The 57,671-nt window shown below is 38.9% G+C and carries 48 protein-coding genes and 1 other annotated feature (2 of these 49 only partly in view); of the genes, 12 read left to right on the forward strand and 36 right to left on the reverse strand.

The window, feature by feature from the left end:
• From AC0VXV_RS13100 to AC0VXV_RS13130, 7 genes are all read right to left on the reverse strand, one after another.
• Positions 1-708 carry the 5' portion of a rod shape-determining protein gene (locus tag AC0VXV_RS13100; protein ID WP_079528052.1) on the reverse strand. 309 nt of this gene lie to the left of the window's left edge, so the window shows 708 of its 1,017 coding nt (coding positions 1-708); its start codon is at positions 706-708; its stop codon lies beyond the left edge, outside the window.
• A 392-nt stretch (positions 709-1,100) separates the two neighbouring features.
• The gene (gene radC / locus AC0VXV_RS13105) at positions 1,101-1,802 is read right to left on the reverse strand and encodes a RadC family protein (RefSeq protein WP_475528616.1); all 702 of its coding nucleotides are present in this window, start codon (positions 1,800-1,802) and stop codon (positions 1,101-1,103) included.
• A gap of 11 nt (positions 1,803-1,813) precedes the next feature.
• Positions 1,814-2,407, reverse strand: coding sequence for a Maf family protein (locus AC0VXV_RS13110; protein WP_475528617.1), 594 nt, complete (start codon positions 2,405-2,407; stop codon positions 1,814-1,816).
• Between the two features lie 106 nt (positions 2,408-2,513).
• Complete coding sequence (locus AC0VXV_RS13115; RefSeq protein WP_475531466.1) at positions 2,514-3,110, reverse strand: translation initiation factor 2; 597 nt, start codon at positions 3,108-3,110, stop codon at positions 2,514-2,516.
• Between the two features lie 207 nt (positions 3,111-3,317).
• On the reverse strand, positions 3,318-4,565 hold the full coding sequence (locus AC0VXV_RS13120) for a bifunctional folylpolyglutamate synthase/dihydrofolate synthase (protein ID WP_475528619.1): 1,248 nt from the start codon (positions 4,563-4,565) through the stop codon (positions 3,318-3,320).
• Complete coding sequence (locus AC0VXV_RS13125) at positions 4,562-5,833, reverse strand: bifunctional folylpolyglutamate synthase/dihydrofolate synthase (RefSeq protein ID WP_475528621.1); 1,272 nt, start codon at positions 5,831-5,833, stop codon at positions 4,562-4,564. Before AC0VXV_RS13125 ends, AC0VXV_RS13120 begins: the two co-directional genes overlap by 4 nt.
• A 94-nt stretch (positions 5,834-5,927) precedes the next feature.
• Positions 5,928-8,570 (reverse strand): valine--tRNA ligase, encoded by a 2,643-nt coding sequence (locus AC0VXV_RS13130; protein WP_475531467.1) that lies wholly within the window; start codon positions 8,568-8,570, stop codon positions 5,928-5,930.
• 56 nt (positions 8,571-8,626) lie between these two features.
• Positions 8,627-8,933: a binding site (T-box leader), on the reverse strand.
• A 117-nt stretch (positions 8,934-9,050) separates the two neighbouring features.
• On the opposite strand from AC0VXV_RS13130, the gene AC0VXV_RS13135 reads away from it, so the two are divergent.
• Complete coding sequence (locus AC0VXV_RS13135) at positions 9,051-9,242, forward strand: hypothetical protein (protein ID WP_339172208.1); 192 nt, start codon at positions 9,051-9,053, stop codon at positions 9,240-9,242.
• A gap of 52 nt (positions 9,243-9,294) precedes the next feature.
• On the opposite strand, the gene AC0VXV_RS13140 is transcribed toward AC0VXV_RS13135, so the two are convergent.
• The 16 genes from AC0VXV_RS13140 to AC0VXV_RS13215 form a co-directional block, all read right to left on the reverse strand.
• Positions 9,295-9,882 (reverse strand): alanine racemase, encoded by a 588-nt coding sequence (locus AC0VXV_RS13140; protein WP_475528623.1) that lies wholly within the window; start codon positions 9,880-9,882, stop codon positions 9,295-9,297.
• 51 nt (positions 9,883-9,933) lie between these two features.
• The gene (hemL, locus tag AC0VXV_RS13145; RefSeq protein WP_475528624.1) at positions 9,934-11,235 is read right to left on the reverse strand and encodes a glutamate-1-semialdehyde 2,1-aminomutase; all 1,302 of its coding nucleotides are present in this window, start codon (positions 11,233-11,235) and stop codon (positions 9,934-9,936) included.
• Position 11,236: 1 nt separating this feature from the next.
• Positions 11,237-12,217, reverse strand: coding sequence for a porphobilinogen synthase (gene hemB / locus AC0VXV_RS13150; RefSeq protein ID WP_251686642.1), 981 nt, complete (start codon positions 12,215-12,217; stop codon positions 11,237-11,239).
• Positions 12,214-12,957, reverse strand: coding sequence for a uroporphyrinogen-III synthase (locus AC0VXV_RS13155; protein WP_475528626.1), 744 nt, complete (start codon positions 12,955-12,957; stop codon positions 12,214-12,216). The genes hemB and AC0VXV_RS13155 overlap by 4 nt, the downstream gene beginning before the upstream one ends.
• A complete protein-coding gene (gene hemC, locus AC0VXV_RS13160) occupies positions 12,947-13,879 on the reverse strand; it encodes a hydroxymethylbilane synthase (protein WP_475528627.1) in 933 nt (310 codons plus the stop codon). The genes AC0VXV_RS13155 and hemC overlap by 11 nt, the downstream gene beginning before the upstream one ends.
• Positions 13,880-13,902: 23 nt before the next feature.
• The gene (gene ccsA, locus AC0VXV_RS13165) at positions 13,903-14,730 is read right to left on the reverse strand and encodes a cytochrome c biogenesis protein CcsA (RefSeq protein WP_475528628.1); all 828 of its coding nucleotides are present in this window, start codon (positions 14,728-14,730) and stop codon (positions 13,903-13,905) included.
• A gap of 138 nt (positions 14,731-14,868) precedes the next feature.
• Positions 14,869-16,224 carry a glutamyl-tRNA reductase gene (gene hemA, locus AC0VXV_RS13170; RefSeq protein WP_475528629.1) on the reverse strand — a complete coding sequence of 452 codons (1,356 nt, stop codon included), beginning with the start codon at positions 16,222-16,224 and terminating at the stop codon, positions 14,869-14,871.
• A gap of 346 nt (positions 16,225-16,570) precedes the next feature.
• Positions 16,571-19,531 carry a vWA domain-containing protein gene (locus AC0VXV_RS13175; RefSeq protein WP_475528630.1) on the reverse strand — a complete coding sequence of 987 codons (2,961 nt, stop codon included), beginning with the start codon at positions 19,529-19,531 and terminating at the stop codon, positions 16,571-16,573.
• Positions 19,532-19,543: 12 nt separating this feature from the next.
• A complete protein-coding gene (locus AC0VXV_RS13180) occupies positions 19,544-20,977 on the reverse strand; it encodes an S-layer homology domain-containing protein (RefSeq protein ID WP_475528631.1) in 1,434 nt (477 codons plus the stop codon).
• A gap of 77 nt (positions 20,978-21,054) precedes the next feature.
• On the reverse strand, positions 21,055-22,749 hold the full coding sequence (locus AC0VXV_RS13185; RefSeq protein WP_475528632.1) for a phosphate ABC transporter ATPase: 1,695 nt from the start codon (positions 22,747-22,749) through the stop codon (positions 21,055-21,057).
• Positions 22,750-22,892: 143 nt separating this feature from the next.
• Entirely contained in the window at positions 22,893-23,066 is a 174-nt protein-coding gene (locus AC0VXV_RS13190; RefSeq protein ID WP_475528633.1) for a YjfB family protein, read from the reverse strand.
• Positions 23,067-23,190: 124 nt separating this feature from the next.
• On the reverse strand, positions 23,191-23,772 hold the full coding sequence (yihA, locus tag AC0VXV_RS13195; protein ID WP_339172233.1) for a ribosome biogenesis GTP-binding protein YihA/YsxC: 582 nt from the start codon (positions 23,770-23,772) through the stop codon (positions 23,191-23,193).
• On the reverse strand, positions 23,772-26,114 hold the full coding sequence (gene lon, locus AC0VXV_RS13200) for an endopeptidase La (RefSeq protein WP_475528635.1): 2,343 nt from the start codon (positions 26,112-26,114) through the stop codon (positions 23,772-23,774). Before lon ends, yihA begins: the two co-directional genes overlap by 1 nt.
• Positions 26,115-26,370: 256 nt before the next feature.
• The gene (clpX, locus tag AC0VXV_RS13205; protein WP_079528094.1) at positions 26,371-27,642 is read right to left on the reverse strand and encodes an ATP-dependent protease ATP-binding subunit ClpX; all 1,272 of its coding nucleotides are present in this window, start codon (positions 27,640-27,642) and stop codon (positions 26,371-26,373) included.
• Positions 27,643-28,027: 385 nt separating this feature from the next.
• Positions 28,028-29,317, reverse strand: a complete 1,290-nt coding sequence (gene tig / locus AC0VXV_RS13210; protein WP_475528637.1) for a trigger factor — start codon at positions 29,315-29,317, stop codon at positions 28,028-28,030.
• Between the two features lie 109 nt (positions 29,318-29,426).
• Positions 29,427-30,416 carry a DUF3196 family protein gene (locus AC0VXV_RS13215; RefSeq protein WP_475528638.1) on the reverse strand — a complete coding sequence of 330 codons (990 nt, stop codon included), beginning with the start codon at positions 30,414-30,416 and terminating at the stop codon, positions 29,427-29,429.
• A 335-nt stretch (positions 30,417-30,751) separates the two neighbouring features.
• Between AC0VXV_RS13215 and proC the strand changes: the two genes are divergently transcribed.
• The 3 genes from proC to nspC all read left to right on the forward strand — a co-directional run bounded on the left by proC (position 30,752) and on the right by nspC (position 34,186).
• Positions 30,752-31,561 carry a pyrroline-5-carboxylate reductase gene (proC, locus tag AC0VXV_RS13220; protein WP_475528640.1) on the forward strand — a complete coding sequence of 270 codons (810 nt, stop codon included), beginning with the start codon at positions 30,752-30,754 and terminating at the stop codon, positions 31,559-31,561.
• 202 nt (positions 31,562-31,763) lie between these two features.
• On the forward strand, positions 31,764-32,993 hold the full coding sequence (locus AC0VXV_RS13225; RefSeq protein WP_475528642.1) for a saccharopine dehydrogenase family protein: 1,230 nt from the start codon (positions 31,764-31,766) through the stop codon (positions 32,991-32,993).
• 32 nt (positions 32,994-33,025) lie between these two features.
• Complete coding sequence (nspC, locus tag AC0VXV_RS13230) at positions 33,026-34,186, forward strand: carboxynorspermidine decarboxylase (protein WP_475531468.1); 1,161 nt, start codon at positions 33,026-33,028, stop codon at positions 34,184-34,186.
• A 119-nt stretch (positions 34,187-34,305) separates the two neighbouring features.
• Here nspC and AC0VXV_RS13235 read toward each other — a convergent pair whose 3' ends face one another.
• Positions 34,306-35,769 carry a protein adenylyltransferase SelO gene (locus AC0VXV_RS13235; RefSeq protein ID WP_475528643.1) on the reverse strand — a complete coding sequence of 488 codons (1,464 nt, stop codon included), beginning with the start codon at positions 35,767-35,769 and terminating at the stop codon, positions 34,306-34,308.
• A gap of 202 nt (positions 35,770-35,971) precedes the next feature.
• Here AC0VXV_RS13235 and AC0VXV_RS13240 point away from each other — a divergent pair, with 202 nt between their 5' ends.
• Complete coding sequence (locus AC0VXV_RS13240) at positions 35,972-36,562, forward strand: biotin transporter BioY (RefSeq protein WP_475528645.1); 591 nt, start codon at positions 35,972-35,974, stop codon at positions 36,560-36,562.
• 108 nt (positions 36,563-36,670) lie between these two features.
• Positions 36,671-37,120 carry a universal stress protein gene (locus AC0VXV_RS13245; RefSeq protein ID WP_079528113.1) on the forward strand — a complete coding sequence of 150 codons (450 nt, stop codon included), beginning with the start codon at positions 36,671-36,673 and terminating at the stop codon, positions 37,118-37,120.
• Positions 37,121-37,162: 42 nt separating this feature from the next.
• On the opposite strand, the gene AC0VXV_RS13250 is transcribed toward AC0VXV_RS13245, so the two are convergent.
• From AC0VXV_RS13250 to AC0VXV_RS13260, 3 genes are all read right to left on the reverse strand, one after another.
• Positions 37,163-40,348, reverse strand: a complete 3,186-nt coding sequence (locus AC0VXV_RS13250; protein WP_475528647.1) for a DEAD/DEAH box helicase — start codon at positions 40,346-40,348, stop codon at positions 37,163-37,165.
• Positions 40,349-40,546: 198 nt separating this feature from the next.
• Positions 40,547-41,590: an acyl-CoA dehydrogenase family protein gene (locus tag AC0VXV_RS13255; protein ID WP_475528648.1), complete on the reverse strand. Its 1,044-nt coding sequence runs from the start codon at positions 41,588-41,590 to the stop codon at positions 40,547-40,549.
• A 20-nt stretch (positions 41,591-41,610) separates the two neighbouring features.
• Positions 41,611-42,126, reverse strand: a complete 516-nt coding sequence (locus AC0VXV_RS13260) for a DUF4242 domain-containing protein (protein ID WP_079528121.1) — start codon at positions 42,124-42,126, stop codon at positions 41,611-41,613.
• Between the two features lie 163 nt (positions 42,127-42,289).
• On the opposite strand from AC0VXV_RS13260, the gene AC0VXV_RS13265 reads away from it, so the two are divergent.
• The gene (locus AC0VXV_RS13265; RefSeq protein WP_475528649.1) at positions 42,290-42,718 is read left to right on the forward strand and encodes a winged helix-turn-helix transcriptional regulator; all 429 of its coding nucleotides are present in this window, start codon (positions 42,290-42,292) and stop codon (positions 42,716-42,718) included.
• 15 nt (positions 42,719-42,733) lie between these two features.
• Here AC0VXV_RS13265 and AC0VXV_RS13270 read toward each other — a convergent pair whose 3' ends face one another.
• The 3 genes from AC0VXV_RS13270 to AC0VXV_RS13280 are packed head-to-tail and all read right to left on the reverse strand — an operon-like array spanning position 42,734 to position 45,244.
• Positions 42,734-43,495: an ABC transporter permease gene (locus AC0VXV_RS13270; RefSeq protein WP_475528650.1), complete on the reverse strand. Its 762-nt coding sequence runs from the start codon at positions 43,493-43,495 to the stop codon at positions 42,734-42,736.
• Between the two features lie 19 nt (positions 43,496-43,514).
• On the reverse strand, positions 43,515-44,456 hold the full coding sequence (locus AC0VXV_RS13275; protein WP_475528651.1) for an ABC transporter substrate-binding protein: 942 nt from the start codon (positions 44,454-44,456) through the stop codon (positions 43,515-43,517).
• 11 nt (positions 44,457-44,467) lie between these two features.
• On the reverse strand, positions 44,468-45,244 hold the full coding sequence (locus AC0VXV_RS13280; RefSeq protein ID WP_475528653.1) for an ABC transporter ATP-binding protein: 777 nt from the start codon (positions 45,242-45,244) through the stop codon (positions 44,468-44,470).
• A 205-nt stretch (positions 45,245-45,449) separates the two neighbouring features.
• On the opposite strand from AC0VXV_RS13280, the gene AC0VXV_RS13285 reads away from it, so the two are divergent.
• Entirely contained in the window at positions 45,450-46,013 is a 564-nt protein-coding gene (locus tag AC0VXV_RS13285) for a GNAT family N-acetyltransferase (RefSeq protein ID WP_475528654.1), read from the forward strand.
• Between the two features lie 35 nt (positions 46,014-46,048).
• Here AC0VXV_RS13285 and AC0VXV_RS13290 read toward each other — a convergent pair whose 3' ends face one another.
• Positions 46,049-47,842, reverse strand: a complete 1,794-nt coding sequence (locus AC0VXV_RS13290; RefSeq protein WP_475528655.1) for a carbon starvation CstA family protein — start codon at positions 47,840-47,842, stop codon at positions 46,049-46,051.
• A 361-nt stretch (positions 47,843-48,203) separates the two neighbouring features.
• Between AC0VXV_RS13290 and AC0VXV_RS13295 the strand changes: the two genes are divergently transcribed.
• Both AC0VXV_RS13295 and AC0VXV_RS13300 read left to right on the forward strand, forming a co-directional pair.
• Entirely contained in the window at positions 48,204-48,494 is a 291-nt protein-coding gene (locus tag AC0VXV_RS13295; RefSeq protein WP_475528656.1) for a KGG domain-containing protein, read from the forward strand.
• A gap of 281 nt (positions 48,495-48,775) precedes the next feature.
• The gene (locus AC0VXV_RS13300) at positions 48,776-49,327 is read left to right on the forward strand and encodes an integrase (protein WP_475528658.1); all 552 of its coding nucleotides are present in this window, start codon (positions 48,776-48,778) and stop codon (positions 49,325-49,327) included.
• A 104-nt stretch (positions 49,328-49,431) separates the two neighbouring features.
• Here the strand turns inward: AC0VXV_RS13300 and AC0VXV_RS13305 are convergent, their stop codons facing one another.
• Complete coding sequence (locus tag AC0VXV_RS13305; protein WP_475528659.1) at positions 49,432-51,096, reverse strand: ribonuclease J; 1,665 nt, start codon at positions 51,094-51,096, stop codon at positions 49,432-49,434.
• A gap of 160 nt (positions 51,097-51,256) precedes the next feature.
• Between AC0VXV_RS13305 and AC0VXV_RS13310 the strand changes: the two genes are divergently transcribed.
• Positions 51,257-51,943 carry a TraR/DksA C4-type zinc finger protein gene (locus AC0VXV_RS13310; protein ID WP_475528660.1) on the forward strand — a complete coding sequence of 229 codons (687 nt, stop codon included), beginning with the start codon at positions 51,257-51,259 and terminating at the stop codon, positions 51,941-51,943.
• 50 nt (positions 51,944-51,993) lie between these two features.
• Here the strand turns inward: AC0VXV_RS13310 and AC0VXV_RS13315 are convergent, their stop codons facing one another.
• The gene (locus tag AC0VXV_RS13315; protein ID WP_475528662.1) at positions 51,994-53,085 is read right to left on the reverse strand and encodes an NAD(P)-dependent alcohol dehydrogenase; all 1,092 of its coding nucleotides are present in this window, start codon (positions 53,083-53,085) and stop codon (positions 51,994-51,996) included.
• A 166-nt stretch (positions 53,086-53,251) separates the two neighbouring features.
• The gene (locus tag AC0VXV_RS13320) at positions 53,252-54,556 is read right to left on the reverse strand and encodes a protoglobin domain-containing protein (protein ID WP_475528663.1); all 1,305 of its coding nucleotides are present in this window, start codon (positions 54,554-54,556) and stop codon (positions 53,252-53,254) included.
• 200 nt (positions 54,557-54,756) lie between these two features.
• Between AC0VXV_RS13320 and AC0VXV_RS13325 the strand changes: the two genes are divergently transcribed.
• Complete coding sequence (locus tag AC0VXV_RS13325) at positions 54,757-55,749, forward strand: EAL domain-containing protein (protein ID WP_475528664.1); 993 nt, start codon at positions 54,757-54,759, stop codon at positions 55,747-55,749.
• Between the two features lie 56 nt (positions 55,750-55,805).
• On the opposite strand, the gene AC0VXV_RS13330 is transcribed toward AC0VXV_RS13325, so the two are convergent.
• Entirely contained in the window at positions 55,806-56,714 is a 909-nt protein-coding gene (locus AC0VXV_RS13330; protein WP_475528665.1) for a glycine betaine ABC transporter substrate-binding protein, read from the reverse strand.
• A 206-nt stretch (positions 56,715-56,920) separates the two neighbouring features.
• Positions 56,921-57,671: the end of a bifunctional 2',3'-cyclic-nucleotide 2'-phosphodiesterase/3'-nucleotidase gene (locus tag AC0VXV_RS13335; RefSeq protein WP_475528666.1), read on the reverse strand. The gene runs 1,613 nt beyond the window's last position; the window shows 751 of its 2,364 coding nt (coding positions 1,614-2,364); its start codon lies off the right edge, out of view; its stop codon occupies positions 56,921-56,923.

Genomic DNA, 57,671 nt, shown 5'->3' on the forward strand with positions numbered 1-57,671 from the left:
AGTTAACAGATCGCGTCCGCGAATTTCCATCGTTTCAGCAGGTCCTTCAGCACGTGCCGTACCAATTTCTACTTTGATGCTTTCAGCTGTACGCTCACCAATTGTTAAGTTATATGTTTTACGGATGTAAGCAATGATAGATTGATCCATTGCATCACCACCAACACGTACTGATTCACTTGTTACAATACCACCAAGAGAAATAACAGCAACTTCTGTTGTACCTCCACCGATATCAACTACCATCGAACCTGTTGGCTCCCATACCGGCAAGTTAGCACCGATTGCTGCCGCAAATGGTTCTTCGATTGTAAATGCTTCTTTTGCGCCCGCTTGACGGCTTGCATCAATAACCGCACGTTGCTCAACTGAAGTAATACCATATGGCACACAAATCATGACATTCGGTTTCTTCCAGTTAGAACCCGATGCTTTCATTGCTTCTTTTAAATAATATTGGATCATTGCTGTTGTAATTTCAAAATCAGCAATAACGCCATCTTTCATCGGGCGGATAGCTACGATTGAACCCGGTGTACGACCGATCATATTTTTTGCGTCATTTCCGACTGCTACAATATCGCCTGTTTTTGTATTTTTCGCTACTACTGAAGGTTCACGTAATACAATTCCTTTACCTTTTACAAATACTAATGTATTAGCTGTGCCAAGATCGATCCCGACATCTTTATTCCCTAATCCAAACAAATTAAGTACTCCCTTTCTTATTAAAACGATTTCTAATTTATGATGCTAGCAAAATCATACGCTCTATTATAACGAATTACATCAAAAAATTATAGTGTTACAAGCACCGAATCGCGACTTTTGTCGAATGTTTTTTTCTACAACACTACTTTACTATTGTATTTCTATTTCCGTTACGAGACAAATAAAATTAATATGTAAGATTTAACAAAATCGCCACATGCATATGACGAATATAACAAATAAAAGTTGCGATTGCGAAAATTGTCGACGAATTTTTAAATCCGTAATAATTGTTATCGCAATGTAATAATTCCTAATTATAAAATAACTGCAAAATAAAAATAAAAAGACAAACGCTTTAATACGTTTGTCCAGTTATCTAGAATTTCTTAGAAATATCCCTTTTCCTTCATACTTATAAACTGATGATCACCAATAATGACGTGGTCGAGCAAATCGACTCCGACTATTTTGCCGGCTTCATAAAGTCTTGTTGTGACATCGATATCTTCGGGACTAGGTGTCGGGATGCCGCTTGGATGGTTGTGGGAGCAAATGATAGAAGCAGCGGAACGTTTTACAGCTTCGCGGAAGATTTCCCGTGGATGGACGATGCTGGCATTTAAGCTCCCAACAAAGATGGTTTGTTTGTGGAGTACCTGATTTTTTACGTTGAGGAAAAGACAGACAAAATGCTCCTGCTGTAATGATGTCATATCCTGCATTAGGAAGGTCGCTGCATCTTCCGGCGAACGGATTGTAAAGCGTTCTTCTAAATCTTTCGATGCCAGTCTTCTACCTAGTTCGATCGCGGCAAGCAGCAAAACTGCTTTTGCTTCCCCTATTCCTTTAATCTCGGTAATTTCTTCAAGTGTTGCATGCTTTAAGTTATGCAATTTTTCAAAGTTAATCAATACCCGATTGGCTACTGTCAAAACAGATTCTCTTTTTGTGCCGGTGCCGAGCAATATGGCAATGAGCTCCTGATTGGACAGGCTTCTTGCGCCTTGGCGGATGAGGCGTTCACGCGGGCGGTCTGCTTCATGTACGTCATGGATTTTCATATTCAATAACGGTTGTTGGACCGTCATTTACATCACTCCTAAAATGGTAGTTTTAGTAGTTGTAATGTAAGCATTTTTTGAACTAATGTAGCAATCGGTAAACCGACAACATTATTATAGTCTCCTTCAATACGGTCAACGAGCATGGCGCCACTCGTCTGTATTCCGTATCCGCCTGCTTTATCGAAGGGATCTCCTGTCTGAACATAGGCCTTGATCATTTGCGGAGAAACATCTTTAAATAGCACCGATGTTACTTCTACAAATGTATGCTCTGTTCCGTCCGCCAAAATAAGTGCTACTGCTGTCATCACTTCATGTCGATTTCCTGCAAGCTTCGTTAAATGCTCTACGGCTTCTTCCTCCGAAACAGGCTTGTGCAATATTTGGTCATTAAACACAACAATTGTATCCGCTCCGATAATACAATGATTCGGACATTTCTTAGCCACATCACGCGCTTTCAATAATGCCACTTCTGTCACATATTCATGAACCGTATCGCCAGTGACGCTTGTTTCGACAACATCGCTTGTCACAATTTCAAACGGGACATTCAGCATTTGGAGCAATTCCTTTCTCCTTGGTGAAGCAGAAGCTAATATGAGTTGTTCATTTGTAGTAAAATTCATTTCCAATCCTCCTACACACTATAGTAACTGAGAAATGGAAATTTGAACAACAGCCAACTCTATTTGCAAATTTGGGTAAAACACGATTTCATTATGTTTTCATCAATTAAAATGTTACTTTCAAGCAATCAAGACTCTCAAAATAATTTATAAACATATGCAGACGAACAACATTCGGATTCGTGGAAAGCTTTGAAACTTCTGTCATAAGCCCTGTCCAGTCTTCTGGTACCTGTTGTTTGTCAATTGGTTCAGTCTCCTCTTTCGAGAACAATTTCGAATCTTTCAATGTGACCGGCAGCTGTTGTTCTGCAGGATTAGGACAGCTGCTCGCAATCGTAATTTTTTTATAAAAACCGGTCGGTACAATCGTTAATGCGGTTTCCACTTTTTCTGTATCCAGTCGTGACCAGACAAAATACTGATCGTCCACTTTAACAACGGCTGCTTTATTTAACGTAGGGTAAGTCCCCAAAAATTGTGCTGCACTATCAAAATTTGAAAAAACACCATGCTGCAATGCAAAATACTGTTGTTGTACTTGCTCCTCCTCAGGTGTTTGAACAGTCGGGATTGTTTCTGCAGCTTCTTCGGTTGTCGTAGGTAGTTGCAGAATAAAAACAAATAGTATGACGCCAGCAAGCCCTGTAATACTTCCTATGAACATTGCTTGAAAAATGGCATTATTCCTTAAAGCTTTCATCGTTGCCACAGCTCCATCTCTTTTTCATACAACAATAGCAAAATAGCGATAAAAAAAGAGGAGACTGCTGTCGCCTCCCCCTAAAAAGTTTTCGCTATTATTCTTCTTTATTTGCAGCCCGCTTTTCTATTTTGGCAATTCATACTTTTCAAATTGCCTCAAACCGCACTATGCGCGCTTTATCCCGGATTTGTGGCCTGGTCGGCATCAGTGCATATTTCGTCGAATTTCACTCAGTAAATAGAGTGAACCGGTAACAATTCGAACTGTCCCACCTATTACCGGGCGCTGTAAAAATTCGTTTACATCTTCTATTATTTGTTTTTCCTTCGCCTGACTAAGTTCATAAAGAGTCATTGCCTGCATTGCCCGCTCATTATGAATATTGGCGAAATAAAAAGCATCACCGACTTCTTCCAATAACCGCAAAATTGTTTTGACATCCTTGTCCGCCAGTAAACCGATGACAAATTCTATTTGTTTGTTAGGAAAGTGTTCTTTTACCGTATCAACCAATGACTGAATACTTGCAGGATTATGTGCTCCGTCAAAATAAAGATTCGGCCGGATTTGTTCAAAGCGCCCGGCAAGTATTGCATTATTCACACCTGTGCGGATCTTTTGTACATCTAGCGGCAATTCGAAATACTTTAAAACTTCCAGAAGTGCAGTAATGGCCAATGCCATATTATGCCCTTGATGTTTTCCTGGTAGCTGACGCTTTAAATCTGAAATTTTGAGTTGCAGTAATGGATACTCATACGCTTCGGTTCCTTCATTTTTTGAAACGAAAAAGTCGGTGCCATACTTGAATAATGGCACATTTTTCTGAACGGCTTCCTTTTCGAAAACTTCGGTAACCTCTTCTGTCATTTCCCCAATTACCGCCGGACGGTTTTCTTTCAATATGCCGGCTTTATGATATGCGATACTTGTTAATGTATTGCCTAAAAAATTCGTATGTTCCAAAGCGATACTCGGCACAACCGAGACGATCGGTGTCACTACATTTGTACTGTCTTCTCTGCCGCCCATCCCTGCTTCAATTAACACTAAGTCCGGTTTTTGCTCGGCAAAAAATAAAAGCGCCACCGTCGTCAATAGTTCAAAGTCCGTCAGTTTCCCGCTAAGTCCTGCTTTCGCCAACTGCTGAAACATCCGGTCCATCTGCTCATTAGTGATTGATCGGCCATCAATTTGTATTTGATCATGAACATCTACAATACAAGGTGACATAAACTTCCCGACTGATAACCCGTATTCACGTGCCATTCCTTCAATAAATGCCAATGTTGAGCCTTTTCCGTTTGTTCCAGCTAAATGGACTACATTCAGCTGTTTTTCAGGCTGCCCAAGCAGACGAAGTGCGGATTCAATTGCGTCCAAACCCGGCTTGATCGCTCGTTCACTTTCCACTTGCCAACGCTCTTTGTATACCTCCAGTAATGGAATCATGCAATCCACCCTCTTTCTGCAAACAAACTGCGCACTTCAGCAATAAAATATAAAGAGCCGGTAATAACGAGCAGCTCATCTTCAGCCAATTGATTCATTTCTTTTTCAATTAGCTCCTGCCAGTTCGAATGCATAAACTTTTTTGTATGTGTGCTTTGCTCATATAATTGTTTCGCTGTCGCCGCGCGCGGCAAATCAATTTGTGTGAAGTGCATTTCAGATGCGACATCATCCATTAATTTTATACTTACACCATGGTCCTTATCCTGCAATGCAGCATACACAAACTTCACTTTTTGCTGTGGTGCAGTTTCCTTTAATGTATGAATGAGGGCAGTCGTCCCTTCCGAATTATGGGCACCGTCCAAAATAATATTATGGCGCACTTTTTCAAAACGCCCTTCCCACTTCGCATGCTGTAAGGCCAATTTTACTTTTTGCGCACTAAAGGATTCAAGATATAAATGTGCTGCAGTAATGGCAAGCGCGGCGTTGGCCATTTGATGTTCCCCTGCCATAGCAAGTTCAATTTTGTCGATGATGATACTCCCTCGGTAGTCAAAATAAGCACCTTTTTGATTCTCCACATAAAAGTGTTCGCCCAACGTAAAAATCGGAGCATGTAGCTGTGCTGCCGTTTGCTGAATTACCGCGAGGGCTTCCTCATTTTTTACTCCTACAACGACCGGCTTACCTTGCTTAATAATTCCTGCTTTTTCTGCGGCTATTTCGGCATATGTCTCACCGAGCATATCTGTATGCTCAAGCGAAATTGTTGTAATGATACATACTTCAGGCGTCACAACGTTTGTCGAGTCCAAACGCCCTCCAATACCGGTTTCAAGCAATGCGATATCCAATGACTGCTCCGAGAAGTATTTTAGGGCAAGCAATGTCATGAACTCAAAAAAGCTTGGGAATTTCCCGCCCAATTTATTTTCAATAACTTCCGCAATTTCATTTGCAATACGTAAAAAGTCCTCTTCGGAAATTTGTTGTTTATTGATTGTCACCCGTTCATTTGCACGCTCAAGATGCGGAGATATGAAAGCGCCGACCGTTAAGCCGTGCTCGATAAAAATCTCACGTGCCGCATTTAATGTTGAACCTTTTCCATTGGAACCGGCAAAATGGATGAATTTTGTTTTTTGTTCCGGGTTGCCAAGCGCATCCAGGATGATCTTTGCTGACTGTAATGGTTCACCTTTATATTGGCTTGCTTTTAATTTAAAAATAAAATCTGTGCATTGCTCCATCGTTTGAAACATTATGTTCTCTCTCCAATACGGCTAATATGTAATATGTTTTATTATAGCTGAATTAAAAGAAAGAGGCACCGTTATACGGTACCTCTCTTTGGCATTACATATTTTTCAGTTCTGCAATGCGTTTTTCAACTGTTGCGTATTTTGCTTCATAGTCCGCAAGTTTTTCGCGCTCTGTTGCTACTAATGCTTCCGGTGCTTTTGAAACGAATCGTTCATTCGATAGCTTTCCGGAAACTAATTTTACTTCTTTCGCCCATTTGTCGAGCTCTTTTTCAAGACGTGCTATTTCTTCTTCAATATTGATTAAGCCTGCAAGTGGCATGAAGATCTCTGCTCCTGAAACAACTGCTGACATCGCCTGTGCTGGTGCTTCAAGATTCGCTCCGATTGTTAAGCCATCCGGGTTACAGAATTTTTCAATATAGCCTTTGTTCACTTCAAGCACTGCCGATGTTTGTTGATCTTTTGCTGAAATCGTCATCGGTACTTTTTTGCTCATTGGTGTATTCACTTCTGCACGAATATTACGTACAGCACGGATAATATCCATCAACAGCTGCATATCGCCTGCTTCTGCAGTGAAGTTGAATGCCGGATTTACAGTCGGCCATGCAGCAACTGTAATTGAATCCCCTTCATGCGGCAAGTGCTGCCAAATTTCTTCTGTTACGAAAGGCATGAATGGGTGCAGTAAACGCATCGTGTTGTCTAAAACGTGAGCAAGTACTGAACGAGTCGTTAATTTAGCTGCTTCGTCTTCACCGTATAATGGCAATTTCGCCATTTCGATATACCATGAACAGAAGTCATCCCAAATAAAGTTGTAAAGTTCACGGCCTACTTCACCGAACTCGTATTTATCAGATAATGTTGTAACACGGTCAATCGTTTCATTCAAGCGTGATAGAATCCATTTATCCGCTGTTGAAAGGTTACCTGTTAAATCAATTTGCTCATATGTTAGGCCTTCCATGTTCATCAATGCAAAACGAGAAGCATTCCAGATTTTATTTACGAAGTTCCATGTAGATTCTACTTTTTCTGTAGAGTAACGTAAATCCTGACCTGGAGATGAACCTGTTGCAAGGAAGTAACGCAACGAATCCGCACCGTATTGGTCGATTACATCCATCGGGTCAACCCCGTTACCAAGTGATTTAGACATTTTGCGGCCTTCAGCATCACGAACTAAACCATGGATTAAAACGTCTTTAAATGGACGCTCGCCTGTGAATTCTTTCCCTTGGAAAATCATACGGCTTACCCAGAAGAAGATGATGTCATAGCCCGTTACTAAAGTATTTGTCGGGTAGTAGCGCTTGAACATTTCAGATTCTTCATTTGGCCAATCCATTGTAGAAAACGGCCATAACGCAGATGAGAACCATGTATCAAGAACATCTTCGTCCTGTGTCCAATTCTCAGCATCTTCAGGTGCTTCTTTTCCTACATAAAGCTCGCCTGTTTCTTTGTTGTACCATGCTGGAATTTGATGTCCCCACCATAATTGACGAGAAATACACCAGTCATGAATATTTTCCATCCAGCGGTTATACGTGTTTTCAAAACGATTTGGTACGAAGTTTACTTTTTCGTTTTCTTCAACCTGCATTTTTAATGCTTCTTCAGCAAGTGGAGCCATTTTTACGAACCACTGCTTAGAAAGATATGGTTCTACAACAGCATTCGTACGCTCTGAGTGACCAACTTGGTGGACATGTGGTTCGATTTCGATTAATACACCCGCTTCTTGTAAATCTGCAACGATTTGCTTACGGCATTCGAAACGATCCATACCTGCATAAATACCCGCTAAGTCATTCATTGTACCATCTTCGTTCATAACTAAAATGCGTTCTAGGTTATGACGGTTCCCTACTTCAAAGTCGTTCGGGTCATGTGCTGGTGTCATTTTTACAACACCTGTACCGAATTCCATATCTACATAGTCATCTGCAACGATTGGAATTTCACGACCTACGATAGGTAAAATAACTGTTTTCCCTACTAAGTGTGCATAGCGCTCGTCTTCCGGGTGTACAGCTACACCAGAGTCACCTAACATTGTCTCTGGGCGAGTTGTGGCAACACGTAATTTACCTGAACCATCAGCAAGCGGGTACTCCATATGGTAGAATGCGCCTTCTACTTCTTTGTGGATTACTTCGATGTCTGACAGTGCAGTTTTAGCAGCTGGGTCCCAGTTAATAATACGCTCACCACGGTAAATATAGCCTTTTTCGTATAGTTTAACGAATACTTCTTTTACAGCATCCGATAAACCTTCATCAAGTGTAAAACGCTCTTTAGAATAGTCTAAGCCTAAACCTAATTTCGACCATTGTGCACGGATGTGAGAAGCATATTCTTCTTTCCATTCCCATGTTTTTTCAAGGAACTTTTCACGGCCAAGGTCGTAGCGGGAAATACCTTCACCGCGCAATTTCTCTTCAACTTTCGCCTGTGTCGCAATACCCGCATGGTCCATACCTGGCAACCATAGTGCATCATATCCTTGCATGCGCTTCATACGAATTAAAATGTCTTGCAATGTTGTATCCCAAGCGTGGCCGAGGTGCAGCTTACCTGTTACGTTTGGCGGTGGGATAACGATAGAGTATGGTTCCTTATCGCTTGTTGGATCTGCTTCGAAAAATTTGCCTTTTAACCACCATTCATAGCGGCCGGCTTCAGTTTGCTGCGGATCATATTTTGTTGGCATTGTAATTTCCGTCATGATGAATTTCTCCTTTGTCACCTTATTATTAGACATAAAAAACTCCCTTCGTCTTAAAAAAGGACGAGGGAGTTAATTCGCGGTACCACCTTTATTTCCGATCGGGTTTAGTCAAGCATTCGCATTCCTTATCTGACATATGCTTTCTTTAGTGAAAGAAAAGCGCAAGCAGTCAATATGCAGCTTTGCAATGCCCAATCGGCACTTCATTCGATAACGGTGTTTAACCGGACCCTAGCTACTATCAGTTCACTAAGTCAGCTCCTAGGCTACCTTCTGCATGGTTGATGGAGAAACTTTTCAGCTACCGTTTCCTCTCTTGCCATCGATCTCATACGTACTCTTCCTATTCTTCGCTTCAATTATATAGTTGCACTTTATTTTAAGCTGTTTTTAATGAAATATCAAGCACGAATGAGGAATATACTTTAACACGTTATTTGCGCTCTTCACATATACTATGCAAAAGGAGTCTGGACATTGCGAAAAAACTACAATCCTTATTTATTGCCTCCATGGCTGCGAAAATTCCGTTTCTTTATGCGCCATTGTATTTTGCCGATTACGATTTTTCAGGCGATTCGAACGGTCTTTCTTCCGACAACGGGTGATATATTATTGCTGGCCATTCTAATTTTATTTACTTACTTATTGCTCACAGATTTCATTTAAAATTCACAACAAAAAAATGTTCCGTAAGCTTCAATTCTTACGGAACATTTATTTATTTTTTCAATTGTATTTGCACGCGACTATATGCATCTGCCAACTGTTCCAGGAAATCAAGCTCATGGGGAACGGTTTGGGCCATCTGCGTTGATTCTACCTCTTTTTCCGCTTGAAGTCGGGGTTGTACTTCTTCTACAGGTTGTTCAACAACGATTTCTTCAACTGGTGCCGGCTCCTCTACTTCAGCAATTGCTTGTACTTTCTTTTCCACATCACAATGGACTGCCCAACTACATGAGCAATAGCCATTATTCGGCTCCACTTTAATATCATTTATGCGAAGTGAAACAGCTTCAATGTCATCGTTCGGAAAATCTACTGAAAAAGGCAGGGCGTATTCGAAATAACCATGATCTTTTTCAATATCCATATGCTCGATATAGATACCTTCCTCAATTTCATCCTCGCGTGCTACATGATCAAATTGAATATTTCCTTTTACTACATAAATTCCTCTTACTACGACGGAATCTTCGCTAATCTCTTCATGCCATTTCGGTTCTACTACTATTTTAGAATTCTCTTGAACATTTCCTAATTGCTTTGGAAATGTAAATGTCTCTTTCATTTCCCACTGTTGCATAAAAAATCCCCTCCCTACGCTTACATTATGCATAGAAAGGGAATTTATGATTTATTTATGAGATTGTCTCGCTAATTTTTCAAAGACATTATGGAATGCCTGAACTGTTTTAGCGATATGTTCCTCTGTATGCGCCGTTGAAATAAATAGTCCTTCAAATTGTGATGGTGGCAGGAAAATTCCTTCTTCGGCCATTAGCTTGAAGTATTCTGCAAATAACTCTAAATCCGAACTTTTCGCAGATTCAAAATCGATTACATCTTCGTTTGTAAAGAAGAAACCGATCATCGACCCTGCACGATTCACTGTATGTGGAATATTGTATTTCGTCGCTGCCGCACGGAAACCTTCTTCCAACTGATCTCCTAGTTTGCGGAAGTACTCATATGAGTCTTTGTTCAGGCGGCTTAGTGTTTCATAGCCTGCTGTCATTGCAAGCGGATTACCTGATAATGTACCTGCTTGGTAAATCGGACCTGCCGGAGCGATTTTCTCCATAATTTCGCGCTTTCCGCCAAATGCACCAACCGGTAAACCTCCGCCGATTACCTTACCTAAACAAGTAAGATCAGGTTTAATTCCGTAATATTCCTGGGCACAGCCATAGTCTACACGGAAGCCTGTCATAACTTCATCGAAAATTAAAACCGTTCCATTCTCTTCTGTCAGTTTACGCAGCCCTTCAAGGAAACCTGGCTGTGGCGGCACAACACCCATATTGCCGGCAACCGGTTCTAAAATAACTGCAGCTAAATCAGCGCCGAATTTTTCGAATACTAATTTTGCTGATTCCAGATCATTATAAGCAACCGTTAATGTATTTTTGGCAATATCAGCCGGAACACCCGGTGAGTCAGGTAAACCAAGTGTCGCTACACCCGAACCTGCTTTAATCAGCAGTGAATCCCCATGACCGTGATATGAACCTTCAAATTTTAAAATTTTATCGCGTCCAGTAAATCCTCGCGCTAAGCGAAGTGCAGACATTGTTGCTTCTGTGCCTGATGATACAAAACGAATCATTTCCACTGACGGCAAACGGTCCATTACAAGCTTCGCCAATTTGTTTTCTGAAACAGTAGGTGCACCGAATGATGCGCCTTTAGCTGCCTGATCCTGAATAGCCGAAACAACTTCCGGGTGTGCATGTCCTAAAATTAACGGACCCCATGATAAAACATAGTCAATATATTCATTGCCATCAATATCTTTAATTACTGCACCTTTGCCCGAATCCATAAATATCGGATCCAAGTTTACAGATTTAAATGCACGTACAGGAGAGTTTACTCCTCCTGGCATTAAATCAACCGCTTCCGTAAATGCTGCTTTTGACTTTTCATAACTACGCATATTATTTTTCCTCCAACCAACGACAGACGTCTTTTGCATGATAAGTAATGATTAAATCGGAACCTGCACGCTTCATACCTAATAATGTTTCCAGCACAACCGCTTTTTCATCGATCCAGCCATTTTGTGCAGCTGCTTTTACCATTGAATATTCGCCTGATACATTATACGCCACAACAGGTAACGGGAAGCTGTTTTTCACATCACGGATAATATCCATATACGCTAATGCCGGTTTCACGATTAGGAAATCTGCACCTTCTTCAACGTCCGAAGTTGCTTCGCGAATCGCTTCCATTCGATTGGAAGGATCCATTTGATACGTTTTGCGGTCACCGAACTGTGGTGCTCCTTCTGCAGCTTCACGGAATGGTCCGTAATAGCTTGAAGCGTATTTCACCGCATAAGACATAATCGGAATATGTTGGAAGCCTGCTGAATCCAATCCTGCACGAATCGCCGTTACAAACCCGTCCATCATGTTTGATGGTGCAATAATATCAGCACCGGCTTTCGCTTGAGAAATTGCTGTACGCGCCAACACATCAAGTGATGGATCATTCAACACTTGATCGCCTTCAATGACACCACAATGACCGTGGTCCGTAAATTCACATAAGCAAGTATCTGCTACGACTAGAAGCTCTGGATGACGTTCTTTAATTAAACGTGTCGCTTCCTGTACGATACCGTGATCATGGAAAGCTCCGGTACCGACTGCATCCTTTTCTTTAGGAATTCCGAAAAGTAATACCGCACGAATGCCTAAGTCTACAATTTCATCCACTTCAGCAGCCAAGTTATCTAAAGATAATTGGAACACGCCCGGCATCGAACTTACAGGGTTTTTAATATTTTCGCCTTCAATAATAAACAACGGATAAATAAGGTCTTCTTTTTGTAGGTATGTTTCTTTTACGAGTGCACGCATCGCTGCATTTTGACGTAAGCGACGGTGACGTTGGAAATATAGTTCTGTCATTTTGTCTGTTCCTCCAGGATGAGCTGTTCAATTACAGCATGCATCGTATAGATTTTCGGTTGCACCATAGGCTGAACCCCGTATTTTTCAAGGGCTGCGGTTGTTACATGACCAATCGATGCAAATTTCACATTTTGCCAATCTACATGCGGCACAATATGCTCAGCATAAATATCTACCGCAGAAGGACTGGCGAATATTACAATCGGATGTTTTTCTGTCAGCAGGCACTGTGTTAACTGCGAAAAATATTTCCTGCACGGACGTGTTTCATAAACGGTCCATTCATCCGCTCCAGTACCTTCATGAATCGTCTTTTTCGCCATCGTTCCGCGTACAAATAATGCACGTTCACCTGGCTCCATCGTAAATTCTTTCACAAATACATCAGCACTGTAGACAGTTGGCATAAAATGAATTTCATAGCCGTGCTCCTGCAATAAAGCAGCTGTCTTTTCACCGACAGCCGCAATTTTCATTGTGGCCGGAATCGTCTGTTCATGCCGTATACATTTATCGATAAAGCTTTTCACCGCATTTTGGCTCGTAAAAATGAGCCAATGATATGCATGTAATTCACGAAAATAGAATTCATCTTCCTTAGAAACCTTTTCTACTGTTTCGATTAATGGATAATTATAAACTTTCCCGTCATGTTGCTCAATCAATTGCTCTACGGACCTTAAAACCGCAGAGCCTGTAATAATTAATGTTTTCCCTAAGAGTGCATTACTCGGCATCTAACTCAGCCTTTACTTTTTGAATTAAGTCAAAGGCACCTTGCTCAGTTAATTTTGCTGCAACTGCTTTACCAACTGCATCCGCGTCAGTCCCTGTTAATGTTTCCTTATACGTTACAGAAGCATCCGGTGCTGCCACTAAACCTGTTAAAGTAATAGTATCACCATCTACTGTTGCATAGCCGGCAATCGGCACTTGGCAGCCACCATCCATTGCAGCTAAAAACGAACGCTCGGCATGTGCTGTAGCCCATGTTGTAGCATCTGTTAATTTTGCCAGTTGCTCAAGCAGCTCCGCATCATCCGCACGGCATTCAATCCCTAATGAACCTTGCGCAACAGCTGGAAGGCAAATATCTGTATCTAAGTATTCCGTTACAACTTCATCGCTCCAGCCAAGTCGTTTTAGCCCTGCTGCCGCTAAAATAATCGCATCGAAATCTTCTGTTTCCAGTTTTTTCAGACGTGTATCGACATTTCCGCGAATCCACTTAATTTCAAGGTCCGGACGTGTTTGTAATAACTGTGCGCTACGACGTAAAGAACTCGTACCAACGATTGCACCTTTTGGCAGGTCGGCAAATTTCACATGACCATTTGAAATGAAAGCATCACGCGCATCTTCGCGTGTAGGAATACAGCCAATGATCAGCCCTTCAGGCAATACGGCAGGCATATCTTTCATCGAATGCACAGCAAAGTCGATTTCTTTATCAAATAGAGCTTGTTCGATCTCTTTAACGAATAGACCTTTACCGCCAACTTTAGAAAGCTGTACATCTAAGATGCGGTCGCCTTTTGTTACAATTTCCTTGATTTCAAAATCAAATGGTACGCCAGCTTCTTTCAACTCATTAATAAACCAGTTAGTTTGTGTTAATGCTAATTTACTTTTTCGAGATCCTACAATAATTTTTCTCACGTTACTCCGACCTTTCTATTCTGTTAAACCCACAGATGGAAATTTGATAATTTGCTGCCGAGGAAGAAATTAATGACAACGAGTAAAAATAAATAAATATGCACCTGTGCATATACCATGCCGATTAATTTCCCTTTCCGATGCAGCAAAAAAATAATTAAGTAAACAATCGATACAATAAACGAGCCTAAAATTTTCACATCGAAAACGGAAACATTCTCTAATGTTAAAAATGCCCATTCTAACCCTAAAATTAAACTTATTAATAGCAATGGAATACCAATAATAGTCGATAAATTAATCCACTTAACCATTTGCTGTAAACTTGGCAATCGTGACCATAAATTCGTAAACTTTTTTTGCTTTAATATGCGATATAAAATTAAATACAGCAGCGAGAAGACAAACGCAACCGAAAAAGCGGCGTATGACACAATCGCAAAACTAATATGGATTAACAGCATTTCCGAAACTAATGAATCACCGACAATCTGATCATTAGTTTCCGGTGCAAATAAGTGAATTGTCATAAATACAAAGCTCAATACGTTAATAAAAAACACCGGTAAATCAACCCGTACAATACAATGAAGGATGATTGAAAGTGTCGTTAAGAGCCATGCATAAAAGAATACCCCTTCATACAATGACAATATCGGAAATCGTTTCGTTTCAATGATAAATAAGACGATAAATAGAGTTTGCAGCACCCAGACGATGGAAACAAACCAGAAGGCTACACGTCTGAATTTTATATTTTTGTAAAGGTAGTCTGTAAAATAAAGTACGATACAGAGCCCATAGAGAATGATCATGAGCTCGTATAATCTTGTCATTACCATTTCTGTCATATGCACCTTCTCCTGATGGAAACTTACTAAAAAAGCGCTTTCGCTATCTATAATTTTACCATATAGATACGAAAACGCTTATGATTTATTTGAATAAAGTGCTTCAATAAGGCTCAATGTCTATTGGCTATTGTTCAATTAATAAGAGAAACCTGGTTTTAAAGTTACCTCTTTTGCTGTTTCACTGCTTTTTACTTCCGGGCGTAATTGCTGTACTTCTTGCTGCACTTCGTCTTCAATACCGAAGATTTGCTGGAATAATGCAAGCTGTGCTTCCGCATTTTTCTCGTTCGCAAGTTCTTTTGCTTGTAGAATCGGCGTTTTCAATAGCTGATTAATAATCGATTTTGTATGCTTGTTTAAAATTTTACGTTCGCGCTCTGTTAAATTAGGCATTTTGTTTTCGATACTCATCATTGTTTCTTCTTGAATAGTTGCCGCTTTTTTGCGCAAAGCAGAAATAACAGGCACGACACCAAGTGTATTAAACCAATCTTTAAATTGAATAATTTCCTCTTGAATCATCGCCGTAATTTCATTTGCCGCACGTTCACGCTCAGCCAAGTTTGCTTGTACAATTCCTTGAAGATCATCAATATCGTAAAGGAATACATTAGGCACATCGCCGATAAGCGGATCTAAATCACGCGGTACCGCAATATCGACCATAAATAACGGATCGCCTTTACGGAATTTCGCTACATCTTTCATCAAGTCCTGGTCGATGACATAGTCTGTTGCCCCAGTTGAACTGATTAAAATATCCGCTTCAAGCAGCGTACATTGCAGCTCATTCATTGCTTTCGCATCTCCATCAAACTTCGATGCCAAGTTTTGGGCTTTTTCAAATGTACGGTTAATCACCGTTACTTTTCCTACACCATTACCGTATAGGTTTTGAATTGCAAGCTCACCCATTTTACCGGCACCTAAAATGGCTACATGCTTATCTTTTAATGAACCAAAGATTTTTTTGGCAAGCTCCACGGCAGCATAAGATACAGAAACAGCATTTTCTCCAATTGCTGTTTCACTATGGGCACGTTTTGCGAATGTTACGGCCTGTTTAAATAATTGGTTGTACACTGTACCAGTTGTACCAATTTCCTGACCTTGTAAAAAACTTTTCTTTACTTGTCCTAAAATTTGCGTTTCCCCAAGCACCATGGAATCAATACCAGCCGTAACACGGAATAAATGGTTTAATGACTCATCTTCTTCACGGATGAATAAGTGATCCTCAAACTGTTCCATCGGTATGTTAAACCAGTTCGCTAAAAATTGTTTAATATAATAGCGACCAGTGTGTAATTGATCAACAACCGCATAAATTTCAGTACGGTTACAAGTAGAGATGATTACATTTTCCAATATGCTTTTTTGTTTTTGTAGCGCTTCCATAGCATTCGGAAGATCCGATTCGATAAACGAGAGCTTTTCACGAATTTCTACTGGCGCTGTTTTATAATTCAGGCCTACTACTAATGTATGCATGAACCCCCACACCTCACACGTTCTAATTCATTGATTTTATTGTAACATAATGACAGCATGATTCCAGATTAGTTTGTGAACATGCTTTGAAAGTATTTACTAAACGTACTTATTTAAATCCAAAAACAACTTTTAAATTGTCAATGGATGTTTAAATCTTAGTATCTATACCCTATCTTCAGAAAAATACATCTTGTCACAAACAGCGCAAGATGAAGTATTTTCGTAAAAGGATGTTGAATTGTTAAATTAGAATTATTCTAATGTAAGTTTAACAAAGTTCGACACAGATTTCAATCATTCAAACAAAAAAAGAAGCTCACTTTATGAGTGAGCCTCTATTTTGTCACATATTATGAATTTTAGTCCCGATAATGTTTCCTGTTGCATCGAGTGCCTGGAATTCCACTTCTACATACAAATCAAATTCCGGGAACTCATAAAGGTTCGGTCGATGCATATAGCGCGAAGAGCCTCGTGCCGGCAAGTCGTATTTAACATCTCCACTCGGTGAAATAAATACAACGCGTACACCTTCTACATTGTCGCAACCTGTATTCACATCCGCCAAAATGGTTACTTTTGATGTTTCGATACGCACATCGGTATTGTTAAAGATTGTATCTCCTACTAGACAACTATTGTTCATAGCAGGTGTTTTACATAAAATCGTTGTAATGATCGCCTGTAAGGAGCTGTGCAAGTTTTCAATCGATGTAATATTTTGATATGTGCCTTTTGTTTCGGAAGAAATATCTTTCAGTAGTTTTTCATTTACCGTTGTATATGATCCAACCGATACTGTATGGATTGCAATGCCTTTCTTTTTGGCATCATTCAGCACTTTTTCGAGCCCATTACTGTTTGAATAACCGTCTGTCACAAGGACAATGGCTTTACTTGTATATTGGTTCGTCGTGAAATTACCGATTGCTGTTTCAAGAGCCTTTACAATATTTGTCGAGCGGTTTTCATTTTTATACGTTAATAAGCTATCGATACTTGAAACAACATCCGCTTTATCTGTCGCTTCATGATTTGGACGATTATTGAACCGATACACATGACTTGGGTTTGCTCCGATTTGTTTTATCGTTTGCTTCACTTTATTCGCTGTATAATTTTTTGCATCTCGTGCTTTCATCGAGCCTGAGTGGTCTACGACGAACATTACTTCCGATTCAATAGAACATAAATTGTTTTCATAGCGCGGATTGGCAAAAATTTGTTCAGAGACCGTTGTATTTTTCAGACTTTGAACGACTTTTTCATAACGTGGATCTAAATCGATCAAGCGTGCCTTAACTTGAGCTTTACCGTATAAAATATCGTCAAAGTATACTACAGCAGATCCGCGGCTGCCTGTGCCATTATTATAGTCTTTCGTATTTGTATCAAATGATACGACACGTGTTTTGCCGTTAAATGTAACTTCCACCGTTCCTTTATAGTCGGTAATAATTACCCCGCCTGGCGCGACAAGGTTGACGATTACTTTCGTATAACGGTCCATTCCATCCGGGCGTTGCTGCAGTTCTTTTCCTGCAAGCAATACTTTAATTTTCGCAACGGCACCTTCCAGCTTCCCGATTACGTCCGCATAATCTTTTCGCAATAAGTTTTTGTCGATTTGACCTAAACGATCATACATGGCCTTAATGACCTCAACCGATTCTTCATGCGCTAATGTCACCTGGTCAGCAATCGGTAAAAACTTGTCTGTCAAATAAATAATCACCGCATGGAGCATTGAATCGAATGCTTCAGTATCTTCTTCACTCATAACTCCTTGCAAATCATATGTGGCACGTCCCTCATTGTTGACCGTGTACATTACTTTAGCATTGCCAAGACCGCCCCAGGAAGATTCCTCTTTTGGTCCTTCAATCATATAGTCGAGAATTTGTTCGAACAGCCAAACCGAAATAATCTGACCTTCCAGCTTCAGGTCCGCATTCCCGTATTGAATTTCCTTGGAAGTAACCTGTCCTTGTGTCAGTTTCCCGTCAGCAGTTGTATAGTTTTCCCATTTAGATCCAGTCATCACTTTTAAATCGGGATCGTAATCTGAAATTGTAATAACCCCGTTTTGTGTAAATGGTACTGTTGTTGTCCCTACAACACCTGAAGGTAATGCAGGTAATGGTCTTACTCCGGGATCAACAGTTCCACCATTCCACTCCGTCTGTTCTGGATCAAACACTTCATAAGTAATACGAAGTTCCGCTTTTGGCACATAGCGAACAGACGCTTCAATAACCTGATTTTTGTATGTGTAATACTTTTCTGATGGATTAATCATCTCAAAGCGAATTGTATCGACTACTGACTTCGTTAAAGCAGGAGCCGTTACATATACGCTAAGCTGTGGTCCATCGGTATAAACCGTTGTTGATTGACCGCTTGTACTTGTATTCGTTTCGGATACTTTTGCCCCGGCTTTTGAAGTCACTTTAAATGCCAATGATTCATCATAAGAAATGTCATTGCCGTAACTATCGCGCAAATCAATTGTAATTAAAGTTGAATCAACACCGTTTGCTGTAAGCTCTTCGTTTTCTACATTAATTTTTTTAACCGCTTTATAAACATCCGGACGTGTCGCTTTATCATCCGTGTTTTTACCTGGTGTTGTCGGAATCGTCACAGTACCGTTTTTACTCTCAACAAAGTTCACCGGTAATGTAATTTTATTATTGTCTTTGCCGGCAGGTGTACTTGCCAGACCTTCGATTGCCAATTTCCCCTGCTGATTGATGCGGTACATGAAGACCGCCATATCACCGCGATTAATGTTGCGTGTCGGCTTATAGTCTTCATATGTGCGTTTCCCGGTTGTACCTGTTGTAATCTCGTTCATATATAAATATCTGACTGCCTGCGTCTCGGATAAATCAAGGCCATTTACCGCCGCATATAGCCTTGCAAAGTGGCCGCGTGAAATATTGGCATTGCGCTTTGATTTATTATTCACTCCATATAAAGGAATATTCAAGTCACCATAGTATTCATAGAGCATATCTTTATCATTTGTATTGAAATGATAGTTTTTGTCCATCTTTGCTAAAAACTGCAGCATCTGCCATTCCATTACGAGTGTCCCGGACTGGAATTTATTGCCTTTATACAACTGTAAATAATCATTATCTATTGTCCATTTGGCTGCTTTATATTTCGAATTTTTACTCGCTATATCCGTAATTTGCTTGCTTGCGGCTTCCGTTTCCGTAGCACCGAACGGAAATACCACGGAAAATACTAGAAGACAACAGAGCAGCATGGCCATTAGTTTCTTCATTTTACTCATGTTTGCAACCCCTTAGTTAAAGAACAGAATATTGTCTCGGTAATTCTCTTTTAGATCGGCTTCTAAATAACGTAAAAATCGTTCAATAATCGCAGAAGACTGTGCACGTGTCAGTGTTGCTTTCGGATTGAAATAACCGTCGCTGCCTGACATTAATCCTAACTGTGTTGCAACATAAATTGCATCGCGTGCATAATCCGTAATTTTGTAATCATCTCTATAGTCTGTAGAATAGCCAGGATCAGGTGCTTTTCCTTCCAGCCCAAGTGCGCGCACTAAAATTGTCGCTGCCTGCTGGCGTGTTAAAAAACCATCCGGATCAAATGTCGTAGGATTTTTCCCTTTAATAACTCCTTTATCGACCGTTGCCACTAAGTAATTGTAATCCTTTACTGTACGTTTCACGTCTTTAAAAATAGAAGGCTGTGTCTTCTTACGGTTCGTTTCTTCCAATACACGCAGATCAATTGCTTTACCAATTGCGATTGCAAAATCAAAGCGCTGTACAGGTGTATTTGGTGAGTAGAAGTTGGATTGGTCATCCAATATGCCCAGTGAATACAGTTTTTCAATTTGCTCGCGTGCCCAGTTGGAAGATAAATCACGGAATTTAGGAATTTTCAGCATTTCCAGTTTCGGCATATAATCGATATTGCTTGCGACGGTTCCTTCGCTATCAGGCAAATCGTATTCGTATTCCGAAAGCGAATCGGCAGAGCTAATCGTTTTATAGTTACCGTTAAAACTTGATAAAGATGCATCGTTTTCGTTATATTCCAATGTTCGTGATTTGGATGTAGATACTTTATTTTTCACTGTACCGATCGTCCCGTCATCAAATTCAATCTCGAAATCCGTAATTTGTGTTTCAGTAGCTCCCCAGAAATTTTCATATCCTTCATTTCGGCTATCTGCATGTACTGTTATCGTTTTTGTAACAGCGCTCTTGCCTCGGCCTGTCGTTTCGGTATATGTTTTGCGGGCAATCGCATTTCCTGAATAGTAGTCGGATGCCGGACGCTTGTCTGTAATCGTACTTTTAGAAAGCTGGTAATCCGCCAATGTAAATGTTCTTTCGCCAACTGTAATTTTTTCGGTAAATTTTGTAACCTCACCCGTTGCCGAACTTTGCCCTACTTGGTCATAGTTTGTAACGTCGTATGTATACGTAAAATTCCGCGTCAGCTTCTCTCCATTTGGTCCAGCCAACGTAAACTTATACGTCTCAGTTAACTTGCCTTTAGATTCTCTTGTTGAAATCGTTGCATTTTTATTTGTGCCCGTAAATTTAATCGGTTTTCCTGTTAAGAAAAAGTATTCTTCATACTCATATTCGTTTTTTATACCGCCTGTTAAATCAATAGATTGTGCGGAACTTGATGAAGGGAGCAGCATCAGAAAAAATGAGCATGCCAATAGGAAGGTGAAGCAAAGTTTCTTTCTCACAAATTCGTCCCTCTTTTCTTTTAAATTCACTTTTGTTTAAATGGCATGCGAGAAACTTGTCCCGCATGCCTTTTTAATTAGTTTACTAATAATACATAAACTTCTGATGTTGAACGTGCAATCGCTGTTACATGATCTGCCTTATTAATATCAGCAATATCGATTACTTCCCCATCTTTAATAACCATCGCTTTTGATAGGTCGAGTGAAAGTGAACCGAATCGGTAGCTCCAGTGACCGTCTTTGCTCCACTGGCTGCTGTTAACAACAGATATCTTTTTCGTATTCAGATTAATCGAACTTACACGGCCAGTTAATGTTAACGTAGCGAGTTTCTCATTTGGCACAAAATGAATGCCCTCAATGTGACCATCATTTACAAAGAAATATCCGTAATATGGATTTGGTGAATTTGTATAATTATCATATAAATCGAGATCCAGTTCCGGAATGACTTTAAATTGATTTGTTCCATCCAGTTCTGATGCGATTGTTGAATTACTGTAAGCAAATGATGCAAGGGAATTATCCGTATTCCAGAAATGATTATCGAAACGTTGTAAGTCTGATAACTCCACTTCATATGCATCTAAATCCGCCACATCAATTCGACCAAAGTAAAGTTTGTATTTAGATAGATTCGGTGCTAAATAAGCATCATTTGTTATATTAACGATATGGGCATAATCACTCTTAGTCGAGCCATCCGTTAATACAAATGCCGTTGTCGAAATTGGTTTTTGCGCTAAATCAAGAGCAATAAGGCCTTCAGGTTCTACTAATCGGCCATTGCGGATTAAAATTGAACCGTTATGGTAATTTAATTTTAATGAATTTTTTAGTTGCAGGGTATTCACACCAAGATTGACACTTGTAATAGGTTGATAGAAAGTACGCTCATTTTTAGCCAATACGATAATCTTATCGATTACTTCTTTGCTGAATTGAGTTTTTGTTACAAAATAAAGCTCACTATTTTTATATTTTTTTAATTGGCTTTTTGAGATTTTTTTATTTCCTACATAAATGCTTGTATTGTTTGTAAAATTGAATGTAGCCTGTGTTTTCGTTCTTACTGTTCCAAAGCGCCAGTTTAGTAAAGGATGTGCATTTTTAACATTTAGCGAATTTTTGTTTGTATTAACCGTATTTAAATCTGCTTTATATAATTCCGTCACCATATTGGCTGTGCTCATAATCGTAATTTCAGCGATTCGGGAAGTATTGGCTGTTGCAAATTTTAAGCGGACACGATCTCCTACATAAAGTGTGCTTAAATCTACCGATGAGTTTCCTTTGAACACTTCCGTATTATTTGTCACTGTATAATTTTTCGTTGAAGAGCCATCGATTTTCACACGAAGCTGCAAACCGTTCGGATCAATCTGTGTCACAGCACCGGTTACTTGTTTGCTGTTTTCGACGATTGAACCGCCTTCTACATTTGTAGAACCACGCATTTCTGTAATTTTGCCTAAGTTTAATTTAATCGTGACACTCATGCCTGCTTTAAACCCTGCAATTGTTGTCAGCGTATTATTAATATAGTATTTCTGCGTATTCGCAAGGTTAAATGTTGCGGTTTTCCCTGCGCTGTTTTTTAATGTGACACTTTTTATTGTTCGTGTGATATTCCCTTTCTTATCTTCGGTTTCATTATAATTTGCTTTCATAAATGTATATGTATTCGATGCTTCAGCTTGCTGCCCTGTTGGTAAGTTTGCTAATGCAAAAGTAATTGCCATTAATACGGTAATGATTTTTTTAAGCAATTTTTCCGTCTCCTTCTCTCAGTAACTTTTCTTTTAATTCATAGTAAACGTCTGAAATATTTGTATTTAACCCCAAATATTGTTGCAGGACCTATATAAGTGTAACAAATTTGACTACTATTGGCATTGGTTGTCGAAATTATTTATACGGAAATATCGATTGTTTTACCTAATATGGGGTGTGACGCATCGATCACTTCGACTATTTGTTCCGCATTTTCTTGCTGAAACTCCATCATTTTTTTCGTCATGGCCAATGAAACATCTTGCATCAAATCAGTATGTTTCATCGACATCGCTAATGCAGCAATATCCAAATGTACACCTCCTATTTACCTTTATCGGCTAAATACCATTAATATCAAGTAATTATTATTATTTCTGAAAGTAAATTGACCAAAATAAAAAACAACCCCGAAAGTTAATTCGAGGTTGCATTGTTTACATGCGTGATTCAATTTCGGCCCAAGCCTCTTCAAAACCAAGACCTTTTTCAGAAGAAAACACAATTAATGGATCTTGCTTTTCCATTTGTAATGTTTCGCGAACAATCTTTTTATGCTTATCCCATTTCCCTTTCGGAATTTTGTCGGCCTTAGTTGCAACAACTATAACCGGGATATTGTAATGCTTTAAAAAATCATACATCATGCAGTCATCTGAAGTTGGGTTATGGCGAATATCAACAATTAAGACAACCGCTCTTAACTGTTCACGACTCATAAAGTACTGCTCGATCATTCTTCCCCATGCTGCACGTTCTGATTTTGAAACTTTTGCATAGCCGTATCCTGGTACGTCAACATAATAAAGCTGCTCTTCAATTTTATAGAAGTTTAGCTGTTGTGTTTTACCAGGTTTTGACGAAATACGCGCCATTGCTTTACGGCCAATCATACGATTGATAAACGAAGATTTGCCGACATTTGAACGACCCGCTAAAGCGAATTCAGGTAGCCCGTCTTCCGGGAACTGTTCTGGTCGGACAAAGCTGCCGATCATTTCTACGTTATGGACTTTCATTACTTATTAAAACCTCCATCTAGTGCGAGCGCAAGAACTTCTTCCGCTTGTGAAACTAGTTTAAATGTGAGTTGCTCACGAATTGTTTCAGGAATATCATCAATATCACGTTCATTGTCTTGCGGAATGATAATCGTCGTTAATCCCGCACGGTGGGCACTTAATGATTTCTCTTTTAAGCCGCCGATTGGCAGTACACGACCCCGTAATGTTACTTCTCCAGTCATTCCAATTTCGCGTTTAATTGCTTTTCCAGTTATTGCAGACACAATAGCAGTCGTCATCGTAATACCTGCTGAAGGACCATCTTTTGGTACTGCGCCTTCCGGAACGTGGACATGAATATCGTGCTGATCGAAATAATCAGCATCCACACCTAAATCGTTTGTTAATGTGCGGACAAATGAAAGCGCAATTTGTGCGGATTCCTTCATTACATCGCCAAGCTTCCCTGTTAAAATTAATTTACCTTTACCAGGTGTTAACGAAACCTCGATTTGTAATGTATCTCCTCCGACTGTCGTATAGGCAAGTCCTGTAGCTACACCTACTTGGTTTTCCATTTCCGCCTGTCCATAGCGGAAGCGGTGTTTCCCAAGCATATCCACTAATACTTTAGAGTTGACCGTTACTTTTTTCTTTTCGCCAGATACGATTTTTTTCGCAGCTTTACGGCAAACAGTCGCAACTTGGCGTTCCAATCCACGAACACCAGCTTCACGTGTATAGTAACGAATTAAATCCGTAATCGCTTCGTCTTTCATTGCCATTTGCATTTTCTTCAAACCATGTTCCTTCATCTGTTTCGGAATCAAATGGTTCTTAGTAATTTCTACTTTTTCAAATTCTGTATAACCTGCGATATTAATGACTTCCATACGATCCAGTAATGGTGCAGGAATCGTACTTAAATCATTTGCTGTTGCGATGAATAATACATCTTGCAAATTGTATGGCTCTTCAATGAAGTGATCACTGAATGTATTATTTTGCTCCGGGTCCAATACTTCAAGCATTGCAGCAGAAGGATCACCACGGAAGTCGTTTGACATTTTATCAATTTCATCGAGTAAAAATACAGGGTTTGTCGTGCCTGCTTTTTTCATCCCTTGAATGATACGTCCCGGCATTGCGCCGACATACGTACGACGGTGACCACGAATTTCAGACTCATCACGCACACCGCCAAGTGAAACACGGACAAATTTACGGTCAAGGCTTTCTGCAATAGAACGCGCTAAACTCGTTTTACCTACGCCCGGAGGTCCTGCTAAACATAAAATCGGACCACGCAATGAATTCATTAATTGACGTACTGATAAATATTCTAAAACACGCTCTTTCACTTTTTCTAACCCATCATGATCGCGATTTAAAATTTCTTCAGCATAGGCAATATCAATACGGTCTTCTGTTTTTTCTGTCCAAGGAATCGAAACAAGCCATTCCAAATAGTTGCGGATGACACCACTCTCTGCACTTGCAGCAGGTAACTTTTCGTAGCGATCCAGTTCTTTTAATGCAACTTTTTGTGTAGACTCCGGCATTCCGGCACTATCGATTTTTTTACGAAGTTCGGCAATTTCACCCGTTTTTCCTTCGCGGTCACCAAGCTCTGTTTGAATTGCTTTCATTTGCTCACGCAGATAATACTCTTTCTGTGTGCGCTCCATCGCCTGCTTCACTTTTGTGCTGATTTTTTTCTCGAGATTTAAAATCTCCTGCTCGTCATGCAAACGAATCATTAAGTGATCCAAACGCTTCTTAATGTTCGTAATATCGAGCACTTCTTGCTTTTCATTAATTTTGAAAGGTAAATGAGAAGCTATGACATCCGCTAATCGGCCCGGTTCTTCAATATCAAGCACCGATTCGATTGTTTCCGTCGTAATTTTATTTGAAGATTTTGCGTATTTTTCGAAATACGATAACACAGTACGCATTAAAGCTTCCGTTTCCGCATCTTTGTGCAGCTCATCTTCAAATAGTTCCAAATCTGCAGTTGTAAATTTACCGGAATCTTCATAACGAACCATTTCCGCACGGTTTAAACCTTCAACCAGAATACGTAATGTTCCATTCGGAAGCTTTAGCATTTGTTTTACTTTCGCTAACGTCCCCATTTTATAAAGATCTGCTTTTCCCGGTGAATCAACACGTAAATCTTTTTGAGTTACTAAAAAGATTGTGCTATCTTCAAGCATCGCATGTTCTAATGCAGCAATAGAACGTTCTCGACCCACATCAATATGTAAAACCATCGTTGGGTATACAAGAAGTCCTCTTAACGGTAAAACTGGCATATTAGTTAATTTTTTTGTCACGCGGGTATTCACCTCCATCCAAATCTTAAAAACAACCCGCAATATAAGTATGTGTAAGTTCCTTGTCAATTACGCCTAAGCGTAACTGTGTCCAGATTTTACCGAGTTTATGTGCTCTAAATACTCGAGCAAACAGAAAAACGCTCCAAAACCTGTAATATTCGGCGAAAATATCCGAAAAATTATGTATATACGTTTTGTAAGAAAAAGCTGACTTTGGACTTGCTTGAGAAGTCTAAGTCAGCTACATAGTTGAAATTCATTCAGCTATAAATTAAGCTGAAGTTTTTTTGTTGTCATCTTTTTTCAATTCAGACCCATCATCCAAAATTAATTTTGGATCTGCTTTATCGCGAATTGTTTCAGCTGTAATGATACATTTTTTAATATCTTCACGTGAAGGCAATTCAAACATTACATCAAGCATTGTTGCTTCGATGATTGAACGAAGACCACGGGCACCTGTTTTGCGTTCGATTGCCAATTTAGCAATTTCAACAAGCGCTTCGTCTTCAAACTCCAGCTCTACATCATCTAGCTCCAACATTTTTTGGTATTGTTTTGCTAAAGCGTTTTTAGGCTCAGTTAAAATTTGTACTAATGCATCAACATTTAACTGCTCTAAAGTAGCCAATACCGGTAAACGTCCGATAAATTCCGGAATTAAACCGAATTTCAATAAGTCTTCAGGAATTAACTGTGACATAATTGAAGCGTCTTCATCGATACCTTTATTCTGAGTTGAAGCAAAGCCGATTACTTTTTCGCCTTGACGACGTTTAATAATAGTTTCGATTCCATCAAATGCTCCACCTACGATAAATAGGATGTTCGATGTATCGATTTGAAGGAACTCCTGGTGTGGATGCTTACGTCCGCCTTGTGGAGGAACACTTGCAACTGTACCTTCTAAAATTTTCAGTAATGCTTGTTGTACACCTTCGCCTGATACGTCACGTGTAATTGAAGGATTTTCAGATTTACGTGCAACCTTGTCAATCTCATCAATATAAATGATACCCTTTTCTGCACGTTCTATATCATAATCTGCAGCCTGGATTAGTTTTAAAAGAATATTTTCAACATCCTCACCAACATAACCTGCTTCAGTTAAGCTTGTCGCGTCAGCAATTGCGAATGGTACATTTAAAATACGCGCCAACGTTTGAGCTAGTAAAGTTTTACCGCTACCAGTTGGTCCGATTAATACGATATTCGATTTTGATAATTCAACATCGTCAATTTTGGAATTCGAATTAATACGTTTATAGTGATTATATACAGCAACTGCCAATGCTTTTTTTGCACGTTCTTGTCCGATTACATATTCACCTAAAATATTTAAAATCTCTTTAGGTTTTGGAATTTCATTGAACTCGATTTCCTCTTCGATCCCTAACTCTTCCACTACGATCTCTGAGCATAGTTCGATACATTCATCACAAATATATACGCCTGGTCCTGCAACCAGTTTACGAACTTGTTCTTGTGGTTTACCACAAAAAGAGCATTTTAAATTGCCTTTTTCATCATTAAATTTAAACAATTTGGTTCACCCCTATTCAAGCAACAATCTTACAAGATTCTAGTTGTTTTATCAAATAAATTGATTGCGCGTTGTTACTAGCTTATTTTATGTCCTATTAAACTTTGCTGGCTGTTCAATAGTTAATGAAATTATATTGTAACTTTTTATCATTAAATATTCAAATGAACCAACTATTATATGTATGTATTCAAAGGTAGAAAACAAGGCACGGGAATACCGTACCTTGTCAAAATCTCATTTTATTCAATCCGTACTAGTTTTATCTTTATGTTAGACGGTAGCCCAGGAATAAAACCGGTACTTGTCTGTACTGACTCTTGCTTCACCATGGTCATGAATCAGTACAGGATCGAAATCGAATTCGATTATTCAAAACAAATAATTAGTTTGAAATTTTAGCGTTTTCAACTAGGAATTCAACTGTTTTTTGAGTGCGGATATCGTTCTCAAGAACTTGAGTTCCACCTAAAGCAGTTAAAATTTGGTCGTTTGACATTCCGAATTGAGCAGCCATTTTTTCAACTTCTGTATTGATATCTTCTTCAGATACTTCAATATTTTCAGCTTGACCAATTGCTTCTAAAACTAAAGATACACGTACACGGTTTACAGCTTCTTCAGCCATTTGAGTACGTAATGCTTCTTCGTTTTGACCTGAGAATTGGTAGTATAGATCTAAGTTCATACCTTGCATTTGTAAGCGTTGGCCGAATTCTTGAACCATACGGTCAACTTCAGTGTTGATCATACCTTGTGGAATTTCAACTTCTGCATTAGCAGCCGCTTTTTCAACTAACTCGTCGCGTAAAGAAGCTTCTACGTCTGCTTCTTTGTTAGCTAAAGTTGTTTCTTTTAATTTAGTGCGTAATGCTTCTACAGTTTCAACTTCTGGATCGATTTCTTTAGCGAACTCATCAGTTAAGTCAGGTAATACTTTTGTTTTAACTTCTTTAACTGTTACAACGAATTTCGCTTCTTTACCAGCTAATTCAGCAGCATGGTATTCTTCTGGGAAAGTAACTAATACATCTTTCGTTTCACCAGTTTTAGCACCTACTAATTGCTCTTCGAAACCTGGAATGAATGAACCAGAACCGATTTCTAATGAGTAGTCTTCACCTTTACCGCCTTCGAATGCTTCTTCACCAACAAAACCTTCGAAATCGATTACAGCTGTATCGCCTTCAACGATTGCTTCATCTTCTTTAATTTCCAATTCAGCTTTTTTAGCTAATTGAGCGTCGATTAAAGATTGAACTTCTTCGTCTGTTACTTCAGCAGATTGTTTTGTTACTTCTAAACCTTTGTATTCACCTAATTTAGGTTCTGGTTTCACAGTTACTGTTGCAGTGTATGTGAAGTCAGTACCTTTAGCGAAATTCTCAGTACCCGCGATTTCTGGGTAGTCAACTGGCTCAATACCAGCTTCGTCTAAAGCAACTGGGTATGAAGAATTGATAACGATTTCTAAAGCATCTTGGTAAAGAGCTTCTACACCGTACATTTTTTCAAATACGTTACGAGGCATTTTTCCTTTACGGAAACCTGGTACATTAATTTGTTTTACTACTTTTTTGAAAGCTTGGTCTAAAGCTTTATCAACTTCTGCAGCTTCTACAGTAACCGTTAATAAACCTTCGTTACCTTCTTGTTTTTCCCATTTTACTGACATATATATTACCTCCAAAGTTAACATTCGTTTGAATAAACAAACTCGTCATATATATTGTTTGACAACCATTTTAGTATAACATAGATGCTCAATGTTTCAACTTTTTTCACTACTCTTGCAAATCCGACATTTTTTCTATTTTTTGTAAAAAAGTTACTATTCCACCATTCTTTTCTCCATCTTCACCGAACATTGTTTTCACGAAATCGATATAGCCTGCAGCAACTTCTTCACTGGAATACCCGGACCATTCATACGGATAAAGGACGATTGCATGCTTATCGATTAAGTGCATCGCAAACTCTAATGTCGAAGGCTCCTGCGTCAATTGTTCCGCTATTATTTCCGTAATTTCAGTATATTGAGGCAGCTTCGTCGGCAACGGAAAATTCACCGGGTTTAATTCTATGGACTGATCAAATTTTGTAACAGTAACCGTCATATTGATTTCCTGTTCAACAAGCAGGATGAGCAGTAGACTTTTTATAAACGGTTGTATTGCATTGTTTTCAATGGTGGCTTTTAAATCAGTTGCATATGGACGTACATTCTTTTCCGTAAGCTCATGAATCAGCATCAATTGCTGTTGTGCGGACATATTTAAAAATTCTGTTGCCGTAAATTCCTCATGTTCGTCATCTTCAATAATTGGTGCTTGAAAATGGGATTCCTGATTTTCGGCAATATGGGCATTCAAGTTTTTTAAGCGTTCGAATTTTTCCACTTCATGATCAGGAATTAACTGCTCGTCAAACAATGATTCAATGATTTTTTCAACTTGTTTAAATTGGCGTAATTGCATGCAGATCGTTAAGTACAGTTCCATTACTTCAAAGTACATGTTAGGACCTATCGCAAGCAATTCCTCACATACTTGTTTCGCACGTTCGAAATTTTTTTCTTCATATAATGAGTACGCAAATATACTAAGTGACATTTCATCCCCTTCACCTAGCAACAAAGCTTGCTCAAATAACTCATTCGCTTCTTTGTATTGGTTATTTTCAGCCAAATATTTCGCTTCATTAAATAACCGGTCCGTCATGCCTGGAAATAAAATTACTTTTCCATGATCTTTATTCTTTTTATTTTCTTTCATCTAATCACTCCATCGGCGACAAAGTAATGCAGTTGCACTCTTCGTCAATTGCATTTATTTTAACGTTGTTTATTCATTCCAACAATAAGCACTCAAAAATTATAGTTATATACAATTTATTACTCGTATGCGTAATTTAATCCGAAGTCATAAACCCTTTTTCCTCAATGTTCCCGTTCTTACTTGGAAATAACCTATTTTAATGATAATAACAGCAGAATGAAGGTTATTTTTGTACATGAAAAAAGTCGTTCTGGTTGCATTGACCGACCAGTGCGGTATACTAAGCGCTATGAATATTTACGTAATAAATTAATTGAAAGAAGGATTTATAAATGAAATTTGGATTTATCGGCCTTGGAAACATGGCTGGCGCGATTATTCACGGCATGATTACAAGCGAACAATTTAATTCTGCTGATGTATACGGGATGAATCGGAGCCGCGAAAAAACCGATGACCTTGTACATAAATACGGTATTCAGGCAGCCGATACGATCGAACAGTTAATGGAACAAGTTGACGTTATTGTCATCGCTGTAAAACCTCAAATGTTTGAAGAAGTTTTGCCCGCAATTAAACAACACCTGACAAATAAACACATCGTCATTTCAATCGCTGCCGGAAAATCACTCGATTATTTACACGAGGAACTTGGAAGCGAAACGTCTATTTTCCGCGTTATGCCGAATATCAACGCAACAATTGGGGCATCGACAAGTTGTTATTCAACTCAGAAAGCTAGTGCCGGTCAAAAAGCAATCGTTGAGAAGCTTTTTGCTACAGTTGGAACAATTGTCGAGCTTCCTGAAAACCTATTCTCAATCTTTACAACAATCGGTTGTGCTTCTCCTGCCTTCACTTACCTTTATATCGACTCATTGGCACGTGCGGCAGTTCGTGAAGGAATGCCAAAAGATATGGCACTTCAAATTGCAGCAAGCTCTGTATTAGGCAGTGCGCAAATGGTATTACAGTCCGAATCTCACCCATGGGCATTGATCGATCAAGTATGTTCGCCAGGAGGAACGACAATTCAAGGTGTCACTTCCCTTCAAGTCAATCACTTCGAAAGTACAATTTACGAAGCCGTTGATGCCGTTACGAATCGTGATACATTTTTGCAAAAACAAACAATTAAATAGAAATACCTGTCCAGTGGATTTGACTTCTCACTGGGCATTTTCTTTTCTGGTCAAAAATAATAATAATTTATGTTTCTAATTTCTATCAATTCTTTAAAAAAAAATATGAGAACATAATTGCTAACTACCGTACTATTCTATATAATCAATCTTGTTTCAAAAATGAAACCAAAAAATTATAGATTTGGAGCGTGACAAGAAATTGGGTAAAGCATTGATTATTGGAGCTGGCGGAGTAGCTAGCGTTGTCGTACATAAATGTGTACAAAACTCAGAAGTATTCGAAGAGATTATGATCGCAAGTCGAACAAAATCAAAATGTGATGCTTTAAAAGAAAAATTAGATGGTGGAAAAACGATTATTCACACAGCACAAGTGGATGCGGATAACACCGAGGAACTAATTGACCTAATCAATGGATTTAATCCAGATGTGGTGATCAATGTAGCTTTACCATATCAAGACTTAACTATTATGGATGCATGTTTAGCAACGAAGACGCACTATGTAGATACAGCGAACTACGAGCCTTTGGATACTGCTAAATTCGAATATAAATGGCAATGGGCGTATAAAGAGCGTTTTGAAGAAGCAGGTATTACTGCGCTTCTAGGTTCAGGTTTTGACCCAGGTGTAACAGGCGTATTCACAGCGCATGCACAAAAGCATCATTTCGATGAAATTCATTACATCGATATCGTTGATGCAAACGGTGGAGACCACGGACTTCCATTCGCAACAAACTTCAACCCTGAAATCAACATTCGCGAAATTACTGCGAACGGACGTTTCTGGAAAGATGGCGAGTGGGTTGAAACGGAGCCTTTAGAATATAAAACAGTTTATAACTTACCGGAAATCGGTGAAAAAGATTGCTACCTTCTATACCATGAAGAATTAGAATCTTTAGCGAAAAACATTAAAGGTTTAAAACAAATTCGCTTCTGGATGACGTTTGGCGAAAAATACTTAACACATTTACGCGTTCTTGAAAATGTAGGTATGACTTCAATTGAGCCAATCGAATTCCAAGGACAAATGATTCAGCCAATCCAGTTTTTAAAAGCTGTTTTACCAGACCCAGCTACATTAGGTCCTCTTACAAAGGGTAAAACAAACATCGGCTGTATCGTTCGCGGTATTAAAGACGGTAAAGAAAAAACTTACTATGTATACAATGTATGTGATCACCAAGAATGCTACAGAGAAGTTGGCTCACAGGCGATTTCTTACACAACTGGTGTACCGGCAATGATCGGCGCTATGCTTGTAATGAATGGCGAATGGCAAAAACCAGGTGTATGGAATGTAGAAGACTTCAATCCAGACCCATTCATGGATGCATTAAATAAATGGGGGTTACCATGGCACGAAACAGAAAACCCTGAATTAATCGACTTGGAATTCACTTCTGCTGGAGAAAAAGCATAATGGAAGATATTAAAAATACTAAAAAACCTGTGATGGCGGCTGCTCTTGCAGAAGAAACAGGCATAGACTGGTCACAGGCACCATCACCAGCCTTCGTAGTGGACGAGCGATTACTTGAGCGCAATTTAAAACTGTTAAAATCCGTACAAGATCGTACGAATTGTGATATTTTACTTGCACTTAAAGGCTTTTCCATGTGGTCAACATTTCCGATGGCGCGCAATTATTTAGCGGGGATTACATCTTCCTCACTATTTGAAGCACGTCTTGGTTTTGAAGAATTCGGCAAGGAAGTACACGCTTACGCTCCTGCTTATGCAGAGCATGAAATCGATGAGTATTTAACTTATGTCGACCATATTGTATTTAACTCATTTGATCAGTTAAATAAATACAAAGATAAAGTGTTAAATCACGAGAAAAACATTTCAATTGGTTTACGTGTAAATCCTGGTTATTCAGAAGTGGAAACACCTTTGTATGACCCTTGCTATATTAACTCACGTTTAGGTATTCCGGTGGAGTCATTCCGTCCGGATGAAATTGACGGTGTTGAAGGCATTCACTTCCATGCAATGTGTGAGCAAGGTGCTGAAGTTCTGGAGCGTATTTTAGTACACTTTGAAGAGAAATATGGTGAATACTTGCATCAAATGAAGTGGATCAACTTCGGCGGAGGACACCATATTACAAAACCAGGTTATAATGTTGAGCTATTAGTCAGCTTAATCAACCGCATCCAAGAAACATATGGCGTAAAAGTTATTTTAGAGCCAGGCGAAGCAATTGCACTGAATACAGGATATTTAGTGGCGACAGTGCTTGATATCGTGCATAACGGTATGGAGCTTGCAATTGTCGACTCTTCAGCTACTTGTCATATGCCAGATACGCTTGAAATGCCTTATCGCGCGCATATTATCGGTTCGGGTCAGCCAAACGAAAAAACTTACACATATCGTTTAGGCGGCATGACTTGCTTAGCAGGTGACATTATCGGAGATTATTCTTTTGATGAGCCGCTTCAAGCAGGCGACAAACTTGTCTTTACGGACATGGCCCATTATACAATGGTAAAAACGCATATGTTCAATGGTGTAAATTTACCAAGTATTTGCACTTACAATGAACAAGATGGTGTAAAAGTAATTCGTACTTTCCAATACGAGGACTACCGTAACCGTCTATCTTAATTAACAATACAGGGTAACAAAAACATCCATTTCTCCATGAGGAAATGGGTGTTTTTTATTTTCAGAAGTTCCGTAAAACGAGCACGGCAACAACTTTTATGTTGTACCATGCTCGTTTTTTAAGTTCCACAATAGCTTACAAACGGTGGTTGTTCGTCTGTCGGTGGATCTGTATATTTTTTGTACTGCTCCGTTACATTAAACGGACTTGTCAGCACTTGCAGCATCTCAGCAAACATTGACGGGTCGCCTTCTGCAAATTGTTCAATTGCCTGTTCCACAAAGTGATTTCTTGGAATAACGGCCGGATTAACAGACTGCATCACTTGCATCGTTTCATCAATTGTCGTGTCTTGCTGTTCGATCCGTTCAAACCATGTTTTTTCCCACTGTTTAAATGCCTCTGACTGGAACAAGTCATTATTCGGTCGTTTACCTTTCGACAATGCACGGAAAGTATTTGTATAATCCACTTCGTGTTCTTCCATTAAATTCAGCAGATTATCAATCAGCTTCTCATCCTGTTCATCAATTGAAAGAAGACCTAATTTTTCCCGCATTTCGCTATAATAATAAGCTTCATAAATTGATGGGAATTTCCCAAGAATATTTTGTGCTAGTTGAATTGCTTCCTCTTCATTTTCATGAAGGAGCGGCAGCAAGCTCTCAGCAAAACGGGTTAAATTCCATGATGCGATCGGCGGTTGATTGCGGTAGGCATAACGCCCCTGACGGTCAATCGAACTGAATACAGTTGCCACATCATACGTATCCATAAACGCACATGGCCCATAATCGATTGTTTCACCGCTGATTGTCATATTATCGGTATTCATTACACCATGAATAAAGCCGACACTTTGCCATTTCGCTATAAGGGCAGCTTGTCTATCAAGCACCGCTTCGAGAAATGCAAGATAGCGGTTTTCTGCGTGCAAAAGCTCGGGATAATGGCGCCGGATTGCATAATCTGCCAAAGCTTTTAAGTCGTCCGCTTCGCCAAATGCAGCCGCATACTGGAACGTCCCGACCCGCAAGTGACTTGCGGCAACCCGAGTTAAAACAGCGCCTTCCAAAGCCGTTTCACGATAGATTATATTACCAGTTGCCGTAACGGCTAAGCTGCGTGTTGTCGGAATCGAAAGTGCATGCATTGCCTCACTGATGATAAACTCTCGCAACATTGGACCGAGTGCAGCACGTCCATCGCCACCACGAGAATATGGCGTAAGACCGGATCCTTTTAACTGAAGATCAAATCGTTCACCTTTTGGCGTGATATGCTCTCCGATTAATAACGCTCTTCCGTCGCCTAACATATTAAAATGTCCGAATTGATGTCCTGCATAGGCTTGTGCAATTTGTGCTGCACCATCCGGCATTTCATGTCCCGCCAAAATTGCGGCACCATGCTCTTTTAATTCCTGAGCCTCTAAACCAAGCTGCTCTGCTAATGTACGGTTAAAGATGACGATTGAAGGTGATGTCACTTCATTAGACGTTACATGGGAATAAAAAGTTTGCGGCAACTCCATGTAACTGTTATTAAAACGAAAACCAAAATTCTGCTTTTTATCTGTCATTGTTTTCGCCTCATTCCTTTCAAAGATGCATTTATTATAAACTTTTTTATATAAGTTAACCAAAATTACGCCCGGTTATGTTTATATAAATACTCTTTTCATATGTTAACCTACCAAAAATAAAAGTTGACACAAAACAAAACTCACTTTATATTTATGTTAACCAAAATAATATAGAAGTTAACAACAAGGGGAGTAATGTATGGAGACTGTTCACAAAACACAAAGCTTTAAAACAATCGATTTAATTTACAGTGCACTTTTTGCGACACTTATTATGGTAGGAGCAAATATTACATCATTTGTGCCTTTTCTAACGGTCGGTGGTGTGCCGATAACATTACAAGCATTTTTTGCAATATTAGCAGGTTTAGTGCTTGGAGCAAAAAAAGGAGCCATTGCATGTGCAGTTTATATGTTTATCGGGTTAGCAGGGGCACCGGTATTTTCTAAATTCTCGGGCGGATTTTCGGCGATTCTACTTCCAACTTTCGGCTTTATCGTAACGTTTATTATTAGTGCATATATTGCCGGTAAAATTGCCGAAAAGTTTCAAACGCGACTTGCCTATATTATTGGGGCACTTATTGCGATGGCAGTTAACTATATTATAGGAACAACATGGATGTATTTTGCCTATACATTATGGGCATCCGCACCTGAAGGTTTTACATTTAAAATTGCGTGGCTATGGATGATTCCTCCAATGCCAAAAGATATTATTCTTTCAATTTTTGCCGGGTTCTTTGCTTATCGTATTCAAAAGATCCTGAAAATCCTGCCTACAAAATAATATAGTAGGTGGCAGTAGAATTCCTCATCACATGTTCTCGGCGTCATCATTATACCGAGATTCATATATTTGGTATACTTTATTCAAAAGATGAAGGAGGAATTTCATATGGCAAATCATTATCAAAATATAGTTGTTGCAGTAGATGGTTCAGAAATAAGCGAACTCGCTTTTCAAAAATCGATTGATATAGCAAAAAGAAATATTGGCTCGACTTTACATATTATCCATGTAATCGATACGAGCTTCTCCGCATCTTTTGATATGCTTTATGATAATATGGTTGAACTGGTTCGGAAACATGGCGAAGTTTTATTGGACCGCTATGAATTGGAAGCAAAAGATGCAGGTATTCCTTCGATTAATAAAATTTTAACAAAAGGGACGCCTAAGACAATTTTAGCAAGAAGGCTTTCAGAGCATGCGCCAGCAGATATTATCATTTGTGGTGCAACCGGATCAAATGCGGCCGAGCAGATGTTCATGGGCTCCACTACTGAAGCAATTGTCCGACATGCAACATGTGATGTCTTAATTGTACGTACACCAGAAAAATAAAAAAAGGTTATGAGGTGCATAAAAATGTCCTCATAGCCTTTTTTAAATCATTAAAATTTCCCTGATATCTTGCTCGGTTAATGTTCCCCTCGACGATTCATCACCGTCCAATATATCCGAAATAAGCATTTTCTTTTTCTGTTGAAGCTCACTCATTTTTTCCTCAATCGTTCCGTTTGCAATAAGTTTAATAACTTGTACAACTTCCTTTTGCCCCATACGATGGGCACGGTCAGCTGCTTGTTCCTCTACTGCCGGATTCCACCATAAATCATATAAAATAACTGTATCTGCCCCTGTTAGATTCAGTCCGGTACCACCTGCTTTTAATGAAATTAAAAACATATCCCGCTCCCCATCATTAAAAGAGTTACAAAGTGCAATCCGCTCTTCCGAAGGTGTTTGTCCATCAAGATAAAAATATTGTTCCCCTCGCTTTGAAAGCTCTGTCGCAATCATTTTAAGCATTTGCGTAAACTGTGAAAATATTAATACCCGTCGGCCTGACGCCTTCGATTGTTCCAATAAGCGGAACAGCTGTTCAAACTTTGCAGAACCACCTTTATACCCTTCGACAAACAGTGCCGGGTGACAGCAGATTTGACGCAGTCTCGTAATTCCCGCCAAAATACGAATACGGTTTTTATGGAACGTTTCTTTGTCCAGATGCTTCATTGTATCAACACGCAACTTAGCCAAATAGGCTGTATATAACGCTTTTTGCTCCGGTAACAGTTCAGCTTTTTCAATCATTTCCTCTTTTTGAGGTAATTCACCTAATACATGTTCTTTCATTCGGCGAAGGAGAAACGGCCGTACTCTTCGTGCAATATCTTTTCGCTGCATATGGCGGAACTCTTCTAGCTCACGGAACAGCTGTGGAAAGATAACACGGTAAATCGACCATAATTCCGATAACGAGTTTTCAATTGGTGTCCCTGTTAAACCAAAGCGATTTGTCGCATTGATTCTTTTCACCGTTCTTGCTGTCTGTGTTACAGGATTTTTAAATGCCTGCGCTTCGTCAAAAAATACCGTATGGAAATGCTGACGTTCATAGAACGCGCTATCTTTACGTAATAACGGATAGGTTGTAATAATGACATCATGATCTTCTATTGTACGCAGTAAATGACGCCGCTCCGCTACTTCCCCATCAATGACAATAGCTTCGACTTCCGGTGCAAATTGCATGAACTCATAAAGCCAATTGTATGAAAGCGATGATGGACAAACAATTAGAACCGGCTGTTTGTTAGCACGGATTATCGACAATTCGGATACGATAAAAGCAATACTTTGAACTGTTTTCCCGAGCCCCATATCATCAGCAAGCACACCGCCGAAGCCATAATTCGAGAGCAATTTCAACCAGTTATAACCATGTTTCTGGTAATCCCGAAGAATCGGTTCCAAGCTTTCCGGAACTTCAAATTTCAATGATTCAGGATGTAATAACTGCCCTGTAAACTGTTTAAACGATTCTTCCGCTTCGAATATATCACTTTGATCAAACTGCTCCAAAAACGGTAGACTATCCATTATTGACATATTAAACGTTAATTCATACTCATCATCCTGAGCTGGAATTGCTCTAAGGAAGCGCTGAATTTCTTCGATTTCCCTCGTCTCCAGAGACAGCAATGCCCCATCTTGTAAACGATAATATTTTTGCTTCACTTTAATTGCCGCTAAAATTTCTTTAATCTGCTTATTCGAAACACCATCCATTTCAAATTTAAACTCAAGCCAATTTGTCCGTTCCTTTTGGACATTCACCCGGATTTTTGGAAAGTTATTTTCTTTGGCAATCCGTAGCTTAACAGAATTTGTTGCATAGATTTTTGCAAGTTTTGTGAGCTTTGGAAGCTGGTGATATAAAAACTCATATTCAAGTTCTTCATTTTGCATATAGTAGCCGCCATCCGTTTTTGTAAAGCCGCTTTTATCCATCAACGCTAAAACCGCTGCTTCCTTTTCGATATCGCGTATGATGAACAAGTCATCCGAAAGCTGATCATCCAATGGTTGAATAACAAATTGCCCGTACTGAAACTCCACACCTGCAAGGAAACGGTTTTTCAGACGGTCTAAATAAACATTTACAACTAATGGGTTTTCCATCTGTTTTACTGAAAGCTCACGAGCCATTTCCACAACACCTATTTTTTTCAGTTTAGGTATCACCTGTTCCCGGAAGTAATCCCAGTGTGAATGTTCAATTGTTAATACAGATTTTTGCTGAAGCATTTGCTTTAATTCGAAAAGCTGCTTCATGCTGTCATCACTCATTTGCGTCAATTCGCCGTCAAATAGCACTAACTGGTAACTAAGAAACAAGACAGCACGTTCAATTCCTTCTATATAAAGTAGATACTCTTCACCTTTTGTTTCAATGATAAAACGAAGTGCTGTAGGCTGTGTTTTAATCTTTATTTCGTCATAGCTTTCGTTTTGATAAAATAACGAAACATTTTTCGTATTCGAAATCAATGAAGAAAGTAAATACCAGGATGAAGGCGGAATGATCAGCAAATGCTGCTCCTGATTTTGTACAGGCATGTCATTATAAAATGCATCATCTTCCACAATTTTCATAAGGAAGTGTAATATGGCATCATGCTGTTCATCAAAACAAAACTGTTCAAAATTATAGGTTGTATTATGGGAAATCCGGTATGGCATTTTATTTTTTAATTGTGTTAAAAACTCCCGAATAGATAAAATCTGATCTCCATTAACTTGGAGTTTCATCCCAATAACCGGGTCTTGTTCTGTAAATTGAACAGGTGTTATTAAGAACTGTACATCCAATACTTCTCGCTTTTCAAAGTGACGCTGCTGCCTTGTCGTTTGTACTGTCTGTTGTTTAAAAATTGAAAGAAAGCTGTTTTCAGAAATAAATTTTTCATTGTACTCATCATTTGGCAGCGATTGAGCCTTATTCTTGTTGAGATTATAAATAGCGATAAGAACCGCCGCTACATGTTGACAGCTTTTACTGAAATCATCCAATGTCGGGCAACTGCACGATGATTTAAATTGACCTGTTCCCTCTTTTTCTATACGGACAACGAATTGTTCCGTGCTTTTTACAACCGCTTCTCCATACATATCCGTATATTTCAGGAAATTCACTTTCCCTGTTTGATAAAAAGTTTGCCCTTTTTTAAAAGAAACGGCTCCGCATAGATTTTTTATTTGTTTTTCCGATAGTTTTATATCCATGCCGATCCCCCTTTTTCTATTCACTCCATTTTCTCATGTCACTCATTGAATTACTAGTTCGAAGCGAAGCTGAAAAAAACCTTTAACTCTTCAATAATTACGATATGAGGTGAGAAAATGAAAATAATTAAGAGCAAAAAAAAATCATTTTTCTCTTAGAGAAAAATGATATTTTGAGGTATCCTTGCCCCTTTAAACTCAAGCAAAAGATGATTTGATTTTTTCCAGATGTCGAACTGTTGGCGTCAAGTTGGCAAAGAAGTATGCTTCACGCAGTTTACGGGATGGTACACTTCCTGCAACATAACCGGCAGCTCCATTGTGAATCATATTCGCCTGTACCGCACCTAATGTATCGTGCACTGCTTGCAGACGTGTGTTGACAATTTCCTTCAATGTCAAATTGCTTGCCAAGTTGTTCAACTCTGCATTAATTCTTTCATAGTGATCGCGCAGTTCGGTTGCCTGTACTTTTAAGTATTCATTACAGCCGTTTTGTTTCGCTTTTACCTTTTCAATACCTTCCACTGCTGCGGCGATTACACCTGCACCAAGTGGAACTTGATAATAAATAAACGTTGGGCGAATAATATCGCAAAATGCTTTTGCATCCTCGGAAATGACAAGGTCTTTCGAAATTACGACATGATCAAATTTACATGAATATGTCGCGCTGCCATTCACTCCAAGGAAACCAAGTCGCTCATTCATTTCAAGACCTTCGATATCAGTTGGTACAAGCACCAAAACTTCACGACTATCGACTGTCGCAACTGCACCAAAGTAATGACGGTTCCCCAAGTTTGATACAGCAGGCAATGTTCCATTAATGACATAGCCTTCTTCTGTCATTTCTGCCTTCAGATGAAGTTTTTCTAATCCGGAATAGTATTTCATCGCATTTGATAAACCTGTTGCACCAAGTTTTACGCCGCTTTCCAGCTCAGGTAATATTGTTTGCTTTAAATACGTGTTATTACTATTACGCAAATAAGTTAATGCGGCTAAATGGCACCAAACACAAAACGCTGTTGTCATACAAACCTTTGCTGTTTCACGAACAACCGCTGCCTCATCTTGTAATAGCGTCGATTGGTCCTTATTTGCCGATTGGAAGAATCCAGCCTCACTTAGCGCTAAAATATAATCTTCTGCATAATGTGCCTGCTCATCGACCTTCTTCACTACGGGCTTCAGTTTTTCATCGATGATTCGTTCTAACAATTCTTTGTTCAATGCCATTGTCCCCGCATCCTTTCCTTTTAGTCTGCCAATTCCGTTAACGATGTGATCGGTGTTTGTACTGCTTCACGTGCACGTTTTACAGCTGCTTCATCTGGAGCATCATAGAAACATAAACATTTTGTCATATCTTCACATACATACGTACGAGAGAATTTTACATCTGGAACTTCTTCGTATTTTACCGAATTTTTCTTTTTACGCTCCAAATATTTTTCCATTGTGATTTCTGCAGGAATTTCCCATTCTACTAGGTAGTTTACTTGCTCGCCGCCTGCTTTGACTTCATCAAGTTCTTTACCGATCAAACGTACTTCTTTTACTAAATCAATTGCAACCCCTTGTGCTTGTAATGCTGTTTTTGCAGCTTCCTCATCAGATGCTTCAATAATGAAATAGCCACGTGAAAAATCTTTCGCCACTTGAACTTCGATAACTCCAACACCTTCTGTAGCATGCACTTTTTCGACTAATGCCGAAAATGCTTCCTTCGAAGAAACCTCGTTAATTGTTGATTCTACTAAATATAAACTCATTGTATTTTCCTCCTAATAGTAAATGTTAGATTGTTATATATTCAAATAGGCGTTCTGTTAGAGCGCACTATGAATACCCACTTCAAATGTCTTTAACAGGTTAAAAAAATTAACTCGCATTGCATAAAATTAATGTTTATACTTGTATCAAGGAGGCGAAAACATGAAAACACGTTATGACTTACCTTGTAACATTGCACAAACATTAAATATTCTTGGTGATCGTTGGACGCTTCTCATCATTCATGAACTGCTGGTCGGTGAAACTAACTTCAATGATATTAAGCTGAAGCTTCCAGGTTTGTCAGCAAATATTCTGTCAAACCGGTTAAAAGAATTGGAAGAAGCACAGATCGTACAAAGTGAGCTATATTCCGTCCATCCCCCACGCTACCGTTATACATTAACGGAAAAAGGTACCGCCCTTGAGCATGTTTTCAATGCGATGATTATATGGGGTGCTGATCATCTGGAAACCTGCTATAAAGAAATCGTCGGTCCTGATGAACAGCGTGTAGAAGTCGGATATTATTCTACTGAAACAGGCGAACGCGTCGACACGATTCATATACGGCCGTTAAAAACTGTCTAAAATCTTTAGGCAGTTTTATTTTGCGCCACCCCAAATGCGGTTTACCCAACTTTCGAAATAATGAATGCCTTTATCCAGTAAAAGGCCAAGTACCCCGATTACAACAATACTCGCCATGACTAAATCCAGACTTAAAGAATTTCGTGCATCGACAATTAAAAATCCTAAACCTGATTGCGCACCTACCATTTCCCCGGCTACGAGGAAAATCCATGCAGAACCCAGCGCCATATGCAGCCCATTGGCGATCATCGGAAATGAAGCCGGCAATATAATTTTTCTCATTGTCTCAAAAGGGCTCATTTCAAAATTTGATGCAATGCGTAAATACGTTTTGTCGACTTTTTTTACCGCTGATACCGTGGATAATAAGACCGGGAAAAATGCAGCGATAAAAATAATAACGATCGCCGGCATATTGCCGATGCCGAACCATAAAACGATAAACGGTGACCAAGCAATCGGCGAAACAGGTCGCAATACTTGAACTACTGGATCGAGCACTTTCCAGACAGCCGGCAATCTTCCTAAAATCAAACCTAACGAAATGGCTGCAACGACAGCAATTAGATAACCTGAAAAAAATCGTAATAAACTAATTTGTATATGTGCAAACAGCGAACCATCGAAAATGATCGCAAGTAATGCTTCCCCCACTTTTAAAGGCGGAGGGAAGAGTGCCGACTGATGCCCACCTATCATAATTGCAGTTTGCCAAACGACAAGTAATAATAGAAAGCCAAGTGCAATCGGGGACAATTTCTTCACTATCGCCATAATATCCCTCCGTCCTCTACTAATTTACAAAGCTAGCATCAACAAAATCTTCATAGGAAGGCGGATTTTCGGATAACCCCATTTCCAGTAATGCATCACGTAGAATCGCATAGCTGTCTTGTTCAATGCTTAAATTGTCGTAGGAAATCCAATCTAATGAAATATCCAGTACATTTTCTTCAACTGTTAAATATTGACCAACGACTTCATGCATATGGTCGTCTTTCCCTTGTGCAAGCTCTCCGCCCGCTATATAGTCATCGACAAACTTCCCTGCCAATTCTTTATTGTCTTTAATAAACTGACCGCGCAATACTAAACCGCAATCAATTGAATCTTTCCAAATTTCTTCTGACTGATAAAGCACTTTCCCGTTTTCCAATGCAACGGAAATCGCACCAAACGGCTCAGCTACCACATAACCAGCAATACGCCCTTCCGCTAAAGCTGCAGGCATTTCCGCTGGCGGTAATTCGACAACATCTACTTCATCGTAAGCAATGCCATGTTTTTTCAGCATTTCATACAGCAAAATATTATGTGTTGAAAATCTGCTTGGAATCGCAAAAGATTTCCCTTTCAGTTCTTCCACGGAATTTATATCTTTCCCACCGATTAATACATTGCCATCACGGTGACCAAGTGCCACTGCTTTAAGATCAATGCCTTTTTCCTTTGCATTCATCGCTAGCTGGATCAATACAGATGCCCCATCAATTGCACCAGTATTCAATGCATCCATCAGCTCAGGCCAAGACCCGAATTTCACAAGCTCTAAATTGTAATCTTCATACTTTTCATCATTCTGCATATATAACGGAACTGCGTGCGTAATCGGTAAATAACCGATTTTAATCGTTGGCTTTTCCCCGTCACCTACAGAACTGCCTGTTTCGTTCGTCCCACATGCCGTCAACAATGCCACGAACAGCATTGTCATGATTAACACTACCTTTTTCATTTACTATCCTCCTAAATATTAAATTCGATTGCTGCTTTACCATGAGTAAATTGGAATTCATTGAATATGATTTCGCGGTAATGCTGAAAATCCGCATCAGCACGATTGCGTTCCTTTGGCAACTTCAGCACAACTTCTTTATGGATTTCACCAGGATTTGGCTTCATGATGAGAATGCGATCTGCTAAATAAATCGCTTCATCGATATCATGGGTTACTAATACAATCGTCATTTTCTCGCGTTGCTGGATTTGTTTCAATTCATCCTGTAAATAATAGCGTGTAAATGTATCAAGCGCTCCAAACGGTTCATCCATTAAAATAACTTCCGGTTGAATCGCAAGTGCGCGGGCTATTGCGACGCGTTGCTGCATACCACCCGACAGCTCGCTAGGCAATGCATTTGCACGGTCTTCCAATCCGACCATCTGTAAATAATGGGCCGCTCTTTTTGTAATTTCAGCAGTCGATAAATCCGAATTCTCAATCCCGAGCTCCACATTTTTCCGAACAGAGCGCCATGGCAGCAGTCCGTAATTTTGCATAAGCATAATACAGCGTTTACTAGGTTTTTTAACGGCAGTCCCATCAAGCAGGATCTGTCCTTGATTAATTGTTTCAAATCCACCGATACAATTTAGCAATGTACTTTTACCGCAACCGCTTTTTCCCAGAATGGCAATCACTTCGCCATGTTTTATATTAAAGGAAACATCTTTTAATACTGTCGGACCTTTTTCTCCATACGACTTTGAAACCTCATTAATTTCAATCTTAGCTGTCGACAATTATTTTTCACCCCAATACCGATTATTCAACTTGGTTTTATATTATATGAGTTATATTATTATACTTACTTAAATAAAACAACCTTATTTTTAATTAATTTTTATTTTCTAAAAAATAATCGGATATTTTTTGAATATAATGTAAAATAGAGCGATCTACTCTTTGTAGATTTCGCATGTTTTTTCGGAAAGTGAGGTAATATGAATGAAAAAAGTAACATTAGTTCCACAAGCACTTAGCTATGCTAAAGAAATCCATCGATTATCACAGGCGCCAGAAGTAAAGAATGCACTCGGACTCCCTACACAATCTTTAGAGGATACGGAAAACTTTATTATTAATACATTAATGGAGGAATCTGAAGGGAAAACCATTTCCCGTATAATATTGAATGAAAAGGACCAGTTAATCGGGATTACGACACTGATGTTTATCGATCAGTCGAATAAGCAATGCCATATCGGAAGCTGGATCGGAGTGGATTATTGGGGACAAGGCTATAATCTGGCCTCTAAAATAGAACTATTGAAAATAGCATTTGAATACTTGCACCTTGAGGTAGTATTCGCCGGTGCACGCACAGTCAATTTGCGTTCTCAAAAGGCACAGGAAAAACTCCCGTTTATATCCTTAAATATCGAACAGCAATTTCCTGAAGAACATTTACTGTTGGAAAAAAGACAAAAGCAGCCGTGTATTTTAAATGCTGTTTTCAGGGACGACTTTCTCAACTATTTATATCCAACACAAAAAGAGCGAAAAATTTAGAGATTACTCTAATTTTCCGCTCTTTTTTATTTGTTTTAGTTAGCAGTTGCTTGTTTTGTGAAACGAGGGTGTGCCCAAAGTTCACGCCATTTTATGAATGATGTAATTACAATGATCAATCCTAATGTCAGCATAATAATCGACAAAATACCGTTTAAAATATTGTAACCACCGGCCATTTCGTTCCAGTAAACATTTTTTACCATCCAGAATCCTGCTACATTTACCGTAATATATAAATACACTAACGGAATAAAGCAAGTTAAAGCATAAATTCGTTTATCTGCTACTTTCAATACGAATGTTACACCACATACTAGACCAATGGAGGCCATCAACTGGTTGGATACACCGAATAACGCCCAGACAGAAGCAATATCCCCTGAATTTAATAAGTACCCCCACATGATACAGGCTAATGCACTTGCCCCAATTGCCCCTGGGAGCCAATCCGTCTTTTTCAGCGGCTTATACACATTTCCTAAAAAGTCTTGAATTAAGTAACGCGCTGTACGTGTACCTGCGTCAATTGCAGTTAAAATAAATACAGCTTCAAACATAATAACAAATTGATAGAAGTAAGCAGTTAGATGGCTAAACCATTCTACCCCGGCAAATATGGATGCCATGCCGACTGCAAGTGTTACGGCACCACCAGTACGTCCCTCTAAATCCATACCAATCGCTTCTGAAAGCACCGGTAAATCAACTACCGTCATTCCTAATTTTGCGAATGCTTCAGGTGATGAGTTAATCGCAAAGTAATCTGCCGGATGTAATACAGTTGCAGCGATCAGTGCCATTACCCCAACGACACATTCTACGAGCATTGCACCAAAACCAACTACGCGAATATCATCCCAACGATTTAACATTTTCGGTGTAGTACCTGATCCTACAAATGCATGGAAACCAGAAATAGCTCCACAAGCGATTGTAATCGAAACGAATGGCCATACAGGACCTGCAACAATTGGTCCGCCTCCCAGGAAGTCAGGAATAATGGCAGGGAATTGAATTGCAGGGTTGATTATAAACACACCAATGATTAAAGCAATAAACACCCCTATTTTCATGAAACTGCTTAAATAATCGCGTGGTGCAAGTAAGAACCAGACTGGTAAAGCAGCCGCAAAGAACGCATAAATCGGCAATAGAATCGATAATGTTTCACGATCTAATGTTAGTACATCACCTAACCAAGTACCTTGAATAGACGGTCCGTAGAAAACGGCCCCAATGAGGAGGATGACCCCAAGTATTGTTGAAATCTTTAAGTTCCCTGTGAATTTATTGATCAGACCCATGAGCATTGCAATCGGTATTGTTGCAGCAACTGCAAATGTTCCCCAAGGGTTTTCTGCTAAAGCTCCTAAAATAACCATTGATAAACCAGCCATTGTAATTGTAATAATGAATAGCATCGCTAATCCTGTACAAAAACCAGCAACAGGCCCCAGCTCTTCACGCATAACTTCCGATAATGACTTCCCGCCTTTTGTCATCGAAGCAAATAATACAACGGCATCGTGTACAGCTCCCCCAATAACAGCACCAATTAATAACCAAAGGTAACCCGGTAAATAACCGAATTGCGCAGCTAAAATTGGTCCAACTAACGGTCCAGCAGCTGCAATTGCTGCAAAGTGATGCCCGAAAGCTACCCAACGATTTGTTGGCACGTAATCTTGTCCGTCATTTTTTTCGTTTGCAGGTGTTGGCGTATCTTCATTAATTTTCAATACTTTTTTTGTAAAGAAAATTCCGTAAAAACGGTAGGCAATTACTAAAATACATATTGCCCCAATTACTAGTGTAATCGCATTCATTTCACTTTCCCCCTATGTATCTCTCTTTTGTTGTAATACAACAATAACAAAATCAAGAACTGTTGTATCACATTTTTAAAACTAACTGAAAATTATGCATAATAGCTATTTTATCATACTAGCCGAAATTGTGGAAATTATCGAAATAATAAAATAAATTCCCCTTACAATGCTTCACATATCTATGTTATATGAAGGTTCTCTTCTAAATTATGAATTACATTTTTTGTTTCTAATAATTTTAGAGCATTTTTTTGTAATATAAATGAAATATAATTAATGTTTAATATAAAGTGAGATGGGAATTTAACTAGTAAGCTTAGCAATAAGCTAATAAATTTTCACTAGGAGGATGTAAGAAATGGCTAACAACAACAAACGTAATCAGAATCAGAATGACGGATCAATGACGGTTCAAGAAGCGGGTCGTAAAGGCGGAGAAGCTACATCTAATAACCATGGTAGAGAATTTTATGAAGAAATCGGCCGTAAAGGTGGAGAAGCGAGCAGCGGAAACAACCAAAACGGTAATAACAACAATAACAGCAATAACAACAACAGTGGTGGCAAAATGAGCCGTGAAGAAGCTGGCCGCAAAGGCGGAGAAGCAAGCCGTAGAAACAATAACAGTAACAACAAAAATAACTCATAATTATTTAATTAACCTTGAAGATAGGTTAATTCTAGATGTAGATGTTGATAATTTACATTAATAAAGGATGTTTGCCGTTTAGAAGAATGGCAAACATTCTTTTTGTATGCATTTACTCGCCTATCCAAAATTTCCTTCCAACAGAATACATAACCAAACAAATTACTTGAAAATAGTATATAGGAATTATATATTATTTTATGCTTGCTTTAATTAAAGCGAGCGTTTTATTGTGTTTTCTTATTTATTTTATATATTTAGAAAAGGAAATGAGCGCATACATGCAACAATCTACAAACGAATTTTTATATGAATTAATTTATTCCACTATAAAAGCTACCGGCCTCAACACAATGTTGGAAGAGGATCATACCGGGGTAAATATGAGCTATAACTTTATAACAAATGTTGTTAGTTTTGATGCAAACCGTTTAGTGGAAGCAGCTGGAGAACTATCAAACATTCGATTTAATCAATATGTAAAAACCATTACACTTCATGAACTAGGTCATGCGATTGACCGCCCTGCACTAGATGCTTCTTTAACTAGAACCCTCGATTATTTTGATATGCGAGATCAACACTCTACTAAAGAAATTTTTAATAATCCCGAATTATTAGGTATGATTATTGAAGAACATCAAATGAACATTGCTTTTGAAGAAACAGCATGGGCTAATGCTGACATCCTGAATCAAAAATTACAACTCATCGATCAAAATACATTCGAAATGATAAAAAAACATAGTCTTTCCACATATATTAGAAATTATGAAGAAGATTTGGCAGCTTACAAACAGCTACTGGAACAAACAGAGCTTCAGCCTGCTTAATTTTAGTGAGCCCAAACAAAAAATGAATAAATTGCATGTAATAAAACAACGATCTTGAAAGCGAATATTTCCTTTCAAGATCGTTTTTCTGTAACTATTTAATTTTATATTTCAATAATTATCGGCAAAATCATTGGCTTTTTCATTTTTAATGTAAAGATATATTGATCTACCGCGTGTTTAATCGCTTTTTTCATAGCAAAAGGATTGGCTTCATTAAAGTTTTCTACAGCTGCTTGAGCAATTTCGTTTATATCATTTATTAATCCTTCTGATTCCCTTGCATAGACGAATCCGCGTGAAATACTGTCCGGACCTGAAATAATGGAACCATCGAATTTACTGATCGTGACAACAATAACAAGCATCCCATCTTCGGATAGCTGCTTTCGATCCCGCAGTACAATTTCACCGACTTCATCACTTCCAGTACCATCCACATACGTATCACCCGCCGGAATTGCACGTGTTTGCCGTGCTTCTCCGCCTTTAATATCAACTATTTCACCATTTTTTAAGATAAATGTATGCCCTTTTTCAACTCCAACCGCTTCCGCCAATGAACGATGAATATGAAGCATACGGTATTCTCCATGAATCGGAATAAAATATTTTGGCTTCATGAGTGTTAGCATCATTTTTAAATCTTCTTGATAGCCATGTCCAGAGACGTGCATACCGGTAATGCTTGAATTTCCGTAAACTACATTTGCGCCAAGCTGAAATAGATTATCGACTATTTTTGAAACATCTTTTTCATTTCCCGGTATAGGAGAAGCTGCGAAAATAACCGTATCGCCTTGAACAACTTTGACATCTCGATTACGCCCAGTTGAGAGTCGGGAGAGCGCAGCTAATGGTTCCCCTTGGCTTCCTGTACATAATATTACTGCCCGTTCCGGCGGTAACTCTTTTAACTCTCGCGGTTCGATAAGCATCCAGCCTGGAATATCCAAGTAGCCTAGTCTCATCGCTACAGACGTAACATTGACCATGCTGCGACCTAATAATACAATTTTTCGATTCGTCTTTTTTGCTGCTTCGACAATTTGATGAATACGATTCACATTGGATGCAAATGTAGAAATGAAGATTTTCCCGGTCGCCCTTTGAAACGCCTCATCCAAATGACGTCCAATTACTTGCTCGGATGGTGTAAATCCCGGACGTTCAGCGTTTGTACTTTCGGAAATAAGCGCAAGCACCCCTTCTGAACCGAGTGCTGCCATTTTGTGAATATCCGACGTTTGATCATTAACAGGTGTAAAATCAAATTTAAAGTCACCTGTATGAATGACCTTCCCTTCAGGTGTATGAAAAACAATCCCTAAACAGTCAGGGATACTGTGACTCGTCTTAAAGAATGTGAGTGATAATTGGTCGAAACTAATTTGCGATTCTGCATTAATCTCATTTAATTGTGAATCACGGAGCAATTTATGCTCCTTTAATTTCAATTCAATTAACCCGAGTGTAAATCTGGTAGCGTATATTGGTATATTAATTTTTCTCAGCAAATACGGGATTCCGCCAATATGGTCTTCATGTCCATGTGTTACAACTAAAGCTTTGATTTTATGTTTATTTTCCTCCAAGTAACTTAAATCCGGGATAATCAAATCAACACCTAATAAACTTTGATCCGCAAATTTCCCGCCACAGTCAACAATAACTAATTCTTGTCCATATTCAATTACATACATATTTTTTCCGATTTCATTAATACCGCCGAGTGCGAAGATAGATAGTGTGTTTTCAGTATTTAGCAACTTCGAGTCCTCCTATAGGATGGATATTTTTATGTGTGCATAAAATTTCGCCTTATACACTAGTATTTCTAATTTAAAACGAAACTATACGAAAGCAGTTCACGATATTTTGAAATAATTCATCATATTTCGCCCATACTACTATTGAAAGGAATTGATTATGATGCTTAGTGAAAAACAGCTTACTAAATTAAAACGACTGCTCATCGAACAAAAAAGAGAATTAATTGGTGATGTCAATACAAATGAAAATGAAATTATTGCACGTGCCAGTTTAAGGGATTCTACTGATGAACTCTCTACTATTGACAATCATCCCGCAGATTTGGCGACCGAATTATATGACCGTGAAAAAGATATGGCGTTAAAAGTGCATAGTGATGACTTATTGGGCCAAATCGAAGCAGCATTTGAACGGATGGATGACGGTACATATGGAGTTTGTGCAAAATGCCAAACAGAAATCCCATATGATCGGCTGCAAGCAATTCCGTATACGACATTTTGTATTGAGCATAGTGATGCAAAAACTCCTGCAACAGATCGTCCGGTTGAAGAACAACTGCTCCATCCGGCTGTTGACAACTCCTTTTCAAATCGGGAAAAGGATGATGAACTTCAAGATAACGAAGACTCCTTCCAAATCGTCGCACAGTATGGAAATTCCGATACACCAGCAGATTTTGAAGGGGACTTCGACCACTACAATGATTTATATAAAGACAAAGATGATGAAGATACGTATTCTGCACTGGAAATATTGCATGTCTCAAAAGAAGATTATCTTCAGGGGCAAATTTCCAAAGAGTACGCAGATGAAGCACGTAAATATGATTATTTAGAATGACCGCAATATAATCAAAAAGCCGAGAATTTCTGTGTTCTCGGCTTTTATCTTTATTTCGCGATTTTTAAAATAGGCTTAATCGTAGTCCCTTTTTTAGAGTCTTCAAAAGCTTCGTTAATTTGTTCAAATTCATAAAACTTAACGAGTCGATCAAACGGGAATTTACCATCTTTATAATAGTTGACTAACTCCGGAATAAATACTCGAGGTACCGAATCTCCCTCGATGACCCCCATCATTGTTTTCCCTTCCGCCATTATATCGTTATGGACATCAATTGCCATCTCAGGTGTTACACCTACAATGGCACAAGTACCTAATGGGCGTAATGCATTTAGGGATTGTTTCACAACGGGCGGCACACCAGTCGTTTCAACAGCATAGTTTGAACCGCCGTTGGTAATTTTTTTCACCTCGGCAACGACATCAACATTTCGTCCATTTAATACATGTGTTGCCCCGAGTTCTTTTGCAAATTCCAATCGGGAATCATGGACGTCCACGGCAATAATTTGTTTACAGCCTACAATTTTTGCTGCCATCAATGCAGACAAACCAACAGCACCGCATCCGTAAATGACAATTGTGGAACCAAATTGTGGTCGCAGGCGATTTAATACTGTCCCGGCACCTGTTTGAATCCCACATCCAAGAGGACCAAGCAACGCTAAGTCGACATCTTTATCTACTTTTACAACATTTCGCTCATGCGCAATTGCGTATGTTCCGAATGAAGACTGGCCGAAGAATGTTCCTAACTCGGTACTGTCTTTTGAAAGGCGTGTTGTGTAGTCATTTTGGACACCGCCAAAGTTGAGTGGATTAAACGTATCACAAACTGTCGGATGGCCAGTCAAACAGTTTGGACATGAACCACAATGTGCAAATGAAATGACAACATGGTCACCCTTTTCTAAACTTGTTACGCCTTCACCTACTTCTTCCACAATTCCTGATCCTTCATGACCAAGAACAGCTGGAAGTGGAGCAATTGCTAAATCACGTGCTACCGCATCCGTATGACAAACGCCAGTTGCTACAATTTTTATCAATACTTCATTTGCTTTTGGAGATGCAAGTTCCACTTCCTGCAGGACGAAATCTTTTCCTTGTGCTTCAGTTACAGCTGCTGTAATTTTCATTTCTTTGTGTCTCCTTATTTGTTAATTTATTCTCACCTACCTTACTATTCCCAATCATTTTGTAATTACACTTAATTATATAAAGTAGCTCATAAAATAAAAAGCTGTGTAAAAGCAATTGCACTTTTACACAGCCTTATTCATTTCATAATACTTAAAATAATTTTTACAGGTGGGTAGTCATTTGGTAAAGTTCATCTGCGGTAGTTGCAACATCTCTCGTTTCTTGACCGATGTTGCTAATGACACTTGTTAAGTTTGTTATATCCATTGCGACTTCTTTTATTTGCGCTTCATTCTGTTCGATTGCTTTTAAAATTTGCTGGAATTTCGTTTGAGTATTAATAGACACGTCCAGACCTGAATCTACCCTTGACTGGACAGCATCAATCATTTGAACAGCAGTGGACGTTAGCAACGTGGATGTCTTGATAAGGTTTGTTATGTTCTCTACTGAACTTTTTGATTGCTCTGCCAGTTTACGTACTTCCTGTGCGACAACCGCAAAGCCTTTTCCATGCTCCCCTGCTCTTGCTGCTTCAATTGAGGCGTTTAATGCCAGTAAATTTGTTTGGTCCGCAATATTTTTTACAAGCGCCACGATATTGATTATCTGTTCTGAAGAGACTTTTAAATTTCCGATTAATTGTCCCATTTCAATCGTGCTGTCTTTAATTTCAATCATTTCTTGCTCCAGCCTTGCAACTTCATTTTTCCCTGTCAATGCATCTGTATGAATATGTTGGACAATTGCGACATTGGATTTGATTGTATTGTTTATATGGGATGTATGATTGTTTACTTGTTCAATCGATTGGTTCGTTTCTTCTGTTAAATCAGCCAGATTTTGAATAATGGCCGATAATTTATCCTTTAATTCAAGTTTGACAACATTATATTGCTCTCTTCGAAGGTTTTGATTTTCCTTTTCGTATTCCTCCAATACAATCTGCATTTCCAGGTTAATAAGTTTTGACACATTTAATGTAATTTGTTCTCTAAGTGCAAGGTCCGTTATATCTTTACTAATAAGCACAATCATCGTTTCCTGCAATTTTTGAAATGTACCCATATACCATTTCGGGTCCAAACCAATTTTGAAATGCATACGGGCGAGTTTCCGTTTTGCTTCAATTGTCTCTTCATTAAAAACGCCATCAAACATAGAAATAATGTATGAATTCAATGTTTTCTTTAAGCGATCGATTTTTGTGCGTTCTTCAATTATTTTTTTTAGTGATGGTACAGCTAATACATTTTCATAAAATACATCCGTAATCTCTGATACACCGGCAGTAATTGCAGGTTGATACGATTTTATGTAACGTAAATTATTTTCGTCTATTCCAATCAATTTCATCTGCTGCTCTAATTCCGGCATGCTTGTAAATTGTATAATAGGCTTAAAGTAATTCATTTCTACCAATTTATTATCTTCATCTACCGATTTTTGCTTCCACCATATCACCATTATCGTCACCCTTACATTCCGTATAGTATTTGTACAACATTATGCGCTATTTTTTGTAAACATTAGTACTTTTTAATCTAATTACTATACAAACATTGTACATATTATATAAGCAATTGTATATACTATTAATTTTTTTATAGTATATTTGTACTTAATGGTTTACAGTAAAATTAAAACTTAGAAGTGAGGGGAAACTCATGTCCTGTAAAAACTGTGTCGTATCTGAATTACAGTTTGATATTTTATTAGAAGGCGAAAACAATATAGCTATGATGGATATGATTGTCGATCACTTTAACCGTCGGAATTTAACGATTACTAAAAAGGAACAGCTCGTAACGATACAAGAATCTGGTGTAAAGGAGTTTCTTGACTTTAGCAGAGATTATATGGAGTCCGAACAGATTTATTTTAGAATTGACGAGATGGCTTGGAAAACTATTGCTGAAATTGAAACAGTGATGGAAATGCAATGGATTGATGCTGTCATACATAGAAAAGCGATTGTCAGCTATTCACAGCCTATCGTAAATAACAATAAAGAAATTTATGCCTACGAAGTGCTGTCACGCTTTACCCGTGAAGATGGAACGCTTATATTCCCAAATGAAATTTTCACAGCAGCAAAAACACGGGGGCGCTTGTATGCATTGGACCGATTATGTCGTATGGCTGCCGTAAAATACGCTGCCGTGCTTAAGAAAAAAACATTTATCAATTTCATTCCTACATCGATTTATTCTCCTGAATATTGTCTGCAGTCAACGGTGAAGCTTGCTAAACTTCTGCAAATTGACCCGAGTCAATTTGTCTTTGAAGTCGTCGAATCAGAGCAGGTCGATGATATTGAGCATTTAAAGTCGATTTTGAATTACTATAACGAAAAGGGTTTTCAATATGCTTTGGATGATGTAGGAGAAGGGTATAACACTCTGGAAATGCTCACCGACATGAATCCGCATTATATGAAGCTTGATATGAAGTATGTACAAGGTGTAAAAAATGATCATGAAAAACAACATACCGCTAAACAGTTTTTAAAGAAAGCGATTGAAATTGGTGCTACACCACTTGCTGAAGGAATTGAAACTGAGGAAGACTTTGAGTGGCTAAAACAAATCGGCTATGAGCTTTTCCAAGGCTATTTATTTGGTAAACCGAGCGTTGAACCACAGCGTTCTATTGGATAAGAAAAAGCTATGTGCAAAGTGGTTTCCCACTACTGCACATAGTCTTTTTTCATTCATTATTCTTTTGGCTTTAAATCTTCAATCGAATCAATGTCCATATATGCTGGTACAACGAAACCATTTTGTGTACCTTTCAAATTTTCACCTAAGTCGACGATATCATCTTTATGTTTTTCGTAGAATGACTGATGAGTTGTAGGTAACCACGGTGCTACAGTAGCATCCCCTTCACCTGTTGCAATTGCCTGGAACATAATTGCCGGGTCTACAGGGATTACTTCTACTTCATAGCCTAAATTCTCCAACACTAGTTTAACAACGCTGCTAGAAGCAATTTCCGAATCCCATGGTACTGAAACAAGTTTCACTTTTTCACCATTGCCTTGTGCAATATCTTGTGTCCACTCATTTACTTTATCTTCATTCTTTTCTACCCAATCGGCTGCAGCAGTTTCAAAATCTGCATTTTGTGCATCATACATGACTTTTTCCATATCTTCCGTTTCCCAGTGGAATCGGTCAAGCACTGTGTAGACATCCGGCAAATCCTTTTCAAGGTCTTTTCTTACAACAGTATTTATATTTTCCGCTCCTCCTAAAACTCCTTTAGGATCTTCAAGAAATTTTAAGTCATAAGCAGAAAACATCCAATGAGGTGTCCAGCCAGTAACAATCACAGGTTCTTCATTGCGAATCGCTTGGTCCAACGTCCCGATCATGCCGGCTGTTGAGCTTTCCTGTAATGTCCAGCCTTCTAGATTCTCATATTGTTCCAATGTATCATGTGACAAACCTGTTATCCCCGCACCAGGCTCTATCCCAATGATTTTATAATCTACTTCTTCACCTATACTTGCAGTTTCATTGTTTGAATTATCACTCCTGCCTGTATCATCCCCGCATGCTGCTAATAACAATGCGGCAGACATCCCTAAAGTTAAACCTAACGTTTTAAATCGAATCAAAATATTTCATCCCCTATCTTCAAAATTTATCTACTCCCAAAAGCGACAACCCCATTTTAACTACAAGTTGTTACTTTTGTCAAACTGTAGGTACAAATAAATAAAACCCGGTAAAGTCCGTCGTTCTTACCCGTGTCTGGAATTCCAAAACACAAAAAACCTGCAGACAGAAGAAATGAATTCTTCGCCTACAGGCATTTTTATAATTATTTTGCTTTTAAACCATACTTGCCAAAACCGTCTGTACCGTCTCCAATATACTTAATAGCGCTGTTTTCATCTAAAACATCCACTGCTTTTTTGGAAGATTCAAATACAACGTTTACGCTATCCGGAATCGGAGCGAATTTCCAGTTACCATCTGCTGTCGGATCGATTGTTTTTTCGGCTAAAATATAGTCGATAATTGCTTGGCGGTTTTCATCAGGATAAATTTCAACCGCTGTTGCATTACGAACACCCGGGAATGTACCGTTTGCACGATAGTTATTTGTCGCTACAATAAATTCCTGTGCCGCATCAATTGGCTTTCCGTTATATTGGAGATTGAAAATACGTGATGCTTGTTCGTTTACTACATTTCCGTTTTCATCGTATTTTGCCGGCTTTGTTACATCAATTTCATACGTCACACCGTCAATAACATCATAATTGTATGAACGGTATTCTTCATTAATTAATTGCTGCTCATCTGCTTTTGTTACATCAATTTGGTTGAATTGGCCAGCAGACATTTCCAGCCATTCTTTCACATCCGCACCTGTTACTTTCAACATAGCAAGTGTATTATCATATAAATATAAATCTGCTACATTTTTAATTGCAAGCTCGCCTTTTGGTACAAATGTATAGTATTCAGGATCACTTCTTGTACCTGCTTTGAATGGTGCACCCGCTGATAGGACAGGAAGGTTTTCATACGCTGTACCTTTCAACTTTTCTTTCACATAAATTGAT

The sequence above is a fragment of the Solibacillus sp. iso_87 genome, from assembly GCF_056173085.1.

Bases quoted from the DNA above. Each gene is read 5' to 3' on its own strand.
- ccsA (WP_475528628.1), bottom strand. From the start codon at position 14,730: ATGACAGAAATGGTAATGACAAGATTATACGAGCTCATGATCATTCTC.
- AC0VXV_RS13275 (WP_475528651.1), bottom strand. From the start codon at position 44,456: ATGAAAAAGGTAGTGTTAATCATGACAATGCTGTTCGTGGCATTGTTG.
- AC0VXV_RS13320 (WP_475528663.1), bottom strand. From the start codon at position 54,556: ATGGTGATATGGTGGAAGCAAAAATCGGTAGATGAAGATAATAAATTG.
- AC0VXV_RS13325 (WP_475528664.1), top strand. From the start codon at position 54,757: ATGTCCTGTAAAAACTGTGTCGTATCTGAATTACAGTTTGATATTTTA.
- AC0VXV_RS13140 (WP_475528623.1), bottom strand. From the start codon at position 9,882: ATGCAACAGTGGGAAATGAAAGAGACATTTACATTTCCAAAGCAATTA.
- AC0VXV_RS13215 (WP_475528638.1), bottom strand. From the start codon at position 30,416: ATGAAAGAAAATAAAAAGAATAAAGATCATGGAAAAGTAATTTTATTT.
- AC0VXV_RS13295 (WP_475528656.1), top strand. From the start codon at position 48,204: ATGGCTAACAACAACAAACGTAATCAGAATCAGAATGACGGATCAATG.
- hemB (WP_251686642.1), bottom strand. From the start codon at position 12,217: ATGACAGAACTATATTTCCAACGTCACCGTCGCTTACGTCAAAATGCA.
- tig (WP_475528637.1), bottom strand. From the start codon at position 29,317: ATGTCAGTAAAATGGGAAAAACAAGAAGGTAACGAAGGTTTATTAACG.
- AC0VXV_RS13300 (WP_475528658.1), top strand. From the start codon at position 48,776: ATGCAACAATCTACAAACGAATTTTTATATGAATTAATTTATTCCACT.
- AC0VXV_RS13155 (WP_475528626.1), bottom strand. From the start codon at position 12,957: ATGCCGAGTAATGCACTCTTAGGGAAAACATTAATTATTACAGGCTCT.
- AC0VXV_RS13125 (WP_475528621.1), bottom strand. From the start codon at position 5,833: ATGTTTCAAACGATGGAGCAATGCACAGATTTTATTTTTAAATTAAAA.
- nspC (WP_475531468.1), top strand. From the start codon at position 33,026: ATGGCGGCTGCTCTTGCAGAAGAAACAGGCATAGACTGGTCACAGGCA.
- lon (WP_475528635.1), bottom strand. From the start codon at position 26,114: ATGGAGGTGAATACCCGCGTGACAAAAAAATTAACTAATATGCCAGTT.
- yihA (WP_339172233.1), bottom strand. From the start codon at position 23,772: ATGAAAGTCCATAACGTAGAAATGATCGGCAGCTTTGTCCGACCAGAA.
- hemA (WP_475528629.1), bottom strand. From the start codon at position 16,224: ATGCATACATTAGTAGTAGGCCTGAATTATAAAACAGCGCCAGTAGAA.
- AC0VXV_RS13120 (WP_475528619.1), bottom strand. From the start codon at position 4,565: ATGATTCCATTACTGGAGGTATACAAAGAGCGTTGGCAAGTGGAAAGT.
- hemL (WP_475528624.1), bottom strand. From the start codon at position 11,235: ATGCGTAGTTATGAAAAGTCAAAAGCAGCATTTACGGAAGCGGTTGAT.
- AC0VXV_RS13240 (WP_475528645.1), top strand. From the start codon at position 35,972: ATGGAGACTGTTCACAAAACACAAAGCTTTAAAACAATCGATTTAATT.
- AC0VXV_RS13115 (WP_475531466.1), bottom strand. From the start codon at position 3,110: ATGAAAGCTTTAAGGAATAATGCCATTTTTCAAGCAATGTTCATAGGA.
- AC0VXV_RS13250 (WP_475528647.1), bottom strand. From the start codon at position 40,348: ATGGATATAAAACTATCGGAAAAACAAATAAAAAATCTATGCGGAGCC.
- AC0VXV_RS13310 (WP_475528660.1), top strand. From the start codon at position 51,257: ATGATGCTTAGTGAAAAACAGCTTACTAAATTAAAACGACTGCTCATC.
- AC0VXV_RS13130 (WP_475531467.1), bottom strand. From the start codon at position 8,570: ATGACGGAAATTACAATGCCAACAAAATATGATCCGCAGCAAACTGAA.
- AC0VXV_RS13245 (WP_079528113.1), top strand. From the start codon at position 36,671: ATGGCAAATCATTATCAAAATATAGTTGTTGCAGTAGATGGTTCAGAA.
- AC0VXV_RS13290 (WP_475528655.1), bottom strand. From the start codon at position 47,842: ATGAATGCGATTACACTAGTAATTGGGGCAATATGTATTTTAGTAATT.
- radC (WP_475528616.1), bottom strand. From the start codon at position 1,802: ATGACGGTCCAACAACCGTTATTGAATATGAAAATCCATGACGTACAT.
- proC (WP_475528640.1), top strand. From the start codon at position 30,752: ATGAAATTTGGATTTATCGGCCTTGGAAACATGGCTGGCGCGATTATT.
- AC0VXV_RS13255 (WP_475528648.1), bottom strand. From the start codon at position 41,590: ATGGCATTGAACAAAGAATTGTTAGAACGAATCATCGATGAAAAACTG.
- AC0VXV_RS13270 (WP_475528650.1), bottom strand. From the start codon at position 43,495: ATGGCGATAGTGAAGAAATTGTCCCCGATTGCACTTGGCTTTCTATTA.
- AC0VXV_RS13235 (WP_475528643.1), bottom strand. From the start codon at position 35,769: ATGACAGATAAAAAGCAGAATTTTGGTTTTCGTTTTAATAACAGTTAC.
- AC0VXV_RS13285 (WP_475528654.1), top strand. From the start codon at position 45,450: ATGAAAAAAGTAACATTAGTTCCACAAGCACTTAGCTATGCTAAAGAA.
- AC0VXV_RS13265 (WP_475528649.1), top strand. From the start codon at position 42,290: ATGAAAACACGTTATGACTTACCTTGTAACATTGCACAAACATTAAAT.
- AC0VXV_RS13110 (WP_475528617.1), bottom strand. From the start codon at position 2,407: ATGAATTTTACTACAAATGAACAACTCATATTAGCTTCTGCTTCACCA.
- AC0VXV_RS13315 (WP_475528662.1), bottom strand. From the start codon at position 53,085: ATGAAAATTACAGCAGCTGTAACTGAAGCACAAGGAAAAGATTTCGTC.
- AC0VXV_RS13260 (WP_079528121.1), bottom strand. From the start codon at position 42,126: ATGAGTTTATATTTAGTAGAATCAACAATTAACGAGGTTTCTTCGAAG.
- AC0VXV_RS13175 (WP_475528630.1), bottom strand. From the start codon at position 19,531: ATGAGTAAAATGAAGAAACTAATGGCCATGCTGCTCTGTTGTCTTCTA.